This window comes from Bacillus sp. D48C, assembly GCF_053345735.1.
Genome location: NZ_JBKFAQ010000016.1, coordinates 57,672 through 98,823 on the forward strand (window position 1 = coordinate 57,672; position 41,152 = coordinate 98,823).

The window sequence follows — 41,152 nt, forward strand, 5'->3', positions numbered from 1 at the left end:
TAAACACAATACCCGCGTCAAATGTCGTATCTAATGGATCAAATGCTTCTTATCAATATACCGTCAATCCTATCCAATCACCCGTTACAAAAAACATTTCTTCTAATCTCGTTTCCACTCAAATTAACAATGCGAATGTAACATTAACAAAATTAACTAACAAACAATTTGCCACAATTGGTGAAACGATAGGTTATACAATCCTTATTACAAACAGTGGAAATACAGCCGCTAATAACGTACAACTAACAGATCCACTTCCAAATGGAACGATATTAACATTAGGTTCGGTAACGCTCAACGGCGTTTTGCAAAATGTAGATTCTCTCGTTGCTTTACCTATTGGCACAATTCCTGCTGGAGCTACTTTTATCCTCTCTTTCCAAGTAACAGTTATTAATATTACTTCACAAAATCCTATCCTTAATAACGCTTTTGCCTCTTACATTTACACTGTAAATCCAAGTCTGCCACCAACTTCAAAAACAGCAAATTCTAATTCTGTTACATCTACAATTAGACTAGCAAATCTCCATGCTAATAAATCTGTAGATAAGACGTTTGCGGAAGTTGGCGATGTATTAACTTACACCTTTGCTCTTACTAACGATGGAAATGTTGCAGCGAACAACGTATTACTATCCGATTCCATCGCGAATGGCACTTCCTTTGTACCGAACAGTGTTATAGTTAACGGTGTTACTCAGCCGGGCATAACACCAGCTAGCATCAATATTGGTAGCATCAATGCTAATACTACAATTACAGCTTCATTCCAAGTAGTAATAACTAGCATTCCAAATCCAAACCCTATTTCAAATAGCGCTTTCGTCTCCTACAACTTTATCGTTGATCCAAACGCTTCACCTGTAAATAAAAACACTACTTCAACCACTACATTTACTCAAGTAAACGATGCAAATGTCATTTCAGCAAAAACAGTGGATCAAGCGTTCGCTACCGTAGGGGATATATTAACTTATACTGTTACTTTGACGAATGCAGGAAGTGTTTCTGCTGATAGTCCTACTTTCGTAGATACAAATCCAGACGGTACTACCTTTATTCCAAACACTTTTCTTATTAATGGTGTACTCCAAAATAACGCAGATCCAAATATAGGTGTTCCACTACCTTCCATTCCTGCTAACGGCTCACTTACCGTCTCTTATCAAGTAACCGTCACCTCTTTACCAACACAAAACCCAACGATAAATTCATCTAGTACACAGTATAGTTTTATTCTAAATCCGGGAGATCCACCAACTATAGAAATATCTGTAAGTAACACTGTAAGTACACAAATTAATTTAGCTAATGTAGTTATTGTCAAAGAAGTAGATTTAACTATCGCCGATGTCGGGCAACCAATCACATATACAATTTCTTTAGCTAATCTTGGCAATACTACAGCAAATAATGTTATTGTTACTGATATAATCCCTAATGGCACCACTATCGTACCAAATAGTATTTTTATAGGTGGTGCTTTACAACTAGGTGCAGATCCCAGTACCGGTCTTCAAGTCGGCTCCATTCCTTCGGGTGGTTTTACAACGATTGTTTTTCAAATAAGTGCAAATGGGCTACCTTCACCAAACCCAATTCAAAACAGCGCTTCACTTCAATATAGCTTTATCGCTGATCCAAATTTACCTGCTCTTGTTAGAAACGCTGCTAGCAATATAGTAACTACACAAATTAATACTGCTAATATCATTGCTACAAAGCTAACAAGCACAAACTTCGCTAATGTCGGTGATATCATATTATATGCGACTATTTTAACAAATAACGGGAATATCCCTGCTGCTAATGTAACGTTTACAGATATCATTCCAGCGGGTACCCTCTTCATTCCTAATACTGTAACGATTAATAATGTCCCTATAGCTAATGCAAATCCTGCTAACGGCATTTCGATTGGTATGATAGGAGCAAATTCATCACGCACCGTTGCATTCCAAGTTTTTGTACCAACTATCCCTGCTGTAAATCCGATTACAAATCAATCAGGCACAACATTCCAATATACGTATGATCCATCCAAACCCGCTGTGATGCAGATGGTTGCTTCTAACACTGTACAGACAACTATTAATAACGCCTCAATTGCCGCTACTAAATCGGCAGATAAACAGTTTGCTAACGTAAATGATATTATTACGTACACGACTACTTTAACGAATAACGGGAATACACTTGCATCAAATGTAATATTTACAGATGTAATTCCAAACGGGACATCGTTCATTCCTAATAGTGTTTCTGTAAACGGGAATACACTGCCTAATGTCAATCCAGCAAGCGGAATTGCAATCGACCCAATAAATCCGAATGCAAATACACTCATCTCGTTCCAAGTACAAGTAAATTCTATCCCGAACCCGAATCCAATCCCGAACCAAAGTAATACAACGTATCAGTATGTCATAGATCCTAACTTACCTCCAGCATCCGCTAATGCGCTGAGTAACGTAATAACAACTCAAATCAATAATGCCACGATTATCGCTACAAAATCAGTGAACACACCGAATGCTGCAATTGGAGATATCGTTACTTATACAATTGCAGTTACGAACACAGGAAATATCCCTGCTAGCGCTACAGTTTTAACAGATGGGCTTGGACCAGGTGCATCCTTCATCCCAAATTCCGTTACAATAAATAACGTTTCCCAACCTGGATTAGATCCTTCATTAGGGATTCATTTAGACGATATTTCACCAGGAAACACTACTTTCATTACATTCCAAGTGAAAATTCTGGCTATTCCACCTAGTGGAACTTTAACGAATAATGCTCTTGTAAACTACGAATATGCAGTGAATCCAGCTGAAACGCCAGCTATTGGTAGTACCGTTACAAACACAACAGTTACACCGATTATTGACGCTACTTTAGTAATAAATAAAAGTGCTAGTACAACTTTCGCTACAATTGGTGATACAATTACATTCACTTCATCTGTTACAAACACAGGAAATACTACTGCGAACAACATTGTTTTTACAGATACAATTCCAAACGGTACTACCCTTGTCCCAAATAGCTTTAAGATAAATGGTGTAACCGTCCCGAATGCAAATCCACAAAACGGTATCAATATTGGTAACTTAAATTCAAATGCATCGGTTACACTCAGTTTCCAAGTAAACATCACAACGCTTCCAAACCCTAATCCAATTCCGAACAAATCATCGCTTCAATATAGCTTTATTGTTGATATAAATGAACCGCCTGTTTCACGAACAGTTCAATCCAATACAACTTTTACGCAAGTAAATTCAGCTTCCGTTATCGCAACGAAAACTGCGAGCAGTGCATTTGCCGCTGTTGGCGATACAATTACGTATACAACTACTCTCACTAATAGCGGAAATACTACCGCAAACACACCTGTTTTTATCGATATATTACCACCTGAACTTTCATTCGTTCCTGATAGCGTACAAATTAATACCATCCCACAACTTGGATTTAGACCAGATAGCGGGATCTCTTTAGACTCAATTCCAGTTGGAGGAACGACAACAATTAGCTTTCAAGCTATCGTTGGCTCAATACCAGCTACAAATCCAACTTTGAACCAATCCAGTACGACATACTTGATCATTGTTGACCCTACCCAGCCACCGATGACAGAAACAGCTACAAGTAATCCAACTTTAGTTCAAATTAATGAAGCAATTATTCAAGCAACGAAAAGTGTGGATCGACTATTTTCTGACGTAGCACCTGGAAATTCATTTTTAACGTATACAGTTTTATTAGAAAATGTAGGGAACACAACTGCTACGAATATCATTTTTACAGATCCTATTCCAAATAACACAATATTTATAGAAGATAGCGTTCGAGTCGGCGGAGTTTTATTGCCTGGGGTAAATCCAGCGAATGGAATACCAATTGGGGATATTATTGCAGGAGATTTTACAAACGTCACCTTCCGCGTTCAAGTAGTTAGTATTCCAAATCCAATTTTCACAATTGGACCTGGTGGACCAAACTCACCGGTTGTAAATAGTGCCTCCATTGACTATCAATTTATTACAGGACCTAATTTACCACTCGTTTCAAGAAGTACGACATCCAATCCCGTTGCGACACAAATAAATTCCGGAGAAATTGTGGCAATCAAATCTGTAGATAAAACTTTCGCAACGATTGGCGATACAATTTCTTATACAATTACATTAAGTAACCCTGGAAATGTCACTTCACAAAATATAATTTTCACAGATATTTTACCTGACGGAACGACATTCATATCTGGCACTCTTACAAACGATTCTGGTACACAGCAAATCGGAAATCCAGCTAGCGGGATACAGATTGGAAATATAAACCCAAATGGAACGGCCGTTATTTCTCTCAACGTACTTGTTACAAACATTCCAAGTATAAATCCTATCTCTAATTTTAGTTCCATACAATTTGAACATGTGATTGATCCTAGCCAACCGTCTGCATTACAAACAGCTGTATCTAATACAGTTTCAACGACCATTAATAGCGCAGTATTAACTACAACAAAAAGTGTTGATAAATCTATTATTTCCGTCGGGGATACACTTACGTATACAACGACTATTACGAATACAGGAAATACACCAGCTACAAATATAACTTTTACAAGTGCGATTCCTCCTAGTACTACTTTTGTACCAGATTCGGTCACTATAAATGGCATCCAGCAGCTTGGTGCACAGCCAGCACTCGGAGTAAATATACCAAATATCGCTCCTGGTGAAACAGTAACTGTTACTTTCCAAGTAAATGTGATTTCTGTTCCCCCTTCAAGCTCAATTATGGGTAACGATACAATTTTATATTCTTATACTGTTGATCCAAACGGAACTCCTGCTACTACTTCTACTTCAACAAACATTGTTACAAACCCTGTATTAGATGCTATGATAATGATGATTAAATCAGTTGATCAAACAATTGTAACGCTAGGTGATACCATTACCTATACGACAATTTTAACGAATAATGGTAATACAAATGCAACGAATATTACTTTCACCGACCTTATACCAGATGGTACAACGTTTATTACTGATAGCGTTACAATAGATGGCATCACGCAAATTGGTCTTAATCCTAATACAGGTATAACGATTGGAGCAATTGCTCCTAACAGCTCAATATCTATAGCATTTCAAGTTACCGCTACTTCTACACCTGTTCAAAATCCTATTGCCAATTCCGCTAGTGCTTCTTACACATTTATCGCTGATCCAAATGCCCCTATTGTTTCAAGAAATGTTACTTCAAACACAGTGTTCACTACGATTAATACAGCTACCATTCTTTCATTAAAACAAGTCGATAAATCCTTTAGTCGTATTGGAGACACACTCACTTATACTGTCGCTTTAACAAACAATGGAAACTCATCCGCACAAAATGTTATATTTACAGATACAATGCCGAGCGGAACTACTTTTATTGCAAACACATTCTCTATTAATGGGGTTCCTCAAAGTGATGCGGATCCATCGAATGGTGTGAATATTGGGACTATAACAGCCGGGACTACAGTAACCGTTTCGTTCCAAGTTACTGTAACGTCATTACCAACGGAAAACCCCATTGTAAATTTCTCATCAACATCGTACCAATTAGTCTCACCACCTGATGCAGAAACTTCAATTAGCAATCCTGTTTCAACGCAAATTAAAGAAGCCATATTATCCATGACGAAAAATGAAAGTGTATCCTTTGCAGATATCGGGCAAACTGCTTTTTATACTACTTCTATTACCAATGTAGGAAATACCGATGCAACTAACATTGTTTTCACAGATGTATTACCAAGTGGACTCACATTTGTTCCTAACACATTAACTGTCAATGGCGTTTTACAACCTAACGCGAATCCAAATACAGGTGTATTACTTGCAACACTTCCACCAAATGAAATATATAGTATCGTCTTTCAAGTGACAGTGAACAGTATTCCTCCTAGTAACCCAGCACCAAATACAGCATCAACGACGTATGAGTTTACTGTTGATCCAGGTAATCCGCCAGTATCGAGTACAGCTACTTCCAACACTACACTCCTTCAAATAAACAACGCAACTATTATTAGCACAAAAACAGCAGATCTTACTTTCGCGGATGTTGGTAATACAATAACATTTACACTTAACCTCCCTAATACCGGGAATGTGACTGCAACTGATGTAACTATTATTGACATTCTTGATAGTAATTTAAGTTTCGTTCCAAATAGTTTCACAGTTAATGGGCAAACCATTCCAAACGCTGATTTATCTACTGGTGTAAATATTGGTTCCATTAATGGTGGTAATACGGCAATCGTTACATTCCAAGCAACTGTTATTACACTTCCAACACTTAATCCCATTTCTAACTCTGCTTCTATCACATATCATTATGTCGTTGATCCTAGCCAGCCACCTATTACAACTTCCAATCAATCTAATACAACGACAACACAAATTAATAGCGCTACCCTTACTGCACAAAAAAATTCAAATGTATCTACGGTAGATATCGGGCAGGATATTACCTACACCGTTACAATTACAAATAGCGGAAATGTTAGTGCGACGAATGTTATTTTTACCGACCTTATTCCAGACGGAACTTCCTTTGAACCGAATAGTTTTACACTGAACGGAACTAGCATCCCAAATGCAAATATCATTACAGGCGTTCCAATTGGTGATATTGCGCCAAACGAATCTGTCATCGTAGCATTCCATATTAATGCCAATGAAATTCCGCCTATAAATCCAATTACTAATCAAGCTAGCGTTAGCTTTCAATATATCGTTAATCCAGCTAATCCTCCAGTTTCAAAAAACATTACTTCTAATAGCGTTTCAACACAAATTGAAAGTGCTATTTTAAATACGATTAAAATAGGAGATAAAGCATTTGCAACGATTGGTGATACGATTACGTATACAACAACTATTACGAATACAGGAAATATCCCAGCTAACAATGTTGTATTCTCAGACCCTATACCATCGTGGACACAATTTGTTGCAGGATCAGTTGTTGTTGATGGAACTCCATTAACATCCGCTTCTATCATTGACGGCGTTGGCATAAATACAATAACTCCAAATCAAATCGTAACAATCGTATTCCAAGTTCAAATTGTAAGCAACCCAACAACGCTCACACCTGAACTCCAAAACTTAGGATTTGTTAACTTCCAATATAACGTAGGCAATGCATTACAGGCTCAACCTGGCAATGTGGAAACGAACGTCTTCGTTACCTCTATTAATTCAGCAATACTTTCAGCTGTAAAAACTACTAATACAGCCTTTGCAAATATTGGAGATACAATCACTTATACAGTTTTGATTCAAAATAATGGCAATACAAACGCTACGAATGTAAATTTCTCAGACATGGTTCCAGCAGGAACAACCTTTGTTGAAAATAGTTTTACTGTAAATGGAAGTAGCCTTCCAGGCGCAAATCCAAATAACGGAGTTAATATCGGAACAGTTAACGCGGGTAGTTCCTTAACCGTTACTTTCCAAGTCATTGTTACATCAACCCCACCTTCAAATCCGATTACAAACGTAGCATCTATTCAATACGCATTCATCGTTGATCCAGCCTCTCCTCCTGTTACAAGTACGATAAATTCTAATAGCGCTTCAACACAAATTAATAACGCGACTGTTACAACTGTTTTACAAGCAAATCGAACAATCGTATCTATCGGAGATGTAATTACGTATACAGCAACATTAACGAATACTGGAAACTTCCCTGCAAACTCTGTATTACTCATTAACGGAGTTCCTGAAGGAGCATTATTTGTTCCAAATAGTGTTACGCTCAACGGGATTTCACTTCCAGATGCAAGTCCAACTCTTGGTATTCCAGTTGGTATTATCGCACCAGGTGATTCCGCTACTATTACGTTCCAATTTCTTGCAAGTTCTATTCCACCGCAAGGAGCGATTATAAATCAAGCACTTACAAGTTACACGTATATTGTCGATCCAAGTCAACCTCCTGTTACAGCAACATCCTCGTCTAATACGGTTAATACAGCTGTTGTTGATGCATCGTTATCCGCAATTAAAAGTACAGATTCTCTCGTACAATCTACTGACGGTACAATCACTTACACAGTAGTCGTTCAAAATAACGGAAATACTACTGCAAATACAGTTACTTTAACAGATTTGGTCCCAGAAGGAACTGCATTTATTCCGAATAGCGTAACTATTAATAGTGTTTCCGTTCCAGGTGCCGACCCTAACGTAGGAATACCATTAAACCCCATCGCACCGTCAGAAATCGTCACTGTAACATTCCAGGTTATCGTTCAATCTATTCCAAGCGTGAACCCAATTTCTAATACAGCCCGTATTGACTATACTTTTATCGCCGATCCAACTGCTCCTATCATCTCTCGAACAATTACTTCGAATCCAGCTTTCACACAAATTTCGGATGCGACTATCCTTTCTTTAAAAGCAGTAAATGCACAACAAGCAACAACAGGTGATATTTTGACTTATACAATAACATTAGAAAATACAGGAAATATCCCAACTACGAATCTCACATTTTCAGACACTATCCCTCAAGGGACTACCTTTGTAGAAAATAGTTTTACACTTAACGGAACAGCTATACTTGATGCCAATCCTAATGTAGGTGTTACTTTGCCTAACCTAGCTGCAAACGCTACGCACCTTATTTCGTTCCAAATTCTTATTAACGATTCATTCTCGCAAGAATCAATTACAAATCAATCCAACACAACTTATACAATTCAGCCAGACCCAGGGCAACCGCCTATTACTGAAACATCTACTAGTAATATCGTCATTACAAATTTCGTGCAAGCACAATTGACAATTACAAAAACATCCAATCCAACAACTGTTGATATTGGCGGAACTATACTTTATATTTCTGAAGTAAAAAATATCGGCAATGTTGACGCAATAAATATTAATTTCACAGATTCTATTCCAGCTGGGACTACATTCGTTCCCGATAGTGTCACAATTAACGGTATCCTTCAGCCAGGTGTAAATCCAGAAAACGGAATACCGATTGGAACAATTCCAGCAAACAGTTCCAAAACGATACTATTTCAAGTGCAAACAAATAATCCACCTACTGAAACCGAAATTGTAAATCAATCTTCAGCAACTTACCAATATGTAAGTATTCCTGCAGCCCCACCAGTAAATCGTTCTGCAGATTCTAATATCGTTACAACATCACTTCAAAATGCAAATATTATTTCTGTTAAAAGTGCGAATGTAACTTTCGTATCAATCGGGCAAATTATTACCTACACAAATACACTTCAAAATATAGGAAGCGTTCCAGCTAACAATACCGTTTTCATTGATAACATTCCAGAAGGTACTATATTCATTGAAGATAGCTTAGCAATAAATAATGTAATTCAGCCTGACGCTAATCCTGAAAACGGAGTAACTCTCGGCACGATACAACCAAATGAAACAGTCACTATTTCATTCCAAGTACAACTTACAAAGATACCAGAGGGCAATACAGTCATTAATATTTCAGACACTTCGTACGAATACCAAATTGACCCTAGTTCTCCAATTATTCAGCGTAGATCGTTATCAAATGCAGTAAATACTGAAGTGCGGACGGCAAATGTTAGTGCCATTAAATCCGCCAATAGATCCATTACACGCATTGGTCAAATCATCACATATACAGTCGCAGTTACAAACGCCGGTACAGTACCTATTACAAATACTCTCCTAATTGACGCAATTGCAGCTGGGACCACATTCGTTCCAAATAGCATTCTTGTAGATGGCATACCGAGACCTAATGAAAATCCAATTACCGGTATCAACCTTGATATTATCCTTCCAAATAATACAATTATTGTTACTTTTCAAGTAAGCGTAGTCTCTATACCGCCACAAAATAACATTAATAATATCGCAGTCATTCACTATGAGTATGAACCAGACCCAAGCGCACCACCAATTTCAGAAACGACATCTTCCAATAGTACAAATATACAATTTATTGATGCTATTCTTATTGCTACAAAATCCGCTAATACTGTATTAGCTAACATTGATGAAACCATTGAATATACAGTATTCATTCAAAATAACGGATCGACTACAACTAACTCCATCTTTTTTACAGATACTATAGCGGATGGAACAGTATTTATTCCAGGAAGTGTAATAGTTAACAATACTGTACTTCCTGCAGCAGATCCGAATATCGGCTTTTCCATTCCTAATGTCGCAGCAGGTCAAATAGCTACAATAACATTCCAAGTTTCCGTTACGAATTTACCTGTTGTAAATCCAGCACCTAATACTGCAAACATCGTCTACGACTTTATTTTCAATCCTGACTTTGCACCAATTCAAAAATCTACTACTTCCAATACTACTTTCGTTCAAATTAATGATGCTGATATCGTTTCACTTAAAACTGTTGATTTGACCTCTGTAACAATTGGTGACATTTTAACTTATACAACAACTTTAACGAATACAGGGAATACGGATGCCACTGCTGTTGTATTTACAGACAATATACCTGATGGAACAACTTTTATTGACGGTAGCGTTTTAGTAAATAACATTCCTCAGCTTAACGCCAATCCAAGTGCAGGTATACTTGTAGGAACGATTACTCCTAACACTTCTATCCCAGTCACATTTTCTGTTACCGTCGTAGCTCTTCCTGCTAGCGGCCATGTTCAAAATCAATCAACTTCTCGTTATACAATAAACGCGGAAGAACAAATATCGACTAGCAATATTACCTTCACTGAAGTTATTTCTGCTAATGTAATTGCGACAAAAACAACGCCTATCCAATATGCTGACTTACAAACTATCATCCCTTATACAATTTCCATCATAAATAACGGAAATATACAAGTCGAAAACATTATTGTTACAGATATCATCCCAGCAAATACGAGCTTTATAGAGAATAGTGTTATCGTGAACGGCAATGCTCGGCCAAATGACAACCCTCTTAACGGTATACAAATTGATAACATTCCGCCTAATACGACAGCAACTATTCTATTCCAAGTACGGGTTACTTCGATTCCACAAACAAATCCAATCTCTAACACGAGTACAATTGAATATGAATACACGGTACCAGATCGACCACCTATTACCGAAACTATTATTTCATCAGCTGCCGCAACAGAAATTAATCACGCGAATTTGAATAGTAATAAGGCTGTTGACCTTGCATTTGCAACGGTTGGTGATACGTTAACGTATACGATTACACTAAATCAAACCGGTAATGTTGCAACAAATGATGTAAACATTCAAGATATTATTCCTCAAGGTACTACGTTTATAGAAAATAGCGTCATTGTAAACGGAGAAGCTCTTCCAGGAGTGAATCCAGTAAGCGGCATACCAATTGGCACTATAATTGTTGGTGGAGATGCTATCGTTTCATTCCAAGTAACTGTGACTTCTATTCCAACACCAAATGAACTAAACAACAACGCAATTACTACTTTTAACTATATAGTCAACCCAAATAACGTACCCGTTACAAATACGACTACAACAAATACCGTCACAACTACTGTCCAAAATGATAATGTCATTGCCATAAAATCTGTTGATGTAACGAATGCCTTACCTGGTCAAACTTTAACGTATACAATTACGATTACGAATAGCGGTAATGTAACGATTGAAGACCTTCTTGCCATAGACACCGTACCAATAGATACGACTTTTGTTGCTGATAGTGTTACGATTAACGGAATCAATCAGCCTAATGAAAATCCTGAAAATGGTATTACGTTAGGAAATCTTGCTCCTAATGAATCTGTTATTATTACGTTCCAAGTGACAATATCTTCTTCTACTCTTCAATCTACAATTAATAATGATGCTTCTGTTTCCTATACCGTTATCATTGATCCAACAAAACCACCTATTACAATTACAAAACAAACAAATACCGTTACAACGACAGTCATTGATCCGATGGTTCGCATTGAAAAAACAACTGACAAATCTATTGTCGTTATAGGAGATATCATTACATTCACATTAGCGGTATTTAATCACTCCCCCATTCCGACAATCAGTACTTCTGTTATAGACAGCATTCCAGCTGGTACAACATTTATAGAAAATAGCGTAACAATTAACGGTACTTCGGTTCAAAATGTTCGTCCAGACACTGGTATTAATATTGGTTCTTTATCTGCAGATACAGTAGCAACTATAACATTTCAAGTTCTCGTAACTTCTATTCCTTCAAACAGTACAATTATAAATTCTGCAACAGTTACCGCTGCTTTTCAATTGACACCACAGGATCCAATTATTACTTTCATTGTTAATTCAAATATTGTTCGTATACCAGTTCAATTTGTAACTGCAACAGTCACGAAAAACGCTTCCGTCAGCTCCGCTTATTTAAACCAATACTTTGATTACACGGTGCGTATTACAAATACTTCCGAAATTTCACTCTCAAATATTTCTTTACAAGATACCATTCCAGCAGGTTTACAATTTATAAACGGCACTGTCTTTATTAACGGTGAACGCTCTCCACTAGCGAACCCAAATATCGGTTTCCTAGTTGCCACTAATTTAGAGCCAACTGAAACAATTATCGTGTTATTCACCGTACAAGTAATAAGTCCACCTATTAATAATCAATTTAAAAATACGGCCAATATTTCGTTACAACTTCAAGTCTCGCCTACCGATCCACCAATTACAGTAACCGTTACAAGCAACGAAAACATCGTCACCTTTGTTCCAGAAAATCCAGACGAAACACTTCCAAATTTAAATTGCTTCTTTGACGGTGAACGCTTCATACGGATTACTCCCCAAAATGCAAGAAATTACCTTTGGACTTGGATTTGGTGGAATTAAATTAAAAAAGAGATTGTAGTTTGGTTGAAACCAAATTACAATCTCTTTTTCATTGCCTTTATCACACTACGTTATAACTCGTCCAAGGATATACAATTAAGCATCACCTCAAGTTATTTTAGTCGTAATAAGTTGGCCAGCTTCATTAATAGTAACTTTCCATTTCACTCCACTAGCTGTCTTCATGATTATGCCTTTACTTGCCTCTATTTCAATATCTCCAAACATTCTTCCACCAGTTGTAGCTAACCAAGCATTCCCATTTTCCATAGAAGACCTTGCAAAAATGCGATTAATTCGAAAACGCTTATGATCTTGAGAATAACCACTTAATGTAATTCTTACTTTATATAGTTGATTCGCCTTCATATTCGATATAATTGTATCGCCTACATTTAATGGAACATCCGATGCGATAACCCAATTTCCAGTTGCGCTTAATGCATATTCAATTTTAATTTTTTTCGCGCTTTCTCCCCATCCAAAATACATTCCAAAACAATTTAACATTTGTATTGGTTTTTTCGTAAAATCCAGTTCAATGACAACTGGATTACTATCTGGAACGTCAATATAGTTTACACTTTGTTCATCTATTAAATTAAAGCAATTTGCGAGATTTCCACCGTACGGTACTTTCCCACTTACTTGCTTAACAATATACTTTTGCTGAGCATTTACTAATATATCATCTTGATTGCCTATTAAGTGAGGTTTATTTAACGTAATCGGTAACTGAATTCGAAGAGATTCTTCATAGGTAGACTTACAAACATTGTATTGCCCTTTATCTACAATAGTTGTCGAAAGCAGATTTGAAAAAAGGTAGTTACGATGAGAATTAGAAGAAAATTCAATGACAATTTGTTCACTACTCATCCGGTACGTATCCCAAATCATACAATCAAATGTATTATACGCACCTGAGCAACGAATTACTTTTTTCGTTTGTTGTCTACATTGCACTTGAATATCATGAAACGTATTTCCTGAACTTTCATTTGGCAAATCACTATTTCCATCTACTTCAATCCCATACCCGCATCCATCAATAAATATAGATTGAAATACATTGGCGTTAATCCAGCAAGGTGTATTGATATCATTTATATATTCTGTCTTCAAATGTATTGCAGTTTGAAAGTTTTTAATTTGAATAAATTTAACTTGAAAGAAACTAATAAAATCCCATGCCTTTTGACAATAAAAATGTATAGCTTTTCCTTTATACGATGGGGTTGCATTTACTATATTTATATTTGATATAACCGATTGATTAGGTACTTCGATTTGTTGTGAACCAGAAACATAAATAACAGCAGATTGAAACAATGGATTTATAACTTGAATAGTACCACCAATTACCGAAGCGTTACTTTGTAGCTCAAATGCATTAAAATCCCCATCAATTTGCAGCGTTACGGTAGGATCTAACTCTAATCTTACATTTGATTTAATAACAATTGGCTTTACAATTTTGTACGTATTTACTCCTGTAATTCTTACCGTCGAAATTCGGTTAGCTACACAATAATCAATAGCTTGTTGAATTGCTAATGAACTATCATTTCCTGAGTTCGGAACTGCGCCAAAACAATTAATATGAACGCTACTTTCTGGCACACAACCTTCTTGGGAAGAAATATATTCTGACAAAATAAATTCACTCCTCATATTACCTTTTTCATATAATATGTGAGTTCTCTCTTAAAAGTTTCTATAATAAAAAAAACAAACGACCTACCCGGTCATTTGTTTAATTCATATATATTTTTCGTTTCTTCTATCATTTTAGTTAACGAGAAATACCTCACTGCTTTCTCTCGTGCTTCGAGTCTAATAGCATTTACCTTTTCTTCATTCCCTTGTAGTTCCTCCAGTGCACTTGCGAATTCCAATTCGCAATATTCAGATACCAAAACACCTGATTCTCCATCTATTACCGCTTCATGTATTCCGCCAACATCTATTGAAACAATTGGTGTCCCTGTAGCCATCGCTTCAATTACTACCATTGGAAATACTTCACGAAAAGATAATAAAAGTAAGGCATCCATTTTCCCTATAAACTCATGCGGTTCTGAAATATTTCCTAGCATCTTTACACTTTGTCGCAATCCATATTTTTCTATTTCTTTCATAATCGATTCTTTCTCTGGTCCATCACCAGCAATATAAAACAGAAAATCATGTCTCTTTTTCAACACATTTGCAATTTTGACAAATAGTTGATGGTTTTTCTCTTTGGATAATCTAGCTAATATCCCTATTTTATATGTAGATTCTTTCTTTTTCTGCTGGAATAAAAACTTTTCAATATCGACACCGTTATAAATTGTATTTATTTTTTCTTCTGCTACATGAATTGAGATTAAATTATTCTTTTCAAACTCACTTACTGTAATAATATTGTTCACATATTTATTCATGAAATAACGAAAAAGCGTTGGCATTTTCTTTTCTAATATCGTTACATTATGTTTCGTATAAACAATTTTTATCTTTTTTTTAATAAACTTTTGAAGTAGCAAAGCATATAATACCATTCGCAAACTATTTGCATGAATAAGTTCTATCTTTCGTTTACAAATTTCGTTTCGTAAATAATAAATATTTCTCAAATGATTCCATCGACTAAGTAATATAAAATTTTCTTTTCTAGTAAGAGATTCATATAGTTCTCCATTACCTGCAGCTGTATAAATCTCAAAATCCTCATAATGCAAATTACTTTCCAATTTACAGAAATAGCTCTCGGCTCCGCCAGTTATCAATTTATCTGTCATCAACAGTATATTCATAATTGCGTCTTCCCAACTACATTGATTTTATTTTTTTTATAAGCATGATAAGCATACTTACTAAAATAGTAAAAAATTTGCACCGAATTCAGTCGTTCTTGTTCCCTTAACAATTTCCAATACCGGAAAGCTGCTCTAATTTTATTTCTAGAAACAGAATTTGTAACAATTCTATATTTTGCTAATACTTGCTGTATCCCTTTTGCTTCATACCCTTCATGTAATAAGTTCAACCATAACGCTGTATCTTCCGGCTGTATACTAGGCATTTCGACATACGGAATTTTTTCACGATCAATCATCACTGTTAAACACCCGATAATTGTATTCCCTGCTAAATAATGATAGTCAACAGATTTTGGTACACTCACTTCGCGATTTAGTTCATTACCATTTTCATCAATTAAACTATACGACGCATATGAAAAAGCAATATTCATTTCTTCCATAAATAATAATTGTGTCTTCAATTTATGCGGCAACCATATATCATCACTATCTAAAAAGGCAATGTACCTTCCTCTCGCCTCTTGAATCGCTAAATTCCGAGCTTTAGCAGCACCGACATTTTCTTTTAATGATAATAACCTAATTCGTGAGTCTCCTTCTATTATCTCTTTAATTTTTGCGGCAGATTGGTCGGTTGAACAGTCATCAACGATAATCATTTCCCAGTTTTCATACGATTGATTCTGTACAGATAAAATTGTCTCACCTATAAATCGTATACTATTATAAGAAGGTGTTATTACAGAAACATAAGGCGGCTCGTTATGTGCTGATAGACATTTTACCATCTATCTTTCTCCTTCCTTCATATATTGAAATATACTTCACAACAACTGCTAAAAATAAAAAGAACGCTTCGTTAATAATGAGTGACAATGACATCATCTGAAATAAAAATGCAATCATAGTCAATAGAAGGTATGGTTTTTCACGAAATAAAGTATGCTGCGCTAGCTTGAACATTAATATGAATAAAAACGCGCTATATAGAAGAAAACCAATTGTACCCGATTCAGACAAAATTTCTAAAAATGTATTGTGTACATATAATTTTTCATTAAATTGATACTCATAATAATTCGAAAAGTTAAAAGCACCGATTCCGATATATGGATTGGATAAATAATATTTAAAAGCAGCTTCCCATAATGTAAATCTACCACTTCCATTATCATGGGAAAAATCAGAGATTCGTTTATTTAATATGTCATCTAATTGGCCCCCCATTACACTATTCGATAAACTAAAAATAACTAAACTAAACAATACTAAGCTCATAATTATTTTTACTTTTTTAACGAAACTAGACATACATATATATACAAAAACGACAAGTACAAGAGCTAATATACCGCCCCTTGAAAAGGTTAATAGACTCGTCGTAACACATAAAATCAACCCTAATATATTGGTGATATTTTGTAAATTCGTCATATAGTACATAAAAAATATTGTATTATAGAAAATGAAAATATTAGGATCATCTAGCAATCCAATTAACCGTGGATATCCTCTATCAACTAATAACCCAGCAAAAATTTCTCTCTCTTCTCCACCGTATAAACCAAAGTATTGTAAACCGATTATATAGAGTATTAGACTTACAACATTAAATACTACTCCTACATAAGCAATAGATGATTCAAGTACCACTATTTCAGTATTCCCCAATAAATTCCTCATTATAAAATAGCATCCTAAAACGAGTAGCACGCCAAAAATCATACGAATACTAGCATTTAAATACATAGAAAGAATTCCACTTAAACAATAAATGAAATAAAACAGTAAAAATACAACTTCATGAAAATATAACTTTTGAATATGAAAGTCTTTAATTGTTAAACAAAAATATATGACTAAAAAAATCATATATACCTTCAATGAAAATCCAATATATAAATTGTATTTACTTAACATAACAAATAATATTAGAAGAATAATCCATCCCATCGATACTTTCATATTATTTCCCATAGGCTATATCCCCTGTTTCGTAATATAATCCTTTTTGCGTATTTTTCTTATAAAAGAAAGAAGAAGTTTTTTTAGCTCATAATCATATAGGAATATGGCAGCTACTACAATTAGTATATTAAGAACAAGCGCAATCAAATGATATGTATGCACTATATATTGCACTCCAATAAAGGTTACACCAAAATAAATTGTATACGGTATTACAATTTGGAATACAATTTTTTTCTTCACTACACTTACCGCTATATATCCCACTAAAGCGACGATTTCAAATAAAACCATAGCGTATGCCGCTCCTATCACTCCACCAATACTACTAAAGCTATAAAGCATAAACCCACCTATCACCAATGCTACACACTGCACAACAGTTCTTTTATTTTGACATCCACTCGTCGTTAAACCGTCAGCAATGGCAATATTTAAACTTTGTAGCACAATAAGAAATGATAATATTTGGAGTGGTTCTACTGCATTGCTCCATTCTTCATGAAAAAATATAGAAATAAAGTATGGTGCTAAATGATATAAACCGATCGTCATACATATTCCTACAATCGCCATTGATTTAATTTGAAGCAAATTTAATTTCGTATGCTCTTCTAAATTATTCTGGTTATAATGCTTAAAGAGCACTGGAAAAAATGCACCTGCAATTACCCCCGGTACTTGATATAAAGCTGCTGGCATCCGGTACGCCACTGCAAAAACACCTACCATATTTAATGGCAATGTATAGTTAAGCAAGATAGGCGCTAATTGTGGCGTACCCATTATTAAAAAACCGCTAATAATAAAAGGAGTTAATTGCCAAAATAACGCTTTATGAATTACGACTTTCATATTCATTTTCGTCTTTCTTCTCATGATATATATACTGAATAAACCGCCGATCATATACCCAAAAGCATATAAGCGAGCCGTTACATACACCGGTAACTCTCCGAAAATACAAAAACATGTAATTATAATAACAACCGATGATGATACAACTTTAATGAGCGCTATATACTTCATACGTTCCGTCAGTTGAAAATAGGCAATCCCTATGTTTTGCCAAGTTAATCCTATTAACATGAAAAACATTACGTTTATCATCATATAAATTAAATTTTTATCTACATACATATAATGAATAGAAATATAACCGATGATAGAAATAAAAATAAGTAGAATCATTCTTGTTTTTATATACGATGATAAAATCTTCTCTAAATCTGCTCCATCCTTTGCCCCTTCTCGAAGAAATGTATTACTAAGTCCTAAGTCTGTAAAAAATAACATAACAAACGTCACTGCTATGGCAACACTAAACATCCCATAATGTTGTGCGTTAAAAAAGTTTGCTAAAGCAATTAAACTGACAGCCTGAAGAAGGTTAGCTAAAATCGTGCTATAAAATAGATGGATAATATTATTTAGAATAGATCTACCCATACCAGTTCTCCTTTGCAAGTAACCTACTTACATATGTTGTTTGTTTACATATATATTTATCTTGCACCATTACCGTTCAATACAATTAAAACGGTCTTACATAAAATACGGATGTCCATCCGAATCGTTTTCATTTCAATATACTCCATGTCTAACCTCAACTTTTCCTTTGGATCAAGATTATACCCTCCATTTATTTGTGCCCATCCTGTTAAGCCTGGTTTTACCATTAAACGATCCTTAAATTCTGGAATATACGCATCAAATTCATTATAAAAAAACTCTCTCTCTGGTCTAGGACCTACAAAAGACATATCTCCTCTTAAAATATTTAAGAGTTGTGGTAATTCATCAATTCTCGTTTTTCTTATAAACAATCCAACTTTTGTAATTCTTTGATCATGTTCTTTTGCCCATTGTGGTCCGTTCATTTCAGCATCCTTTACCATCGACCTTAATTTAAATACATTAAACTTCTTCCCGTTTATACCTAAACGTTCTTGAAAGTAAATTGGAGCCCCTGATGTTTCTAAAGTAATCATAATACAAAAGAACAACATAATTGGTATCGTTAATAGTAACAATATGATTGAAAATATAATATCAAACAAGCGTTTTACACTTCGATTCAATATGCTAGGCTTTTCTTGAGCCGGAATCGTATACAACTTGGCTTGATTTGTTTCACGAATCATGGATCGTTACCCCCACATTCAAGAATATAAAATTATACCTATTAATTCACATTCTTTTCTCTTTATATCCGCTATTACTTTTTGCACTGTACGTAGTGAATCTTTTCGCTTTTTAACTGCTAAAACCACTCCATCGCACTTCCCTGCAATAATGTGCGTAGCAGGAAGGTCAAATACTTCAGAGGAATAAAAGAAAATGTAATCAAAATCTTCTTTCCACTTAGCAATCGCATTATCAAATTCATCCATAGCAATTAAGGGTGTCCCTGTGTGTACTGTTTTTTTTGCAGGAATACAATATAAGTATTTAGACAAATTACTAGAAAAAGATTCATAATTGCAGGGGGAAGAACTTATTATATCGTTTACTGTTATCATGTGATTACTTTGTAATAATACATGTAGTTTAGGGTCAGAAAAATTCACATCAATAAGTAACACCTTTTTCTTCATTTCCGCAAACACTAGCCCCATATTTACTATAAGCGAGGCAACAACACCTCTGTCCTTCGTTGAACTAACTGTGAACAGTTGTTTTCCAGATTTTTTCAGCTCGTGATATACCGTATAAAACTGCTCTTTCATCAGATCATCATGCATATTGAATGGCAGCTGTTTCTTTGTCCTAAACATCGACATGTTCACCTCGATATATAGATGATTGTTTATCAACCTCTGTAGGTTTCTTTTTTCTATTCGGTTTCATATTTATGTAACCAATAACAGAAACTGTAGTTATTTTCTCTAAATCCTGTTCCACGTATATACGTTCATCAAAATAATCTCGAAATACAGCTAAACCTATACCAACAAAAAAACTAACAATTAAAGAAATAGGAATGATTAGTTGAAATTTCGGAAACAATTTTTCGGCCTGTTCCTGTAACTCAGGATCAGTTAATACTTTCACTCCTTGTACATTTGTGTACTGTTGAAAGCTTTTTTGTGATTGCTCTGCCAATGTCTTTACTATGTCTTTCACGACTTTCGGATTGGAATCTTTTACTGTAACAGTTACAATTTGTGAGTTGTCCGTATTTACCACCGAGATTTTTTGTGCTAATTCATAACTTGATTGCTCTAATTTCAAAGTTTTTTTAACTGTTGAAATAATTAATGGGCTTTTTAAAATATCGACATACGATGTTACTAGTTGCTTATTTTCTTGTGTTTTATTTGTTGAATTTTCCTTATTAAACTCATCTAAATTCCCAACAAGAATTTGCGTTGAATATTGATATGACGGCTTTAAAACATACATAGAGATAAGAACTAAAGAAGCGGTTAAACAACACATCGTTAAAATAATCGTTACGAATCTTCTTTTCAATAATTGTTGAAAATCTTTTATACTCATTTCTTGCTTCAATTATTTCACCGCCCTTTTCTGAATAACATCCTGCAAGTCACTCTTTACAGATAACCCTTTCTCCTTTCTATCCACTTGTTTTGTTACATACTTTCCGACTCTCAATGCAAATTTTTCTACATATATATACGAAAGCATTGCAAATATAAACGAAAAAACAAGTGAAAAAATTAAAATAATAGGCAACGGTAATATTTTATGGAGCATGTATATAAGGGAAAATAACGATATAATATGATATAAATAAAGACTGTAAGAAATCTTCCCCAAATATAACAAGTATTTATTACGTAGTAAGGACGACAAAGTTGATATTGACAAGCTTAATATGACAAATAGACATGCGCTTATCGCCACTACATAGTCTCGAAATATAAAATTATTGAGCACTTTCATTTCTCCAATAAGCCCTTCATACATAAAAAGTAAAATCGCAAATAAAAACCATGCAATTTTCGTGTTTTTAGTACAATTACTATAAAAAACTATTAAATTATTTTTATACTTCGCAACTAGTGCTCCTAGTAAAAATAGCACCGTATAATGCAAAGTTAATGCATAGCTTGTTAATGTTAAGCCCGAACGAAACAAAAATAATATGATGACAGAACATATACTAAAACTAAACAATAATAGTAATGAACCCCTTAACGTTTTTCGTAAGCAAATCATCAAAATTAACGGGAAAATTATTGATATTCGCATTTCATGGACAAGCGACCAAATCACACCGTTATATGCATCTGTATTATATTTCCCAACCAATAAAATATGTTGTGCGATTAAGCTTGAAGAACTTTCAATCGTCCATGAGCGATTAAACCATTCACTTAAATAAGAAATACCATATTCACTAATTGTAGTCTGGCATATAATCGCTATAATTATTGCCACAATATAAGGAATATATATTCTGCATATACGTTTTAAAAGGTATGACCCATAGCTACTATAGTTTTTTTGAATAGATTCATACAAAACAAATCCGCTCAAAACAAAAAAGATAATAACAGATTCGTTACCACTACTAAAAATTAGACGAGCAGGTGTTTCTTTTAATAGATACACAACAAATGGTTTATTATCTTCATAACTGTAATTTTGAAATGCTGAAAAAATCATTAAATGATGACCAATCATTACTACTAATGAAGAAATCCCTCTTATAGAGTCCAATTCTTCGTATCTCTTCATCTTTTTACATCAACTCCTAATGAAATGATACTAATCATTTCAAAGCGACATCTTTATTCATATTCCTCTCCTTTCTTTTCATTCCAATTTTTCATATTAAAATGATTTTATAGTATAAATTTGAGTGTATTGTAACATTTTTTGTAATATTATGAATAGTAAATCTCAAAAATTGGTATATACCAATTTCAACCTCGAAAAATGAGTAATATTGATAGAAAAACACTATAAAAATATCTTGCATATTTACAAAATTAAAGAGATGCATAGCGTTTTTTCAATATAAAATAAAAAAGATAGCCTATATAGGCTATCTTTTTTATTTTATTTAATTACTGGCACCACTATATGCTACATGTCGTTTCTCAATTCTTTCTTCAATTTCTTTCATATTTTCTTTATTATTTAATAGTGATTGTTTATTTTCAATTAATAATTGTTTAAAAGATTTTCTCACTTTTTTTCTCATTTTCATTGTCCTCCTTGGGGGATGGTTTATATAAAAGATAAAGAATTATCTGTGTGTCCTTATAATAATTGATTGTTGTGAATTCTATTTGAACTTCATATGAAAATTCCGTTTATTTTCTGACAACTTTGTGAACACGAAAAAAAGACTCTCTAAAACTATGTTGAAATTAATTCACTTCATTATAAAAATTACTATTTCCATCAACTTTTATCATTATATCTTGTCGAAACATTTATATATTTAAAATTGATTTCGACATAATTTTATTTACTATAATACTGTTTATAAAAACAAAAAGAAGGTGTTGCATAAGTCAAAGTTCGACTTATGCAACATCCCTCTTTCTAAACTATTTATAGCATATTTATTAATATTTCAGGTCTTCCCCAATTCATTTCTTCACAAACAAATTTAAGTTTTTCTTCATCCATTGTGTGTAGTCCCTCTTCTAGTGCACATGAAATTGGAACTTCACAGTGAATTTGTGCTAATTGCAACGAAATATTTAAGTTCTCTAAATCACTTTCAATCTTCGTACGCTGCGCTTTCGTTAATAATTCTACATTTTCTAGTACAGCGGATACTGTTCCGTGCTCTTGAATAAGCTTATACGCTGTTTTTTCACCGATACCTTTTACACCTGGATAATTATCACTTGTATCTCCCATGAAAGCTTTTGCATGGACGATTTGCCACGGCTCTACACCTTTTTCTTCCATGATTTTCTCCGGTGTGTAATATTCGTAATTTCCAATTCCTTTACGCAGAAGCATAACTGTAACGTTCTTATCAACAAGTTGAAGTAAATCTGTATCACCAGTTAAAATATAAACTTCAGCTTCATTGCAATATTGTTTTGCAAGCGTACCGATACAATCATCGGCTTCGTAGCCTTTCATACCGATAACTGGAATGGATAATTTCGCAGTCATTTCTTGCACTAAATCAAATTGAGGAATTAATTCTTCTGGTGGCGCTGCACGATTTGCTTTATAATTCGAGAACGATTCTGTTCTAAATGTCGTACTTCCCATATCCCAGCATGTAACGATATGTGTTGGTTCGATCGCTTGCGTAGCTGTTAACAAGTGTTTCATATAACCATGAATCCCGTTCGTAGGGGTTCCATCTTGTCGTTTCATAAATTGTCCGTAGACACTTGTTGCGTAAAAAGCACGAAATAATAGTGCCATACCATCAACTAATAATACTTTTTTCATAATTCCTCTCCTATTAAAAAAATAATAACCTCACGTTATCACGTAAGGTTATATAAATAGATTACCATTCTACGTTTTTGCTCAACTTTGTCTATTATACATGGTTTTTGTATATTTAGCACCATTCACACATTAAGACATCCTACTACAACAAGTATGCAATATGCCTGAATACGTATTTTTTCCAGTAGAAACAACGACAGCCTTTGCATTTCCACTAACAATATGCGAACCTTTAAAACATACATTTTCAAGCTCAAGTGGATTATAATCTTTCATCCGTTTTAATGGAATAAATCGTTTACGTTCAAGGTGATAGCAGCTTTCAAACTTCTCTATACTCGCTTCGTTTCCCGTTAACACAGACTCATTTACTAATAAATCATCTGCATAAATAATACGTACATCAGCTGGCACAGCATCTCCAGCCGAAAGAAAAATCATATCTCCAGGTACAAGTTCTTGCACTGGTATCTCCATCATTTTCAGTTCACTATTTAGCCCTGTACTACTAGAACATTCTACTCTAGATACAGTAATCGTTTCACGTTGTAATTCATCACACACACGTTGTTTTGAAAAACCTGGGATCATGCCACCAAGCTTCATCATTACTTCTGCAAGAAGTGCTCTTTTTGAAGTTAGTTCATTTCGGCCATATACTTGAATACGTTTTTGTGCCTCTTTCATTGATAGTCCGTCTCTTGTTGTTTTAAAATATGCAAATACAGATTTTACATCTCTTGTTGCAATTTCAATTAATAAATCTTTATTTTTTTGAAGCATTGTTTGTTCTTTTATTGATTTTTTACTTAGTTTATATGACGTGTTACCCACAGTTTTGTTTGCATATAACATATTATCGTCTCCTCCTTTACAACATAGGAAGAAACGCTTTGTTTCTCAATTTATCCACTTTACTGTGAAAGTGTCTAGCGCTTTATAAACGCTACATTGTGATAAATATAGAGGGAGGAACAAATCGTTTCCTGCCTACATCATATATTTTTGATTTGAAGTATATGGGTAACGGAACCGAGTCAGAATTTGACATGCTCCTCACCTCCTCGTTTAATTTTATAGTTTATACTATGAAATTACTCATAGCTTGGTAACAAAAAAGACCCCTACCCTTAAGAGAGTAGTGGCCATTACATACACAAATAAACGATTTCTAATATAATTAGAAATCTACGGACCTCTCCCTCACCGAGTTTTAGCACTGTATAGCATAGGTACATTACCAGCTACGTTAAGAAAAACCTTAATTCGATCATTCCTGTTGACCCATTGGCGTCTCTCGACATTTTTGGGCAGTAGCATTTCTCTATACAGGAGCCTCACCTAACAGAGACTTATTTTCATTACATTGAAAATGTTACTCTTATTTAAAATAGATGTCAACCGTAGCCTACAATTTTTTCAAAAGGTATGGCAAACTAACATATATAAAGTGAAACTTTAATCAGTGGGGTTTTGTTCATCCCCCACTGATTATTAGCCCTCACCAATCGGGCTGCCCGGCAAATAGCGGAATAAAATAAAAAACTTTACGTTTAAACGTAAAGTTTTTAATAAGTTATACAGCCAGCAATTACAATCCCAATTGAAAGCGATAAAAACATAAGAAAAAGACCGACTGCTTGATTATCTTCTTCAAGACTTTTGTTTATATTAAAGCGTGGTGTAAGCCACTCAGCTAAATAAAAAACGATAATTTGAGCCAAAATCCCAACTGCTCCCCACGAAATCATATCAAGAAGTGAAATTGAATTAGCTGCTGTCGAATATAAAACAATAGCTAACCCAAGTAATCGTCCTCCAAGCACATAGCTTACCGCCTTATTCCCTTGAGCCATTAACTTAAATTCCTTAACTTTCGTTGTCACTTCCATCAAGAACAGACCAATACATAAAAGTCCGAGTGTTACTGCTAAATATGATAAAAAATTAATCATTTTTCCCCCTCCTTTTTATACCTACCGGTAAATAGTACGATTCATTTCCTGTAATCTTTTCTCCCGCGCGAATACCGATACTACTTGCTTTTCCAGCAATTAAAAAAGAACCAAACACATACGACAGTTTCTCCATCCCTTTTTCTGTTTCCAAGGATACGACTGGAAGTTCTATATACTTTTGAAATATCGGCAGTGAAGTTTTATACGTTTGATGTGCATTTTGAAGCATAATATTTTCATCCTTATCGCGAATCGTAATTGTATCTCCTTCTCTACCAAATGAAGGTTTTTGAACGAAAGAACCTTTTCCTAAAAATAAATCTGGTTCTAAATATGTAGGTAACATATATTCTTTAATCCACTGTTGTTCCTCGTTTGTATAAAAGACTTCTTCTTCTGCTAACCCCCAAATAAGACACTGAATTGATTTTGGCTGAAGTAAAAATGCTGACAAAGGATTTATTATAAAAAGCTTTCCGGCTTTTACAAGTTGCAGCAGTTCCACACCTACCAAATCTCCTGTTTCAGGATCTTGATCCTCAATTAAATCTTCTATCGGATATGTTTGACGATATAAAACATCAATCTTCGCCCCATCTTTATCAACTAGAGCACCTTTCGTAATTCTAAGTTCTGACATTGGCACTACTTTATTTTCAACATGGCATAACTGACTTAAATACATAGTCGTATTCCAATCCTCAATATGTTCATGATGTGCTGTAAAAACAACATTTGGATTGTCTAATCCCTTTGTCGCTTCCATTACAGCTTTCGTAACACCAGAAGATAGTAATCGTTCTTGATCCGAGTTTGGATCATCATAACCTAGGTTTTCACAAACTTTTCCATTCATTTGAAAGCATTCCATAATAAAAGTTGGTGTATCACTATTAAACTCAAGCATTTTAATTTGGTTATCAACCGTTATAACGAAATCAAATCGTGAAATAACAGATTCAGGATATAATCCTTTCATTCTAATGAATGATAAGCTCGCAGGAGGAAAACCAAGCTCAAGAATCTGTTCGTCACTTAAATTTCGCAAAAGTCTAGCAGTCTTAAAAAATATTTTACCCATTCGTTCAGTCGCTAAGTGTAATTGTTCCAAAGTCTGATTTGTTATAGAAAAAACATGAAACAAACTATATTCACATTCATATAAATCCGACCAAAAATTCGGATATTTTAAATAAAAATCTTTTCGATCCCTTATGTATTGCGACATATTTTATCCCCCAAATCCTCCCTTTGAACCGCTTCCAATTCCACCTTTAAATTCAGCAGACGATTGATACGATTTAAACGCCGATGAATTTTTAAAAGTGGATTTATTTTGATAATATCGCCCACCATAGAAATAATGCCCACGATAACCTGAACTACTATCATCACACTGCCATACCCCAAGTTCATCATCCCAATCCCAATCAGAACAACTATTATCATTCGGTTTTGGGGGAAGATCTTGTGCGCAACCAAATAAAGTGCCAGTCATTAAAGACGTTACGACACCACCTACTAGCCATTTCGTTTTTGTCACCTTCGCACTCCCCTTTTTAAATTCTATTCCTATTATATAGGATGGCATGATAAAGTAGAAGAAAAAGGAAGAAGAGGGATGAAATGCGCTTAGAATATCGACTTAATGATGAAACGAAAGGGTATCCTGCTTTATGGAACTACGCCAATATTTCTAATTCTGAAATCATCGCACGCATGACTTGTGAATATTTTATTAAAGAGAAAAATACTTATGTTGTTACTGCAACTTCGGTTGATCCAGACGGAACAGCAGTTATTTATATTCAAAAAGAAGTTTTCGCCAATGACCCTTCAGACCCTACATACTCCCACATCGGTTTTGAAATTAGAGAACTAAGTGAAACGAGTTCAAGCTTAGTAGATAGTCAAGATGTATGGAACTACGAAGAAATTTTACCATCTCTTCATTCAGATATTATATATATTCAGCGAGACGGCATGTCTATGGAATTCTCCTTGGATTCAAGAGAGATTGATGAAGACAGAAAGTGCTACATTTATTACGGAAACTTCACAGGTGAATCAAGATAATATTGATATATCTATGCAACAAAAAAACCTTACGTATAAAACGTAAGGTTTTTATATAGCCCCACATATGCCGTTCTCTCTAGATGTCCATAAACCTGCTCTCACAGGTGGATGCTCTCACAAATGTTTGTAACTTCCTTCTTAAAAAGATGGCATGTTAGCTACATTTAAATATTGAACTTCCATATTAAACTTATTGGTTTAAGACATGCATAAGCTACGTACACCGTAGGAATTTTATATAAGGTTAGTTGAAATAAGACCCCCGCACGTGCCGCTCCTCGTAAATGTCCAAAAACCCGCTACTCGCAGGTGGATGCCCTCACAGTTACCGTACATCTTCCTCCACAAGGAAGGCTTGATGATGGTCGCTAAATATTGAGCTTCCGTATAACTAACATCGGTTTTAGACATAAATAAGTTACGTACACCGCAGGATGTATTATTTACTTGTCGTTATATTATCACATTGTTTCCAATGTGTAAAATACAAAGTTTTTCGAGCAATCTCTTGCTTGTGACCTTATTTTAATACAAATTATTTTTGCATGCAAGTGATTAATCTTCTTCTTTTGCAATTTGATTTTCTGGATAAGAAATCCAATCACTCCAGCTACCCGCATACAATTTAACATTTTGGAATCCAGCCAATTTTAACGCAATGATATTTGGACATGCCGTAACACCAGAACCACAATATACAATGGTTTCCTTATCTTTCGACAGATTTTGGAATCGTCCTTGTTGCTCAGCTTCATTCTTAAATTGTCCTGATTGCAACATTCCATCCTTCCAAAAATAGTTTGCTGCTGTCGGAATATGTCCTGCTTTATGATCGACAAGTTCCTCTACACCAGCATAACGTTTTGGCTCTCTTGAATCAATTAACGTAACATCTGCACCTGCCTGGATATTCTCTCTTACTGTTTCCATCGATACAAGCATATGATCTTGTATGTTTGTTTTGAATGTTTTTCGTATAACAACAGGAATTTCCGTTGTTGTCGGTAGTCCATTCTCTTTCCAAACCGGGAAACCACCATCTAATATATATACTTTCTCATGTCCTACATAGTTACATAACCACCATAAACGAGCAGCATTTGCACCAGCTTGACTGTCATACGCAATTACTGTCGTATGTTCATCAATACCAACCTCCGAAAGCTTGTCCGCAAACTCTTCAATGCTTGGCAACGGGTGGCGGCCACCATGCTCTACTATAGGACTTGATAAATCTAAATTCAAATCAAAATATAAAGCATGAGGAATATGTTCTTCTTCATACTTTTCTCTACCCCAATTAGGATTCGCTAAATCAAAACGACAATCGATTACACGGACGTTCTCATCTTCTATATGCTCACGTAACCATTCGACTGTAACTATCATCTTTAACGACCTTCTTTCTCTTGTAAACGACTTACATACTCCATAACCATTTCTTCTGTAACATATTTACGCTGCAAGGTAACACCATTTTTTGCAAGATCATTAATTTGCTTTGTTACAACATTAATGACATCAACCGAAAATTCTTTCCCATTTGACGCAAGAGATACGGCTGCTTCAATAGCTGCTTCACGCTGCGCATCTAATTGTAAACATGCTTTTACACTTTCATTTTGTTTACGAGAATGTGCTGTAATTGCTTTATGTACTTCCATCTTCTCTTCCCCCTAAATAAGTTATACGTTCTAATTCAATTCCATTGCAAGCCGAATCATATCACGGCATACAATGCCATTTTCAATAATCTCTTCTTCATAATGCTTCGAAAAGTAATCAAAATCAATAGAAAAAATACGAAATCCACATTTTTGATATAAAGCAAGTTGTGAAACACTAGAATTGCCTGTACCAACTTCCAGTTTTGACATACCATATCCTTTAGCAGTTTCTACAGCATGACTTACTAGCTTCTTTCCAATCCCTTTTCCTTGCACATGCTCTGCAACCGCAATATTCATGATTTCCATCGTCTTTGGCCTTGTTTCCAAAAGAACATATACACCGATAACGCTACCCTCTTGCTTTGCTACGTATGTTAATCCTCTTTGTACATATGTAGCTATTTGCCGTTCACTTGGATCAGCAAGTAGCAATAAAGACTTCGGTATAGCTTCTTCTTTCGAAATATACTCTATTACTACACCCATAAAAATTCCCCTTTCTCTATTGTTCTAAACCCTCCTTGTCTACCATAAGTAATAGAAAGGAGGGGTTCATCATGGACAACAATGAGAAAAAATGCAACGTCATCTCTATTGATGGAAAGAAGAAGAAAAGCGACACGTATTCCTATCCAAAATTAGTAGTAGAAAATAAAACATATGAATTTTCTTCATTCGTCTTATGCGGTGAAACACCAGACGGCAGACGACTCGTTCTTACTCATATGATTTCTACCGATGAATTTGCTGGATTTGTAAAATCTTTAGATACTGTACTGCAAAAGAAAATTGAACGAATCTTTTTCTCATAACGACTATATAACATAAATTTCTTTTTCAATCTCTACTAACTGCTTGTGCAATTGTTCTTTACTTTGCTCATATAGAGATACATCAATCGTTTCAGCCAATGCAAATAATATACTTTCATAATAATTCATCACATCTTGCTGCATTACTTTTTGGAATAAGTTCCATTTCAAATCCCACTCTTGCTTATAATGATGAACAAATAAATCTTTTTCATCAGCTACATAGTTTGATACGAAAGGTTCTAATACAACTTTAGCCTCTTCTTGCATGAATGCTTTATCATTTTTTTCAAAAAAGCTTTTTTCATTTTTAAAATGTGCCAGTGCTTTTTTGAAATCTTTTATTTCAACTGAAGGGAACGGTTCTTTATGTGTAATATCTTTATATTCATACTCCACTGTTCCATTCATAGAAATTGATTGATTTTCTACTTTACAGTTCACTACAATTTCGTCCTTTGCACGCTTCATCGCTTCGTCTATCCATTTTTCAAGACGTAATGATGTCGCACGCATTTCTTGTAATAAATCATGCTGAATAAATGCTACTAATTCCATAACACACTGTTGCAATTGTGTTTTCACATTTCCATCCGTTCGAAGTGACGCCGGATTAATAAATTCAGTAAACACATCGTTATAACGTAGGAATAGACGCTGTTGCACGTAATAAAGCAACTCTTTCACTTCATTTTGCATCGCCTGTTCTTCAGCAAGTACACTATATGATGAAATGATATGAAGTAGTTGATCACGCTCTGCTTCATATTTTTTCGTTTGCTTCTCTTTCTCTTCATTCCCCTGCTTTGCACCATTTATCATGTTTACTAAAAGCTGATCTGCCCCTTGCAACGCACCGTATAGAGCATGCACAGAAACAAGCATTAAATCTCTCATCATAAAGGACGTAAATGATTCCTCAAACTTAGTAATTCCAGAGTTTTGTAAAATACCATACTTCTCTTTTTCAACACTCTTTCCTTGTTTCTCTTCAAGCGCACATAAACTTGAAATTGCAAATAAACGCGGATTTCTAATACCGTATTGCAGTAGCTGATCTGCGATATAACCTTTTACCATTTCAAGTTCTTCTTCAGACTCTGCTAAATCCGCCGCATTAATTAAGAAGAACATTTTATCAAGAGCAAAAGTATCCTTTACACGACCAAGCTGAATTAAAAATTCACGATCCGCACGAGAGAATACATGGTTATAATATGTTACAAATAAAATAGCATCTGCGTTTTTAATATACTGGAATGCAACATCCGTATGGCGAGCATTAATAGAATCCGCTCCAGGTGTGTCTACAAGCGCTACTCCCTGCCTTGTTAAAGCACAATCATAATAAAGCTCCATATACTCAACGAAGCATGATTTTTCTTCGTTCGCTACATAATCAGAGAACTCTTCTAATGTAACTTGTACTTGTTCTCCTAAATAAGTAGAAACTGCATCATACCCTTTTTGTACCGCTCGTAAGAAGCTAAATGTTGTTTTTTGCTTCCCAGTTGGTGAAGGATATTTCATAACTTTATCAATTTGTGCTAACGCCTCATCTAACGTAGTAATCTCATAATGAAACAGCTTATAAACAGCTTTCATATCTTCTAATAAAGCTTGCTTTGATTTGAATTGAACCATTACTGTTCCGTGTGGTTTTTCCTCTGTAACCGGCAAAATTTGATTAATCGTTGCCGTCGTCGGATTTGGTGATACAGGAAGTACCTTCTCACCTAGTAAGGCATTGGCAAATGATGATTTCCCAGCACTAAAAGCTCCGAATAACGCTACTGTAAATTGTTTCGTTTCCACACGACGCCTTTTTTCTATTACCTCTTGCTGTACATGTTTCAGCGCTGGCAATGGCTCTAATATCATTTCAGCTTTCTTCACTTTCTCTAATATACGCTGAATATTTAAAACTGCTGTTCCTTTTATCTCTTCTTCATGAGCCGCCCCGTTATCATTTACAATCTCCTGCTCTTGTAGTGTAAATTTCTCACTAACAATTTGTTTTTCACGTTGCAATATCTCCTCTATTTGCAATCCTTCTGGTGTAGCAACACGCTCGCGCCAAATATTTTGTAAATAACTTTCATATGTCTCTAAATTGTTACTGTATTGTAATTCCGTCTCTTTTGCCGTTTGCAACATCGTATATTTTTCAATCTCTTGTTCCATACGAGCAACTGCTTCCTTCACCTTTTGCTTTAAAACGACTGCACTTTTATCAAAAATTTGCTGAGCTTTTGTAAAATAACGTTTCTTCAGTTCATTCGCTACATCCGCTGTATAAAGAAGTAAGTAATCACCTGTGAAACCTGCACCTTGTTTAATGACTTCAGCTAACATTTCTGGTCCAAAAGCAATTTCTAAAGCATATATGTCTTTCCCAATTTCCTCCGTGAACAATCCTTCTTCTTTTAAGAAGGCCACAATAAATTCTTTCACATGAAAATCAAGTTGCGTTTCAACAGTCTTTTGAAGGGCAGAATAAAACGCCTCTACACGTCTTTGTTTTTCTTGCTCCGTCTTTCCTTTTGCAAATAGCAAACCAACTTTAAACTTTGTTAATTTCGTTTCTAAATATGCATTTGCCAATTCTCTCATTTCAAATGGCATTAAATACGCGTTATCTAATATAGCTTGTAAACCTTTTATAAATTCGTTTCTCACATGAGATTCTTTACTAGCCTCGCGATGTTTAATTTCCGTTAGCTCTTCTTTCTTTTCAACTATTTCTGAAATCGAAAGCGGTGATGCTAACTCTTCCTCATATGTCAAAAGAGCTTTTTCATTTTCAGAAAGAATAAACGAGAAATGTTCCCCCATTAAATATTCTGTTTCTCGCTCCATTCCATCTCTTACATACTGCTCTTTTTCTTTCATAATAGATGTAATTAATGTTTCTAAGCTTCCAATTTCATTATGTGGATGGTTCATCATTCTTAATGACGTATAATAAACTCCATCTACTTCAATATCCCAGTTAGAGAACGATTGTTTTACACTATCTTTATAATCCTCAAACGATAATTCATTTTCTTTATGTTTATCTATTTGATTTACAACGAGATAAACCGTTTTATTACGTTGTTTCAATTCTTTAACAAATTGTAAATTCACTTCCGATTGGACGTGATTATAATCCATCATATAAAAAATTACGTCTGCTAGATGCAGCGTTGATTCTGTCGCTAATTGATGGGCATCATCTGTTGAATCAATCCCTGGTGTATCAACTAACATAACACCCTCAGGAATTGGCGCATCATTCCGATAAATATGAACACCAATTACCTCATCACCGTCTTTACAAATTTGTTTTAATTCTTCCGCTGAATATGCACCATCATATTCGTACTGTTCTCCAGATTTAATCGTTACAACAACACGATCAAATCCCTTTTCAATTTTAACGACGTTAGCGCTTGTCGGAATTGGACTTGTTGGTAACAACTGTGCTTTATATAGATGATTCATCATCGTTGATTTCCCTGCAGAGAAGTGACCGCAGAACGCTATCATAAGCTGTTCTTGTTTATATTTTTGAATCACCTCAAACAACTTTAAACTATTCTCTGCATCGCCGTGTTTTTGCCACTCTTCATAAAAACAAACAAGTTTTCTCATACCGTTTGTCTGTACTATGTTTGTCATCCCCTTGTTCCCCTTTATCCAAGATGTATATACTTTTCCCTGCTATTTGCGAGCTCATAACCAGTGAGAGTTACACCTACCCATTGATTACAGTTTCACTTTACTATCATACTAAATTTTCAGCATATTCTCATTAAAAATAAAAAATCCCTTTCATTCTTTTTACAAATGAAAGGGATTTTATGTCATATCACTCATTTTGCTGTTCCTACTCCATTTAAAACATACTTTGTAATAACTGCATATACAACGACTGTACCTGCTACTAATGCATATACCATACTTACGCACCAACCTTTTTTGATAATGATTATCACTTTTGAATACAGTTTATCATTAAAGAGAATCATTATCAACACTTTTCATAAAGAAAGCCCCTTATAGGAAGGAGCTTTACTGCCTGTTTTGAAGAAGGTTAAAACTTGTTGTGCACTCTTATTATATCTCATAATACGCATCTTAACAGTTTTAAAAATTGGAAATTACCTATATACCCTCTTCTTTACATTTTGTATAATAAAAGGGAATTACTTAACAAGGAGGAAAATAATGACACAAAACATTTCACAAGGCGAGAGGATACATTCCATCGATATTATTAGAGGAATAGCTGTATTAGGTATTTTTCTTGTTAACTGGCCAATTATTGCCGGGGTTGACTCACGTGATATTACAGGAATTTACGAAGGGATAGACAGCTATATTCGCCTATTTTACGATATGTTTATTCAAACGAAATTTTATACAATTTTTTCGTTTTTATTCGGATTAGGTTTTTATATTTTTATGAATCGTGCTGAGGCGAAGACCGATCGTCCAAAAACTTTGTTTGTTCGCCGCTTACTTATCTTATTATTATTTGGGTTCTTACATTACGTTCTTTTATGGGACGGTGACATTTTACATACTTATGCAATTACCGGGTTTTTCTTATTTTTATTTTACAAAAGAAAGACACGTACTATTTTAATATGGTCAATTGTACTATTAAGTTTCATGCAATTGTTCACATTATTAGGTTCTCTTGTCATGTTATTAGTGCCGGTAGATGAACTAGGCCTTTCCATAGCCATTATGCCGTTAGAAAACTGGGGCTTACAAATTACAGACAGATTCTATTCTTTCTATTCTGAAGCAATAAGTAACAGTCTTATTATGCTTCCTGAAACACTAGGATTGTTTTTACTCGGATTATATGCCGGTAAAAAAGACATTTTCCGCCGTGCTAAGGAATTAGATCCAAAACTTAAAAAATGGCAAATCATTATGTTCATTTTAACATTACCGATGTGGTTTATTATGGTTTACTTCTTTATGAACAATCAACCATACACACCATTTTCACTTATGGGTATTACGATGATAAGCGGAAAGACATTGTTCATCTTCTACATTGTCACGTTAATGCGTTTATTACAAAAAGAAAAATGGCAAACAGTATTACGTCCATTCCAATACGTTGGACGAATGGCGTTAACGAATTACATCTCACATACAATTGTTACATTACTTGTATTTGGGCTACTATTCAAAAATGATTATCTTGCTCCATTATGGGTTGGACCACTATTCTGCGTCGGTTTCTACACGTTACAAATCTTTATTAGCCGCTGGTGGCTTTCACATTACCAATACGGGCCACTTGAGTACATTTGGCGTCTTGGTACTTACGGGAAAATGATGCCACTTAAAAAGAAAAGCAAGGTCTCATAACGAGACCTTGCTTTTTTACGCTTCTCTTACTGCACTTTGCATAGACACCGGCTCTTCTTTTACTTTCACTTTGCGCTGCGGCACCATATTAAATACGATATTTAACAATACTGCTGATGCACTTCCAAGTACAATTCCGTTATCTGTTAAAATACGAATGCTTTCTGGAAGTTGTGAGAATAATGTAGGAACGACTGTTACGCCAAGCCCAATTCCAACAGAACATGCAACGATTAATAAGTTTTCTTGTCTTCCAAAGTCAACGCTACTTAACATTTTAATACCATATGCCATAACCATACCAAACATTGCGAGCATAGCACCGCCAAGTACTGACTTCGGAATAATTGTTGTGATAGCTGCAATTTTCGGAATAAACCCAAGAGCGATTAACATACCACCGCAAGTATAAATAATAACGCGATTTCTTACTCCAGTTAATTGAACAAGTCCTACGTTTTGAGAGTATGTTGTATATGGGAACGCGTTAAAAATACCACCTAACACCATCGCTAATCCTTCTGCACGATACCCTTTTGTTAATTCTTTTTCACCGATTTTTTTATTGCAAATATCAGATAATGCAAAGTATACACCTGTTGCTTCTACAATCCCTACACAAGCAACGAGAATCATTGTAATAATTGGTGTTAATTCAAATGTTGGTGTACCGAAGTAAAATGGCTGAATACCATGGAACCAATCCGCCTCTCCAACTGCTTGCAAGCTTACTTTCCCCATAAATGCTGCAACGATAGTACCGAACAACAAACCTAATAGAATAGAAATTGAACGGATAAACCCATCAAAGAAACGATACATAATGATGATAAATAATAACACTCCAAATGCTAACGCTAAGTTTTCAAGACTTCCGAAATCTTTGCTTCCTACTCCACCAGCCATATCATTAATAGCGGCTGGAACAAGTGTAACTCCAATTACTGTAACGACAGACCCTGTTACAACTGGTGGAAACAGTTTTACAAGCTTTCCAAATAATTTCGCAAAAATAACAACGAATAACCCGGCAGCAATAATTGCCCCATAGATAGAAGACACACCGTATTGTTTTCCAATTGCAATCATCGGCCCAACCGCTGTAAATGTACAACCAAGTACAACTGGGAGTCCAATACCGAAAAAGCGATTTGATAATGCTTGTAAAATTGTCGCAACGCCGCACATTAATAAATCAATTGAGACTAAGTATGTTAACTCTTTTTGATTTAAACCAAGTCCGCCGCCTACAATAAGCGGTACGATAATTGCGCCAGCATACATAGCAAGCATATGCTGCATACCAAGCGATGCAATTTTAAATGGATGCTGCTTCATTGCTTATTTCACCTCCGCAGTTTCATGCTGTACAAATGTAACTGTGCCGTTATCAAGTGATGCAATTTCTGCTAGTGATTCAACACGAACGCCTTGTTCACGAAGCTTCTTTCCTCCATCTTGAAATGCTTTTTCAATAACAATTCCAATTCCTGCAATACTCGCTCCAGCTTGCTCTACTAAACTCATTAAACCTAAAGCAGCCTGACCGTTTGCTAAAAAGTCATCGATGATTAATACACGATCATTTTCATCGATATGATTGCGAGATAATGAAATTTCATTCGTTTCTTGTTTCGTAAATGAGTATACGTTTGCAACGTACATATTATCTTGTAACGTTAACGATTTACGTTTTCTTGCAAAGATTACTTTTACACCAAGCTCTAATGCAGCCATAACTGCTGGTGCGATGCCTGAAGATTCAATCGTTACGATTTTTGTAATGTTCTCTTCTTTAAAACGTTTAGCAAATTCTTTTCCAATCTCTTGCATAAGTACTGGGTCAATTTGATGATTTAAAAATGCATCTACCTTTAATACGTCACCAGATAAAACCTTTCCTTCGTTCAAAATCTTTTCTTGTAATACTTTCATGTTTGTTCCCCCTCTTATGCAATAAAAAACTCCAAAAGCCGCCACCACTCGTTACAAGTGAGAGACGCGCTTTTGGAGTTTCGCAAAAAAGAATGCTAAACAAGCAATATATTCGTCCTCACTCATAGTCAAAGTATTTACGGTACTTCGGTAGAAACTTGCAGGCCATATCCCCGCGATTATATGAGTGTAGCTAACTATTTATTTTATAGATGGATTATAACGCACTTTTTATACTTTGAAAAGTATTTATTAACAAAACACGTACAAATTTTATAAAAACATCATTTTCGTTCGAGTTTTGTAAACTCTTACATATTATTTCAAAGCGTCGTTAAAACAATTGGCCCATCTTTTGTAATTGCAATTGTATGCTCATATTGCGCTGATAATTTCCCGTCCATCGTTCTTGCAGCCCATCCATTTAAATCTACTTTCGAATATCGCATACCTACATTTACAATTGGCTCAATTGTAATTACCATTCCTTCTTGCAACTCAGGCCCTTGTCCTTGTTTCCCAAAATGAAAAATTGCTGGTTCTTCATGGATCTCTTTACCTATTCCATGTCCCGTAAAGTCTCTTGCGACAGAAAAACCTTCATTTGCTACGTAACTCTCAATTGCATACCCAATGTCCCCTACATGATTACCGATTACCGCCTGATCAATCCCTTTATACAATGCATTCTCAGCTACTACCATTAACCTTTCCGCTTCCTCAGAAACATTTCCAACTCTATACGTCCAAGCAGAATCTGAAAGACCACCATTTAAGTTTACTACCATGTCAATTGTTACAATATCTCCTTCATTTAAAGGAACATCGGCCGGAAACCCATGACACATTTCATCGTTTACAGATGCACATATCGCATATGGATACCCATTGTAACCTTTCTGTTCAGATGTGGCACCATGCTGTTTTAAATACATTTCAACAAACGTATCAATCTCTTGTGTCTTTATACCTGGCTTTATCATTTTCGCAATTTCTTTATGACATGAAGCAAGTAATTTTCCAGATTCATGCATCAAATCTATTTCATTTTTCGTTTTAATTGTAATCATACTACCTCTACCTTTCCTTGCTAAACCTACTATTTACTACTAAAATTCTATCATACACATCTTCTTCCACAATTTCCAATTACAAAAGCAAATATCCTTTATCTCTATTTTCCGAATATAAATTTTTAGTTAATTCGATTTTTAAGATATTATATCTAGTATTTTTTATTGATATTTACTTATAAACAAAGTATAGTGTTACCATACTATTAAAAGGAGGATTATTAAAGATGATGCACGCAGGAAGACTACGTCAGCAAACTTTGAACAATAAGTAACTTAATATGTTCAAAGGCTCTGTTTTCATAAAGCAGAGTAAACGGGATTAGTCTGCACATTTTTAATAATCTTCAACGGAAGAGTACACTTTCCACATGAAGAAAGGCAGATATACGTCTGTCTTTTTTTCGTATATTTTTTCATACAAAGAGAGGCGTTTATTCATTATATCCTCGTTTACTCTTAACCACAGACAGAAGCTCGTCTGTGGTTTTTTTATGATTACATTTCCTTATATCTCGCTACTTTAATCATATTGATGTAGTTAGAAACAATTAGTAACAGAAAACATTAAAATTAGAATAAACATTTGGAGGAAATGGGAATGAATACACTTAAAGTTAAACAATTAGCAAATAAGGAAGGACTAAATATATTAGAAGATTCAATAGTAATTAATGAATCTGGCGTTGACTTTCAAGTAGCACACGTTAAAGAACAAAACGGAGATAAATGGATACTAAGAATTCCTCGTAGACCAGAATCTATGAGACATGTCCAACGAGAAAAAAAAGCATTAGAACTTATGAAAAAACATGTAGAATTCCAAGTTCCTGATTGGTCTATATTCTCTGAGGAACTAATCGCTTATAAACAACTAAGTGGCGTTCCTGCCGCTACTATCGATATAGAACGACAAGAATATATATGGAACTTTAATGAAAAGAATGCACCAACTGAATACAATATTTCATTAGGAAAAGTTCTAGCGAATTTACACTCATTACCTCAGCAAAAATTTAATAATATAGGTGTTGAAATTCTTACTGCTAATGAATTAAGAACTTCTATGAAACAAAGGATGAATCGAGTGAAGGAACAATACCACATCAATCAAAACTTATGGGATCGTTGGCAAGCATGGCTAGCTGAAGACTCTTTTTGGCCATCTCATGTAGGAGTAAAGCACGGGGATATACATCCAGGTCATATCCTGATTGATAAGAAAAATAATGTAACTGGCTTAATCGATTGGACAGAAGTAGGGATAGCTGATGTATCTATCGATTTCGCTTCCCATTATCTGCTCTTTGGGAAAGATGGACTAACAAAGTTAATTAATTCTTATGACAATTCTGGCGGTAAAACTTGGTCAAGAATGGATGAACATATTATCGAACTTCTAACAACAAGTAGTATCACTGTTGCTGAATACGCTCAAGTATCAGGTTTGAAAGACATGCATGAAATAGCTGTACACATGCTATCAACTGAAAGTTAATGAAGTTGCAAAAAACAGAAGAACCCTCTTCTGTTTTTTGTTATTTTCCACATATATAATTCATTTTCAAAAACTCAAAACAACTACCGTTTGTTTTTTGTATAAACGTCCCAACTGCTTCAAACCCTGCCCTTTTATATACTTTAATAGCTCTCTCATTAAATTTCACTACTGATAGTGTTATATAATTGCACCCATATTTTTCTTCACTAAAAGCTAGTCCCGCATTCACGAACTGTAAACCAAATCCATTGCCAGTTATATCAGGTCTCATTCCAAGTCCTATATCAACCGTTCCATTATTCATTTTACAAACAGTAAAAAAACCAATGAGAGTGCCATTTTCCTTTACAGAAAATGTATGATTCCCTCTACTCTCATCATGTAAAAACTCATCTAAATCTTCTTCATCTGCCGCTATATCATAAAAAGAATATTTCCCTTCATAGTGCCAGTTATATGCAATCTCTTCCGCTTCTTCTTGCGTCATTACTGTATATGTATAAAGCATTCTTTTATCCCCCTTAAAAAAAGAGCTGCAATTAAGTGAAGTGACCCCTAAAAGTTAGACACGGTTATTTCATTAGGCAGCTTGATAAAAGTGAGTCCGGTATTGTACCGGGCTCATTTTTAATTTTGCCT

Annotated in this window: 29 protein-coding genes, 2 other RNA genes and 2 riboswitches (1 of these 33 running past the window's edge); of the genes, 5 read left to right on the top strand and 26 right to left on the bottom strand. The window is 34.8% G+C overall.

What is annotated here, in order from left to right:
• A protein-coding gene (locus ACLBXA_RS26470) for a DUF7507 domain-containing protein (RefSeq protein ID WP_447617594.1) crosses the window boundary here: on the top strand, positions 1–12,929 show its 3' portion. The gene continues 2,104 nt to the left of window position 1, outside the view; only the last 12,929 of its 15,033 coding nucleotides appear in the window; the start codon falls outside the window, past its left edge; its stop codon occupies positions 12,927–12,929.
• Positions 12,930–13,037: 108 nt separating this feature from the next.
• Here the strand turns inward: ACLBXA_RS26470 and ACLBXA_RS26475 are convergent, their stop codons facing one another.
• From ACLBXA_RS26475 to ACLBXA_RS26545, 15 genes are all read right to left on the bottom strand, one after another.
• Complete coding sequence (locus ACLBXA_RS26475; protein ID WP_000006070.1) at positions 13,038–14,585, bottom strand: hypothetical protein; 1,548 nt, start codon at positions 14,583–14,585, stop codon at positions 13,038–13,040.
• A gap of 92 nt (positions 14,586–14,677) precedes the next feature.
• Positions 14,678–15,730, bottom strand: coding sequence for a glycosyltransferase family 4 protein (locus ACLBXA_RS26480; RefSeq protein WP_001023692.1), 1,053 nt, complete (start codon positions 15,728–15,730; stop codon positions 14,678–14,680).
• Entirely contained in the window at positions 15,727–16,527 is an 801-nt protein-coding gene (locus tag ACLBXA_RS26485; RefSeq protein ID WP_000237677.1) for a glycosyltransferase family 2 protein, read from the bottom strand. Before ACLBXA_RS26485 ends, ACLBXA_RS26480 begins: the two co-directional genes overlap by 4 nt.
• The gene (locus ACLBXA_RS26490; RefSeq protein ID WP_000527867.1) at positions 16,502–17,716 is read right to left on the bottom strand and encodes an O-antigen ligase family protein; all 1,215 of its coding nucleotides are present in this window, start codon (positions 17,714–17,716) and stop codon (positions 16,502–16,504) included. Before ACLBXA_RS26490 ends, ACLBXA_RS26485 begins: the two co-directional genes overlap by 26 nt.
• A gap of 3 nt (positions 17,717–17,719) precedes the next feature.
• Positions 17,720–19,156: an oligosaccharide flippase family protein gene (locus tag ACLBXA_RS26495; RefSeq protein ID WP_136803974.1), complete on the bottom strand. Its 1,437-nt coding sequence runs from the start codon at positions 19,154–19,156 to the stop codon at positions 17,720–17,722.
• A 56-nt stretch (positions 19,157–19,212) separates the two neighbouring features.
• The gene (locus tag ACLBXA_RS26500) at positions 19,213–19,851 is read right to left on the bottom strand and encodes a sugar transferase (protein ID WP_000617647.1); all 639 of its coding nucleotides are present in this window, start codon (positions 19,849–19,851) and stop codon (positions 19,213–19,215) included.
• A gap of 18 nt (positions 19,852–19,869) precedes the next feature.
• A complete protein-coding gene (locus ACLBXA_RS26505) occupies positions 19,870–20,490 on the bottom strand; it encodes a CpsD/CapB family tyrosine-protein kinase (protein WP_041488115.1) in 621 nt (206 codons plus the stop codon).
• On the bottom strand, positions 20,477–21,220 hold the full coding sequence (locus ACLBXA_RS26510; RefSeq protein ID WP_000807060.1) for a YveK family protein: 744 nt from the start codon (positions 21,218–21,220) through the stop codon (positions 20,477–20,479). Before ACLBXA_RS26510 ends, ACLBXA_RS26505 begins: the two co-directional genes overlap by 14 nt.
• Positions 21,221–22,414 carry an acyltransferase family protein gene (locus ACLBXA_RS26515; RefSeq protein ID WP_000833052.1) on the bottom strand — a complete coding sequence of 398 codons (1,194 nt, stop codon included), beginning with the start codon at positions 22,412–22,414 and terminating at the stop codon, positions 21,221–21,223. It abuts the gene before it with no gap.
• Positions 22,415–22,742: 328 nt separating this feature from the next.
• On the bottom strand, positions 22,743–22,883 hold the full coding sequence (locus ACLBXA_RS26520; RefSeq protein ID WP_001228048.1) for an FbpB family small basic protein: 141 nt from the start codon (positions 22,881–22,883) through the stop codon (positions 22,743–22,745).
• Between the two features lie 356 nt (positions 22,884–23,239).
• Complete coding sequence (locus tag ACLBXA_RS26525; protein ID WP_086402356.1) at positions 23,240–24,106, bottom strand: 5'-3' exonuclease; 867 nt, start codon at positions 24,104–24,106, stop codon at positions 23,240–23,242.
• A gap of 132 nt (positions 24,107–24,238) precedes the next feature.
• Entirely contained in the window at positions 24,239–24,964 is a 726-nt protein-coding gene (locus ACLBXA_RS26530; RefSeq protein ID WP_000964950.1) for a P-type ATPase, read from the bottom strand.
• Between the two features lie 335 nt (positions 24,965–25,299).
• Positions 25,300–25,465, bottom strand: a riboswitch (M-box (ykoK) riboswitch).
• Positions 25,466–25,677: 212 nt separating this feature from the next.
• Entirely contained in the window at positions 25,678–26,064 is a 387-nt protein-coding gene (locus tag ACLBXA_RS26535) for a DUF350 domain-containing protein (RefSeq protein WP_000606873.1), read from the bottom strand.
• On the bottom strand, positions 26,057–27,295 hold the full coding sequence (locus ACLBXA_RS26540) for a glutathionylspermidine synthase family protein (RefSeq protein ID WP_000084926.1): 1,239 nt from the start codon (positions 27,293–27,295) through the stop codon (positions 26,057–26,059). The genes ACLBXA_RS26535 and ACLBXA_RS26540 overlap by 8 nt, the downstream gene beginning before the upstream one ends.
• 3 nt (positions 27,296–27,298) lie before the next feature.
• Positions 27,299–27,610, bottom strand: a complete 312-nt coding sequence (locus ACLBXA_RS26545; RefSeq protein ID WP_000169030.1) for a hypothetical protein — start codon at positions 27,608–27,610, stop codon at positions 27,299–27,301.
• A gap of 83 nt (positions 27,611–27,693) precedes the next feature.
• Here ACLBXA_RS26545 and ACLBXA_RS26550 point away from each other — a divergent pair, with 83 nt between their 5' ends.
• Positions 27,694–28,143, top strand: a complete 450-nt coding sequence (locus tag ACLBXA_RS26550; RefSeq protein ID WP_001235522.1) for a hypothetical protein — start codon at positions 27,694–27,696, stop codon at positions 28,141–28,143.
• Positions 28,144–28,197: 54 nt separating this feature from the next.
• Here the strand turns inward: ACLBXA_RS26550 and ssrS (ACLBXA_RS26555) are convergent.
• The 5 genes from ssrS (ACLBXA_RS26555) to ACLBXA_RS26575 all read right to left on the bottom strand — a co-directional run bounded on the left by ssrS (ACLBXA_RS26555) (position 28,198) and on the right by ACLBXA_RS26575 (position 30,302).
• A non-coding RNA gene (gene ssrS / locus ACLBXA_RS26555) (6S RNA) lies at positions 28,198–28,381 on the bottom strand.
• A 21-nt stretch (positions 28,382–28,402) separates the two neighbouring features.
• Positions 28,403–28,585, bottom strand: a non-coding RNA gene (ssrS, locus tag ACLBXA_RS26560) — 6S RNA.
• A gap of 116 nt (positions 28,586–28,701) precedes the next feature.
• The gene (locus ACLBXA_RS26565; protein WP_000637581.1) at positions 28,702–29,535 is read right to left on the bottom strand and encodes a sulfurtransferase; all 834 of its coding nucleotides are present in this window, start codon (positions 29,533–29,535) and stop codon (positions 28,702–28,704) included.
• A gap of 2 nt (positions 29,536–29,537) precedes the next feature.
• Entirely contained in the window at positions 29,538–29,810 is a 273-nt protein-coding gene (locus ACLBXA_RS26570) for a YpbS family protein (RefSeq protein ID WP_000451820.1), read from the bottom strand.
• A gap of 30 nt (positions 29,811–29,840) precedes the next feature.
• Complete coding sequence (locus ACLBXA_RS26575) at positions 29,841–30,302, bottom strand: GNAT family N-acetyltransferase (protein WP_000539329.1); 462 nt, start codon at positions 30,300–30,302, stop codon at positions 29,841–29,843.
• Positions 30,303–30,373: 71 nt separating this feature from the next.
• Between ACLBXA_RS26575 and ACLBXA_RS26580 the strand changes: the two genes are divergently transcribed.
• Entirely contained in the window at positions 30,374–30,628 is a 255-nt protein-coding gene (locus tag ACLBXA_RS26580) for a DUF3931 domain-containing protein (protein WP_000369740.1), read from the top strand.
• 3 nt (positions 30,629–30,631) lie between these two features.
• On the opposite strand, the gene ACLBXA_RS26585 is transcribed toward ACLBXA_RS26580, so the two are convergent.
• Entirely contained in the window at positions 30,632–34,291 is a 3,660-nt protein-coding gene (locus tag ACLBXA_RS26585; protein WP_098829764.1) for a dynamin family protein, read from the bottom strand.
• Positions 34,292–34,485: 194 nt separating this feature from the next.
• The gene (locus ACLBXA_RS26590) at positions 34,486–34,641 is read right to left on the bottom strand and encodes a hypothetical protein (protein WP_000600126.1); all 156 of its coding nucleotides are present in this window, start codon (positions 34,639–34,641) and stop codon (positions 34,486–34,488) included.
• Positions 34,642–34,840: 199 nt separating this feature from the next.
• On the opposite strand from ACLBXA_RS26590, the gene ACLBXA_RS26595 reads away from it, so the two are divergent.
• Positions 34,841–36,004 (top strand): DUF418 domain-containing protein, encoded by a 1,164-nt coding sequence (locus ACLBXA_RS26595; RefSeq protein WP_000193087.1) that lies wholly within the window; start codon positions 34,841–34,843, stop codon positions 36,002–36,004.
• 15 nt (positions 36,005–36,019) lie between these two features.
• Here ACLBXA_RS26595 and pbuX read toward each other — a convergent pair whose 3' ends face one another.
• The 3 genes from pbuX to ACLBXA_RS26610 form a co-directional block, all read right to left on the bottom strand.
• Entirely contained in the window at positions 36,020–37,342 is a 1,323-nt protein-coding gene (gene pbuX, locus ACLBXA_RS26600) for a xanthine permease PbuX (RefSeq protein ID WP_000809215.1), read from the bottom strand.
• Between the two features lie 3 nt (positions 37,343–37,345).
• Positions 37,346–37,939, bottom strand: a complete 594-nt coding sequence (locus tag ACLBXA_RS26605; RefSeq protein ID WP_000866482.1) for a xanthine phosphoribosyltransferase — start codon at positions 37,937–37,939, stop codon at positions 37,346–37,348.
• A 105-nt stretch (positions 37,940–38,044) separates the two neighbouring features.
• Positions 38,045–38,146: riboswitch (purine riboswitch) on the bottom strand.
• Between the two features lie 116 nt (positions 38,147–38,262).
• Complete coding sequence (locus ACLBXA_RS26610) at positions 38,263–39,009, bottom strand: type I methionyl aminopeptidase (RefSeq protein ID WP_000628412.1); 747 nt, start codon at positions 39,007–39,009, stop codon at positions 38,263–38,265.
• Positions 39,010–39,613: 604 nt separating this feature from the next.
• On the opposite strand from ACLBXA_RS26610, the gene mphL reads away from it, so the two are divergent.
• Positions 39,614–40,510, top strand: a complete 897-nt coding sequence (gene mphL, locus ACLBXA_RS26615) for a macrolide 2'-phosphotransferase MphL (protein WP_001094261.1) — start codon at positions 39,614–39,616, stop codon at positions 40,508–40,510.
• 40 nt (positions 40,511–40,550) lie between these two features.
• Here the strand turns inward: mphL and ACLBXA_RS26620 are convergent, their stop codons facing one another.
• Positions 40,551–41,021, bottom strand: coding sequence for a GNAT family N-acetyltransferase (locus ACLBXA_RS26620; RefSeq protein WP_000967501.1), 471 nt, complete (start codon positions 41,019–41,021; stop codon positions 40,551–40,553).
• Positions 41,022–41,152: the final 131 nt, after the last annotated feature.

Coding starts and splice junctions, on each gene's coding strand:
- ACLBXA_RS26520 (WP_001228048.1), bottom strand. CDS start 22,883: ATGAGAAAAAAAGTGAGAAAATCTTTTAAACAATTATTAATTGAAAAT.
- ACLBXA_RS26480 (WP_001023692.1), bottom strand. CDS start 15,730: ATGAATATACTGTTGATGACAGATAAATTGATAACTGGCGGAGCCGAG.
- ACLBXA_RS26605 (WP_000866482.1), bottom strand. CDS start 37,939: ATGAAAGTATTACAAGAAAAGATTTTGAACGAAGGAAAGGTTTTATCT.
- ACLBXA_RS26535 (WP_000606873.1), bottom strand. CDS start 26,064: ATGATTAATTTTTTATCATATTTAGCAGTAACACTCGGACTTTTATGT.
- ACLBXA_RS26525 (WP_086402356.1), bottom strand. CDS start 24,106: ATGAAAAAAGTATTATTAGTTGATGGTATGGCACTATTATTTCGTGCT.
- ACLBXA_RS26485 (WP_000237677.1), bottom strand. CDS start 16,527: ATGGTAAAATGTCTATCAGCACATAACGAGCCGCCTTATGTTTCTGTA.
- ACLBXA_RS26565 (WP_000637581.1), bottom strand. CDS start 29,535: ATGATAGTTACAGTCGAATGGTTACGTGAGCATATAGAAGATGAGAAC.
- ACLBXA_RS26515 (WP_000833052.1), bottom strand. CDS start 22,414: ATGAAGAGATACGAAGAATTGGACTCTATAAGAGGGATTTCTTCATTA.
- ACLBXA_RS26595 (WP_000193087.1), top strand. CDS start 34,841: ATGACACAAAACATTTCACAAGGCGAGAGGATACATTCCATCGATATT.
- ACLBXA_RS26490 (WP_000527867.1), bottom strand. CDS start 17,716: ATGGGAAATAATATGAAAGTATCGATGGGATGGATTATTCTTCTAATA.
- ACLBXA_RS26575 (WP_000539329.1), bottom strand. CDS start 30,302: ATGGGTGTAGTAATAGAGTATATTTCGAAAGAAGAAGCTATACCGAAG.
- ACLBXA_RS26610 (WP_000628412.1), bottom strand. CDS start 39,009: ATGATTACAATTAAAACGAAAAATGAAATAGATTTGATGCATGAATCT.
- ACLBXA_RS26505 (WP_041488115.1), bottom strand. CDS start 20,490: ATGTCGATGTTTAGGACAAAGAAACAGCTGCCATTCAATATGCATGAT.
- pbuX (WP_000809215.1), bottom strand. CDS start 37,342: ATGAAGCAGCATCCATTTAAAATTGCATCGCTTGGTATGCAGCATATG.
- mphL (WP_001094261.1), top strand. CDS start 39,614: ATGAATACACTTAAAGTTAAACAATTAGCAAATAAGGAAGGACTAAAT.
- ACLBXA_RS26540 (WP_000084926.1), bottom strand. CDS start 27,295: ATGTCGCAATACATAAGGGATCGAAAAGATTTTTATTTAAAATATCCG.
- ACLBXA_RS26550 (WP_001235522.1), top strand. CDS start 27,694: ATGCGCTTAGAATATCGACTTAATGATGAAACGAAAGGGTATCCTGCT.
- ACLBXA_RS26590 (WP_000600126.1), bottom strand. CDS start 34,641: ATGATTCTCTTTAATGATAAACTGTATTCAAAAGTGATAATCATTATC.
- ACLBXA_RS26620 (WP_000967501.1), bottom strand. CDS start 41,021: ATGCTTTATACATATACAGTAATGACGCAAGAAGAAGCGGAAGAGATT.
- ACLBXA_RS26570 (WP_000451820.1), bottom strand. CDS start 29,810: ATGGAAGTACATAAAGCAATTACAGCACATTCTCGTAAACAAAATGAA.
- ACLBXA_RS26580 (WP_000369740.1), top strand. CDS start 30,374: ATGGACAACAATGAGAAAAAATGCAACGTCATCTCTATTGATGGAAAG.
- ACLBXA_RS26500 (WP_000617647.1), bottom strand. CDS start 19,851: ATGATTCGTGAAACAAATCAAGCCAAGTTGTATACGATTCCGGCTCAA.
- ACLBXA_RS26495 (WP_136803974.1), bottom strand. CDS start 19,156: ATGGGTAGATCTATTCTAAATAATATTATCCATCTATTTTATAGCACG.
- ACLBXA_RS26530 (WP_000964950.1), bottom strand. CDS start 24,964: ATGTTATATGCAAACAAAACTGTGGGTAACACGTCATATAAACTAAGT.
- ACLBXA_RS26585 (WP_098829764.1), bottom strand. CDS start 34,291: ATGACAAACATAGTACAGACAAACGGTATGAGAAAACTTGTTTGTTTT.